The sequence below is a fragment of the Pedobacter indicus genome (genome assembly GCF_003449035.1).
Taxonomy (GTDB): domain Bacteria; phylum Bacteroidota; class Bacteroidia; order Sphingobacteriales; family Sphingobacteriaceae; genus Albibacterium; species Albibacterium indicum.
The window spans coordinates 1959987-2017657 of sequence record NZ_QRGB01000001.1 but is presented as its reverse complement, the minus strand read 5'-3'; the positions used below and the strand labels follow the sequence as shown (position 1 = coordinate 2017657).

The following is a 57671-nucleotide window of genomic DNA, read 5'->3' as shown; positions in this document are numbered from 1 at the left end:
TATCATCTAATAAGTCATCAAAAAGATATTTGGCAATAGCAACCGCCATCCGGTCATCATTGTTATCTACTTCATTATTCCATCTCTCTTGTTTAAACGAATTTAAGATTTTCGAATAGGTAATCGAATTGATTGTCCCTTTTTCTCTCGCTAAAACTATTTTATTATTCTCGTTGCTTTTTACAGTATAAGTAACCTCTCCTTTTACCGTTAATATTTGTAGTCCTGTCTGAATTTTCTCCTTTATTCTTTCTTCGGTTAGGGTTATAAAGTTTCTTGCTATCTGTTTAGCTTTCCGAGTTTTTCCAGTTCCGGGAGGCCCTTGTAGAATAATTTGTTTCTTGTATTTTAAAAGATCTATCATACGATCAGATTTAAAGACTTTAGTTTGATGAAAGACAATATATTCTTTAACGGCCGCAGAATAATATCCTTCTTTCCCATAAGAGGGGGCTTCTTCATGATAATACTTGCCTTTTTCTAATCGCTGCTCCTTTATAACATCCTCATAGAGATCAGCCAAAAACTCTAGATCATTAACCTCAAAGATGTTGACTTCCAGATAACTAGACAGAATTTCCAATGCCCTAATATACGAGCTAGTTTTATTCGATTTAACTGATGCTCTTGGAGATAGCCACTTCTTAAACTCTTCTTTGTAGTGAGGTTCATCAGAATTCATCTTGTCTAATAAGAACTCATAGTATTTTTTATCTTCCTCTGCTACCGAGTCATAGGAGGTTATATTGGTTAATGTTTTTAACACCAAAGAATGATCGATGGGCCACACACCTTTTTTTAGCCATTTAACTTTTCTGCAACTTTTATAGTTTGTTCTATCTTGGCTATAATAATAATTTGAGGTAACTTGTCCATACCCTAAAAGGGTACTACGACCCTTTTTCACAATGATGATATCTCCTATTTGGATACCATTAGCAAACTCCCAATTGGCAGCCGTTGCATTGTATGGGTTATCACCCATATTAAGTTCTATTAATGCCTGTTTAACTTCGTCCTTGCTGGGATATTGACTTAGATCTCCCATATCATCCCAGCCTAAGCCGATAAGGCCTTCTTCATAAAATTCATCCCAGTACTTCGCATTTTCACCAGGAGCGAATAACCAATATTGCTTAATATTAGAGATTTTTTCTTCGTCCATATTTCATATTATTGCACTTATTACCAAAACAAAAGCAACCCTGTCTGCCCAAATACCTCTGGGTGCTATTCTTAAAATCTTCCTTAAAGCTCTAATTCAATCTTTGTTTGGCAAACTCACATAGACATCTCGTAAGCAACCATCGGCAATATACCAAATAAAGCTAACGAGTTTATTGTGAGAAGTTTGTGTCATTTATTTTTGAATAGCGCATAAGTATGGTTTGTTTGACGCAAAATAACCCTTTTTTGATGGAATAGCAATACGTATTCGTAATATTAGGAATGGGTATTATAGATTTTTGCCATCGGTGGCAGGTATTCGAAATTTTCGAACAACTCTTATTTTAAGAACTAAGAAAATGAGCAGCTATTACCCGAAAAAACAGTGATGAGGGTCGTCTTTTATTTCGGAAAGCAGTACTTGCAAGTTTACGTTCTCAGGCTGCGGGTCATATAGCTCCCATTTACCTGATGCTCGTAGCCAATATAATTTCCATAATTTACTTGATTTGACGTATCGTATCTTTGCAAATTCATATTGCCTGTACTCTATGGGATTGTTCCATTGCGGCCGGATTTCAAAGAGTAAGACAATTTGACCGTCCCATGAATATCCAAAATCTATTTTTTTGCGAAGTTCTTCGTCAGCGGGTCGCAAGGAGTTTATAAAACTCTTTAATTGTACTTCATGTATTGATATTGTTGTTTCTGCCATAATGAGATGGTTATTTCGTTTATTAGTGCCCCAGAGTTATATTCATAAAATGACGATATTCGATTGTTCTTATACTTAAATATCGGCAACATAGTGAAATTAAAATATTATCCGAAACCACTGACATCGATCGTTCATCTGCTTTTGTTTTTATTTGTATTTTTGTTGTTTTCTGCAAGGGAGAAGGAGTCTCTACGATTTGATTTTATTAATGATGTCTTTCCTGACTTTCATTTATACATATCAAATTTTGCGATTGCATACTTGATTATCTCTGGAGTGTGTTATTTATGGCTATTAATGGGTGTATCATTTCGTTATGTGCTGTATTTTAGTTTGGCAATTTTGGTGGTCAATTTTGCCTACGAGATGTGGATACCCTTATTGAATACACTGGATATGGTCGATGCGTATTATGGGCTAGCAGGTGTGCTGATAGCAACAGCTGAGGTATATGTGATAAAAAGATGGGGACTCTTACCGAACCCCCATTATGCTTCTTAACGCTATCTTCTCGTCTTAGGCTTGGAGGACATTACAAACTCCAACTCACCGCCTTGGATGATGTCATCATGGCTGATTTTGAAGCCTTGGATATCTTCCCCATTCCAGCGAACACGACTCACGTACATATTCTTTTCGGATTGGTTTACTGCGTTTATTTTCAATGTTTTGCCGTTCTGCAGAGCTATTTCTGCCGACTTTACCAATGGGCTACCCAACCAGTAATGATTATCTCCTGGCGCAACGGGATAAAAACCCAGGGAAGTGAAGAGGTACCATGCTGACATTTGTCCACAATCATCGTTTCCGCCCAAACCGGCGGGACCATTATGGTATTGATTGCGAATAATCTGCCGTACCCGCTCCTGCGTTTTCCAAGGACTCGATGTCAAGTTATACAGATATGCCACATGATGAGCAGGCTCGTTACCGTGCACATAATTACCGATAATCCCTTCGCGGGTAATATCTTCTGTGTTGGCGAAAAACTTGTCTGGTAAATGCATGGTAAAGAGAGAATCTAAATACGTTTCCAAGGCTGACTGTCCACCTAACACCTCCATCAGCTCTTCCGGCTGATGAGGAACATATAAAGAATAGTTCCAGGTATTTCCCTCAATAAAGCCTTGTCCGTGGGTCTCCAACACGTCAAACTCTTCACGAAACTTGCCTTGACTATCTTTAGGTCTCATAAACCCAATGCTTGGATCAAAAAGATTTCGCCAGGATTCAGCACGTTTTGAAAATTCAGCAGCGATATCGTCCTTACCTAGTTTTTTAGCTAATTGTGCAATACACCAATCGTCATAAGCGTATTCAAGTGTATTAGATACTGAAGTGCCGTTTACATCGTCCGGAACATAACCTAGATCCATATATTCCCCAATACCTTCATAGCGCCTAGCTTTTGCCGTCTGCACACAGACTGCCAACGCAGCCTCTGCGTCTCCCTTGTATACACCTTTCAGAATAGCATCAACGACCACAGATACAGAATGATAACCACTCATACACCAATTTTCATTGGCATAATGCGACCAGATAGGCAGCATCTGTAGTACCGACTGGTCGTAATGTGCCATCATGGATGATACCATATCAGCATTCCGCTCCGGGTCAACCAAATTCAGCCAAGGGTGAAAGGCGCGGAATGTATCCCAAAGTGAAAAAGACGTATAATTTACAAAACCCTCAGCCTTATGCACTTCATGGTCCAAACCCTTATACTCGCCATTGACATCCATGTATACTGTGGGCATTAAATTCGCATGATATACCGACGTGTAGAAGTTCACTAAGTCCTCCTTATTGAGCATATCAACCGTAAACTTTGACAGCTCATCTTCCCAAGCCTTTTTCCCTTGATTAACCACAGCATCAAAATCCCAATGAGGTGCTTCAGCAGCCATATTTTCAAGAGCATTGGACATGCTGACCGGACTTAGTGCAACTTTCATCATGATCTGTTCACCTTCATCAGTATCAAAATCTAAATGCATTCTGATGTTGTGAGCCGCCAGTTCAGGGAAATTATCCTCCTGATCAAACTTACGCCAAAAGCCTCGGTATTGCACGTCTTTATCCAGATATTTTGCTCCGTAATTCCTAAAAGGCTTCGAAGTTTTGATAGCAAAATATACAGTTCGCGTTCTCGCCCAACCATTGGTTTGCCGATAGCCCGTCAGTGTAGAATCATTCAATACGCGAACGACTGTCCACACGTTTTTTCCATCGTAATTGTAGATACCGGCTGTCAGGTCTAAAATCAAATGTGATGCATCCGAAGCCGGATACGTATAACGATGCATGCCGACGCGCGTGGTGGTAGTCAGCTCAGCTTTGATCTGATGATCGTCCAACTTTACACGATAATAATTAGGCTCGGCCAGTTCATTGTCATGGTTATAAAGCGAACGGTAACCATTTTCGGGATGATCAGCCGTTCCCGGATTAAGTTGTAGCTTCCCTTGCGTCGGCATGACCAGAATATCTCCCAGATCCGAATGTCCTGTTCCCGAAAAATGCGTATGACTAAAGCCTACGATAGTCGGATCATCATACTGATAACCAGCACAATACCTATATACATCACCGGTATATTGACCGTTGACCGCATAGGGAATGGTATCCGTATCCGGACTGAGCTGTACAGAACCAAAAGGAACCGTAGCGCCGGGAAATGTATGTCCCATCTTGGCCGTACCAATCAGTGGTTTTACATATTGCGTAAGTGGTGTTTGCTGAGCGAAACCAACTAGCGGTAAAATTGCCGCCATCAGTATACTATGGATGTATTTTTTCATTTTTGATGATATCGGTTGCTCGAAATTAATAAAAACATCTTAGCTTCAAATAGGGTAGCCTAGTAGTTTCTTTATTTAACCAACTTAAGGTTGCCTAATTTCCGTAACTTAGCAACGTATGAAGACACCCGTTTCTCAACCTAAAAACAAGGATCCGCGACTATCTAACCGAGTTTCCGCAGGAAGCCCCAATGATCATTTAGCCAATGAACGAACTTTCTTGGCCTGGATCAGAACCAGTATAGGGATTATGGGATTTGGTTTTGTTGTTGTGAAGTTTTCCTTGTTTACCAGACAAATTACGGCGGCTGTTGTGACTGGACAGCTTACTCATACATCCATCGAATCAAAAATCGTCGGCATTGTATTAGTCGTGGTCGGCGCATTGATCTTGCTCCTATCCTACTTGCGTTATGAAAAAATTAAAAATCGCTTAAACAAAGGCTTTTACTACCATACATCTTCATTCAATCGAGTAGTAACGGGTGTACTGCTTTTTGTAAGTATTATTTTGATTGTTTATTTGAGCACGACGTAGGGCGTCTTATTTGCCTTAGACCTTACCGAAACCTGATCGACCGGGTTTCCATATCGATCGTAAAGTGTCAAAGTTAAGCGCTTTTTATTGGCTTTCATGATTATGGCTCCTACAGTATTGCTCCCTTCAGTCCAACGAGACTTAATGAGATCATTGTTGTGAAGTAGCTCACCCATAGATCGCCCTCTATCGTTATCCGAGGAAGGTGTTTGTATGTACACGGTTCCTTTTGTGCCGTCCGTCTCTTGGTCAGCGTATAGCGTGTTGGTGCGCACATAGATATGATTATTGCCGCTGATGGCAAGATCTACCCCTTGCTCGTCAAACAACTTTTTCCATCTGCTATATTGCGAACTCTTTCCATCGTTCCCCATAAACCACTGGTAATGTGATATGACGATAACGTACTTTGCATGATTATTTTTGATGACCTCCCGTGTCCATTCCTGCGCCATTGCCAACTCCTCATCACTTTTCATTGCCTCGCTGTTGAGCATGACGAAGAGAGCATCACCATAAATAAAATGATATGACACTCCAACTTCCCCCTCATAACCATTGATCGGGTTGTTGTTTACATTCCGGAAAAACTCATTGCTTTGTGCATGTTGACGAGTCATATTTTCATGATTCCCATTGACTCCCGCCCACACGTACTTTTTGAAAGGAGCTTCTTCATACAATGTTGGCCAAAACGAATAGCTGCCGCCCCAAGCGGACATGTCTCCTATATGAAGCATCATATCAAATGGCTTCTTATTTTGTTTTTCCAGCTGGTGTATCATTGCCATGCCTGCTTTTTGCCTGTTTGGCAGTGGGGCGTAAACGTGCATATCGGAAATTATACCCATACTCCATTTAGCCGATTTTGGCGCTGTCTTGAAATAACGAATTTCGCTGTTGTTGTTAGAAGGCTCGCTGTTGTCATCAAACACGGGGTTATCAGACATGGCTTCTCCTGAAGTCAACTTGTACTTATACTCCGTGTCCGCTTCTAGCCCTTTCAAGGTAATCGTATTCCTCATAAAGCGAGCATTCTCATAGAAATCTTCACCATTCGGCTTTTTCGAATAAATACTGTCAAAAACAGTACATAATTCTTGGTCAGCCCGCGTGGTGATCGCTCTTTTCCACTTTTTGTCTGATCTCTTGGTATAGGTAATATAGGAATCTCCATCACCCAGGTCCGTATGCCAATTGAATCGGATTTCGGTTGAAGCATCTTCTCCCGGATTGGCAATAACGGTGTATGCAGTAGTCTGAGCCAAAGCCGGATTAAGCCATACCAAAGTGACAATCGCAACTACAAGCAGAGTCAGTTTTTTCTTCATCTTGGGTGCCTTCGCAAGTGTTTTATATCCATCAAATATAGATACAAATCCTGTTTTCTAAAATGGGCTTAGGTTGATGAATATTGCTGGTGACATACCTAGTACATAAAGGTATATTCGCATGGCTCAAATCTAAAAAGCAGCACAACTTTCGCTGTGCTGCTTCAAGGTTTATTCATTGTATGATTTTGATATATTAATGGTGGTGTGTATCGCCAACCAAAGCACCTTCTATAGCTTCTAGGGTATGAGTGTAATCTACATAAGCTGCTACGTAAGCTCTTCCTTCTTCGGTCGAGTTATCTTTTACTTTGCTCAGTGTATTTACCTTTTCGTACTTCTCAGAGATGACACGTCGGATATGCCTGTCAAGATTAGTTAACAAGGTGTTTACGTTTTCATCGGCAATGGCCTTGTCAGCCATCTGCACAATGGAGGTTGCGGAACCCGCTGGTTTTAATCCGGTAAACCCTGCACCTTCGCCTTCGCGGTGGATGCGAACCAACGTTTCAAGGAAGTGCTTTTCTACAATCCCGTAAACTTCAGCGTCTTCATTCTTTAATGCCACGGTTTTCTTAAATAAGCTTTTTATTTCTTCTTCATGCTCCTTTTCAATCCATTTCATGACATAGCTTACTTCGCCTTTATCCAGTGCTTTTAGTGCGTCTTGGATAACTGGGCCGTCGTACGAGTCACAATGGGCATAGATGGGCATGCTGAATGCGAGCATGAATGCGGCTAATAACATAGTAGTTTTGCCAAATAATTTCTTGAGATGATTTAATGTTTTCATTTCTATTCCTTTCTTTATATTTAAATGATTATCAGTTATTTACAATACAAATATAGCTCCTTTTTCGACGGGCGGGAAGGTCTGATAGTAGGCAGAAGTGGTATAAAAGTCGGATTCAACTGATACTTCGGAAAACGTACGAGTCTTACGGCATTCAGTATGACCAGCAGTACGCTCAATTCATGAATCAACATGCCAGATGCCAAGTGTACATAATCTGTGAGCACGCCAGCCAATAAGATGGCAACAGTAGTCAGCGACAAATAGGTATTCTGCTTCATGTTACGAATAGTAGCCTTCGCCAAATTAATAGCATATGGCAATTTGTCGAGTTTATCTGACATAAGGACAACATCGGCTGTCTGCATGGTAACGTCGGTAGCGGTCCCACCCATGGCGATGCCTACATCTGCGGTTGCGATGGCAGGTGCATCATTAATACCGTCACCTATCATGGCAAGCTTGGTTCCCGATTTTTTACAGGTTTTTACTTTATCCACTTTGTCTTGTGGCAATAGCTCAGCGAATACTTGGTCAATTCCTAATTGCGCCGCAACCTGGTCTGCTACCCGCTTGTTATCACCGGTAAGCGTAACAGTACGTTTGATTCCGCTATCACGTAATTGTACTAAAGAGTCATAGGCTTCGTCGCGGATCTGATCGGCAATGGAAATGACACCGACAACGTTGTTTTGACGGGCGACTAACACTGCGGTACTCCCTTGTTTTTCTTGCTCCAGCATGTAGGTACTGATTTCTTTATCAATAAAAATTCCTAGTTTTTTCGCACCTGAGCTGTTTCCTATATAAACCTCTTGATCAGCCAGTCGGGCTGTCAATCCGTGTCCTTTCATGATGTTTGTTTCGTTTGGTTGCTGGCGAAGTGATAAACCTCGTTCCTCTGCTTTTTTGACTATGGTTTTTCCTAAATGGTGTTCGGATACCACTTCAACTTCGGCAGCCAAGGTGAGTAGTTCGTCCTCTGAAATCCCAATAGCATTGATGGCAGTAACTTCAGGTTTCCCTTTGGTTAGGGTACCGGTTTTATCAAATACGATGGCATTAACCTTGGCTAGGTTTTCCATTTTATCTCCACCTTTGATCAGGATACCATTTTTAGCTCCATTACCGATTCCGGCTACAATGGATACCGGCACAGAAATAACGAGGGCACCCGGACAAGCGATTACCAAGAAAGTGAGCGCAAGGTAAACGTCTTGTGTAATTGCCCAAACAAACAGAGCAAGTATGATAATGCCGGGTGTATAGTACTTAGCAAAGCGCTCCATAAATTTCTGTGTTTCGGCTTTGGTTTCTTGTGCCTCTTCAACCAATTCAATTATCTTAGAAAAGGTGGTATCCTCTCCTACTTTTTCAGCGGCTATTTCAAGGTAGCCATTGTCTGAAATCGTACTACTGAATACAGGATCACCGGTGTTCTTACTTACGGGGACAGATTCACCGGTAATGGCTGCCTCATTGATCAACGCGCTGCCAGAAATTACAGTACCGTCTACAGGTATACGTCCGCCCGGCTGAACGATAACGGTATCGCCTTTTTCCACTTCATCGGCAGGAATGGTGATTCGCTTACCATCTTTCAGTATGGTAGCTTCTATGGGTGCCATATTGATGAGTGAACGCAATGAAGATCTGGTCTTCCGTAGGGTGCGACCTTCTAGGTAGTCACCAAAAAGGAAAAGGAAAGTAACAACAGCCGACTCAGTATATTCGCCAATAATCATGGCGCCTAAGACAGCAACGGTTACTAGTAGGTCAATACTAAAGGCTTTCATCCGCAAGGACTGGAAGGCTTTGACGGCAATGGGGAACCCTGCGATCACCGAAGAGATAATAAGAAGAATATTTTGTGTTTGGCTGCCAGGGCTGACCAAGTAACTTATCAAGGCGGCCACGAGTAGGCCGCCCGATAGGAATGTTAATCTATTTTTTGTTATGCTTTTCATGTTTTCTATTGTTATCTAGAGATTAGTAATTATACGCTACGTGGAGAGAGTACAGGATAGCCCAGTTTTTCTATAAGCGAAGCGATCTTTTCTGGGTCGATTTTACCTTCCTTATATTCTACTTTTACTTTACTTGAGTTAAATAACACTTTGGCTGACTGTACTCCGTTTTCACGGTTAAGTACGCTTTCAATTTTGTTAATACACGATGGACAGGTTAATTCTTCCAACTGAAATTTAATCGTTTTCATTTCTATTCCTTTCTTTATACTTAAATAATTATCAATCAATCAATTAATTACAATACAAAGATAGGTCACTGCCCTAACCATTAGAAGGGCTGGGAGTAGGTAGAAATGGTATAAAAGTCGGAAAAGAGCTACTTACGGTAGTCTGAAGGGCTTATTCCTACGTGTTTTTTGAAAAACTTACCGAAGTGTGAAGGGTCAGAGAAATTGAGGTCAAAACTGATCTGCGCAATGCTTTGCTTTTGGTTTTGTAGGCGAACCTTGGCTTCGAGGACGAGCATATCATTGATCCATTCGCCGGCAGTTTTTCCACTGGCTTCTTTAATGAGGGTGGAGAAATACTTAGGTGTTAGATGTAGCTTATCAGCATAAAAGGATACTTGCCTTTCTTCAATAAAATGTTCGGCTAAAAGAGACTTGAACTGAGAAAGGACATGTAAATTTTTGTCAATATTTGAGCTGGGCTCATCGGGTTGACTTTTATAAATGCTGTCTAGTTCGTTGATGACGATGTAGATTAAACTGCGGATGATGTCAGATGCGTGAGTCGTGGTTTCAAGTGTTTTCTCATGAATGAGGTTAAAATAGGTATCAAGCTTCTGATGTTGGTTTGTATCAAGCGGAAGAAATTGGTGTTCCGGGACTTCGAAAAAATCAAACTTATCCAGATAATTGATATCGACCTGCCCATGTAAGAAAAGTTCCTTTCGGAAGAAAAAAATCTTGGCTTCGTAGCCTTCGCCTAGATCAGTAAAGCGTCGAATGGCGGATGGAGCTATAGTAAAAATAGCAGGTGCATCGGCTTGATGAACAAAGAGGTCAGACTCTAACTGTAACTTCCCTTCGCGAAGCAAGCATATAGCATAGGCCGAGGTACGATGGAAATCTTTGGATGCACAGGCATCGTTCAGGTGCGACATGTGGTACCAATGGTTTTTATCAGTATCTTCTGCTTCCAGCTTGGTGTATTCTATATAAGGGATGGTTTTCACGCAGCAATAATATTATATTAGTTACTAGATAATTGGATTTTTTGAGTATTCTTCCCAAAGTTGATCGACCGTACTGCCAGTTCGCTTTACCCAGAAGTCTTCATCATATTTTCCTTCCCGCAAGGCATGGTCTAGCTTTTTAACAAATTTCTTATCGTGATGAGTTACGACCCAATGCAGGAATCGGGCAGTGATGCGATAGGAGTTTTCGTAACTTTGCTTTTCGTTGAACTCCGTTAGGCTCCAATTAGTTTCTTCATTCGCAACACCATACTTGAAACGCACATAATCAGCCACGCCTTCTGTTAACCAACCAGGACCAGCGCGATGAGGATAACTCTGAATAACGTGCATAACCTCGTGTGTGACAACATCGATGTCGGACGGATTCTTGACAAACCACTCTGGATTATAACGGATCACTCCACCTGAAGTAGCTGCTACGCCTTTATATTCAGGATCGATGACAAAGGTTACGCTTTTAAGTGTTGCGCGATTGAAATCTTTTGCTAATTGTGGATAGGTGATAAAATAAGTATCAATGAGACGCTTTTTAATGTCTTGATTGAAGTCGGGGTCTTTGTTGATCCAAATTAAAGTATAGCCTCCCTTTGTGATGCTATCTATTTCTGCAGCTACATTCCGGTCTTTGTCAGTATTTCGCCAATCTCGTTGCGCCGAAGCGTTGTCAAAGAAAAGTAACATACTGAAGCAAAGTACAATGGATAAAAATATCTTTTTCATAATTGATGTCTTAGTATCATCGAAATTAAGAAAAACATTTTAGCTGATGCTTAAACTGTATTTTTTTTTGACGCTTTATAGAAATCAACGCACTAATTCCCGCTTTTCATATTCAATATCCCATTGGAATTCCTTATTGTAAAGTGTGGTGACTGTAATGGTGGTGATAAGCCCCTCTTCATTGCGTTGGTTTTCCATGGATATCGTCGAACCTTCCTGCTCCCAACCAAGGAGTTCCTTATTGGACAGGGTAAGATCATAAACAAAAAGCTCGTCCCCAGGAAAAAAATATCGGGCCGGACTGAGCGTGAGGTGCGGGTGCACGCCTAGTTCCTCCCCGTACGAAAACACAATTCCTTCAGTAGGTAATTCCAAAAGCTGACCTTGGTCACCAACCTTGCAGATGACTTTGTCACGGATCGAATACGTACCGTTGGAAAATGTTACCGGAATTTCCTCCACCAACTCGTCCGTTTTCGGGTCATATTTCAGTATTTTGGTGATTGTTTTGTTCACGTACTCAAAACGGTAGTTTTCTTCGTCATTTAGACGATAATGGGACACTTGTCCCCCGTCGTTATATGCATACTGGATCGTATTAGCATCGATCGTCTGCTCGGTTATTCTGTTGTTACGATCGTACCGAAATTCTATCTTCATATACTCATCGTTCGGCTCCCTTACGGTGATCTTCTTTACAAAATATCCGATTTGGGGTTCGGGAAGGTTGTCATCCTTCTTATTGCAAGAAAAAGACAGGATACTTATCAGCATTAAGAATATTGCTTTCGTTAATAAATTTACGGTTTTCATATACACTATTAATTTTTCTTTTATTGACCCGGGAGAGCTTATTTGATATTAAATATTTTTTACGATAAACCTCAGTAGGGCGAGGTAGGAATGCAAAGATTGACATAAAAATTTGCACATGTACGTATTTAGTCATGACAAAGAGTCTACAACTATAGGCATTGTATATACAAAACGTATACGGGTTTACATCAGTTAAGCTTAATGCTCCGAATTACGCCTAAACTGATGTAAATGTTAAGCACTCTCCCGAAGAAGATCGTACATCTGTTCTAAATAAAACTTTTAACATCCGAAATACCTTGTTCGTAAACAACCCATTTTTAACACGTTAACATACCGTTATGAACCCGTACAATTAGCCATTTGTACGGGTTGACAACGGGAGCACTACGGGTTCACAACGGGAATAAGTAAAACAAGGGCACTCCAAGTATGAGTGCTTTTCTCAAAAGAGGGCAGTCATAAAGAACGACTGAACAGAGGAAGAATTAATTTTTTAAGCTATATTCGGAAGCTACGAGATGGGCTTTAGTATTAAAAAAACATCTTGACTAATACCGTCGGGGGTAAACGCTACCAGCAGTAACGAAATATCAGAATGTCATTTGGAAGTAGGGATTGCGGATCCAAAAGCAGCTAATTTTTGAAAAAGATAAAACTTAGGTGTCGGGGGTACCGATTTGGTATTTGTGATTAAATATCACCCGAAAAAACAGCCATAGCCATCATGATTAATTTCATCCAGCAATAATTGCAGATTAGTACTCTCGGGTTTGGGATCATACGCCTCCCATTTACCGGATGCTCGCATCCAATAGAGTTTCCATATTTTAGAAGATTTCACAAAACGAAGCTTAGCAAATGGTAATTCTAGAATATTCGTTGGATCATTTCATTGAGGTCTGATCTCAAACAATACAGCAGTTTGCCCACCCCACGAGTAACCAAAATCCAATTGCTTACGTATCTCTTCTTCCTTCGGACGTTTAGCTTCTACAAAGCTTTTTAATTGCACTTCCACCATGGAAATGGGTTCTTTATTATCCGTCTTGTTCATATATTTAACATTTTTGGTTGGTTCTTGATTATGCAACTACTTTCCGATACAAAAAGTGCTTAACACTGATTATCAATATTTTATTTAAAAATAAATACAAATAAAATTCAATTTTGTAACATTTTATTGTCTGAGAAGTCGTCCTCTTTAGAATTACAGAGAATTATTTTTCAAGAAAATCAAATAAGGTTCTGAATACTCATCCCAGAGGAATGAATTTAATTCTGCGTTGAATTTTAAGGATTCTTTGTATAAATCTATGCTTAGGGAAGATGTACAATGAAATTGTTTATTTACTTCATATAAACCCTGCTTTGGTCTATGAAGAATGTTTGCTTCAATAAACATAGGTATTACACTATATAATCCAATTTCTGTGGCTCTATTACCTCCATATACATTGGATATACTTTTAGAAATCGTTTCAGTATTTACAATGTCTTGTACTGTTAAATATTTACCGAAAGTACGCAATACATCAAATGAAAAAGGAAATGATGCATTTAATAAAGCAATTAAAATTAAACTACGATCATCTTTTCTTTTTAAAACATTCAAAATTTCTTCTTTGTGCTGATCTAAATAAGGAACTAATGGGTTTTTTAAAATTATTTTATTGATAATACGTAATGACTTTTTAATTCTGTTCTCTCCTGTAAAATCAAGGTGTAATTGTTCTAAGATATATTGTTCATCATATTCCTCACTAAGATAACTCTGTAATGCAATATGCAAAGCATCTAAAGGTATACGCTGATTGATATCTACTGATTTACTCTTCATGATTTTTAATTTCTATAAATGGGATAAGCACTTCTAAAACATGTGCTCCTCCATGTGTTACTAAAGTGCCTTTGTTTGAAAAACTTAGATTGTTTTTAAAATAGAGTGCATTCTCTTCTGATGCCACAAAGTTTACCAGGTCTGGGTTATTATGAAATAGTTCATCTTTTAACCAAGTATCTGTGTATTCAATATGTCTCTCACTTCTACTTCCCGACTTATTGGTGCCTAATTTTTCTTTTCCTACTAACAACCTCCAAGATTTAGCTTCTATATTGCCGTGATCGGTTGTCATAAATACTTTAAAATTGTTTTTTATTAATAGCTCTATGTCAATAAATAGTGATGTTTTCTCTAACCAATTCATGGTCAAATCATATAAATCTTTATAATCATCGGAGCTGTGCATTTTATCATCTAACTCTTTATATACTACCGCAATTTTTGAATAGTTTAGGTTATTTTCAACCAAACTTTCACTATGAAAATAGGCGATTTGATGCTTAGGAATCCCCTTTGATATCCAATAATTCTCCCATAGTTTTTTTTCACTTGCTGGAGCTTGTTTATATTCAACGAATGGATTGGCTCCTCTAAATATTGCTTGTCTTGAAAGCTGTGTAATAGAAGGGATCCACGAATAAATGGTCTGCTCTGTAGCTTCTACGTTTAATCGTTCTTTAAGCAATAAATATTGCCAATATGCTAATCCATCCACGACTATCAATGCTATTTTAGCATTCAAATAATTAAATGCTAAATAGTCTAAAACTTTGGATACTATTTTAGGTTTCTTTACAGCGCTTGAATTTTTAATGTGCTTATAATTTACTTCTAATTCTGTTTGAAAAACTTCATTTACTTCTGTAATTAATTCAGCATAATTATTTAAAGTTCCCTTTTTGATGGCTCTTTTAATAAGTTCACCTAAATCACGTGCAATGATATTCCAATTAATGGGTACATCTGCTACCGTTTCTTTAATAATTTGAACTAATTGATTTTCCTGTTCGTCTTCATTTTCTGCATGACTTTCTGAACGTAATTTTTCAATTAATTTTATCGTATCCGCTTTATTTAATGGAATAATAATTTCGTGTTTGAAAATTTTATTCAATGCATTAATATCCAAATTCTTTATGGATGGCAGATGTAAAAAATGGAAATAATTATCCAAAGACCAATGGATCGCAGAAGAATTTACTGTAATATCTGGTAAAAAATCAGTATTATCATCACTGAGTAAAACACAATATTCTTCCTCATTTCTCAATTCATATTGGATGCGTAAGTCTAAATTTGTACCGATTACTACATCAATACCAAAATTCTTTAAAGCAGCAATGATATCTTTACGTTTTAAAAATCCATCTGAATTTTCAACCCGAAGTACTTTTGTATGATAAGATTTTAAATCTTTTGCTATTTGGTATATGAAACTATTCTCCATCTATACGTATTACCATCAATAATTTAGATCCAGGAATTACATTGCGATATTCTTTCATCTTTAACAACCAGTTGTTATGTTCTTGGTCTAATCGTTTTAGTTTAGATTCTTTAATGTTTTCAATTCCTATTTTCTCTATTCTTCTTTTTTGTACGTTGTATGCGTTTTCCTTATTTTTTAATTTTTTATCCAAATTTTCGATCAATTCCGCTTCTAATTGTTTGAAAGTTTCATATAACACTTCATTGACTTTCTCTTGGATATCTTGCCAATTCTCAGGATGTACTGTGGTTTGAAACGAAAAATTATCATTTAAACTCATCAATCTCGACCAAATATCATTGGCATAAGCAGTATATTGTTTGCCATTATCTGCAACAAAGCAACTGATGTAATCTAACTTTTGATCTAACTGATTTTTAGCACTTACTTGCCATAAACTCCAATATCCAGCAGTTTCATCTGATTCATTTGATTTTACAACAGGTATCCCTTTATCAATAGAAAATTCTGAAAGTTGATTTAATAAACTTTTTACGGTATCATGCTGTAAGGTAATATGTTCTACATCCGGATTATTTAAAGCTACTTCTGGATCAAAAGTAATTTTCTTCTTTTGTCCATTTTCTCCTAAAATAGCATACCCTAAAGTCGTTGTAGAATAGGACGTCCCTTTCATTTGCGCATAAGTGGTATATAAATTTTCTAACCAAATAGGCAATGGACTGTGTTTAACATCAGCTGCTTTTTTATACTCAATTTCTTCTTCTTGGACTAATGGTAAAATACCTTCTGTTGATTTAAAATCTTTTAGTTTGCTTTTAATTTCATTAATCCACTTATCACTTGCAAAATCAAATCGTTCTGGGTTTAATAAACTTTGTAAATACAATTGATTTACCTTTTTCATATCAATTGTTGAATCCAAAACATCCGAAGATTTGTCTATCCCAAATTGTTCTAAAATATTGGTAAGCTTTTCTTCAATTACCTCATAAACCCTTTGGTCTACACTGTTGTTGGTTAGTAAATTGAAGGCTTGTACAGGATGTTTTTGTCCGATACGGTCTACACGACCAATACGTTGTTCGATCATCATGGGATTCCAAGGTAAATCGTAATTGAAAATCACGTGGCAAAATTGCATGTTTAATGATTCCCCGGCAGCATCTGTGGCTATAAGTATTTGTTTATCTGCTTTAAAAGAAACCAGCGCGCGTTTACGTTCATCTAAATCTTGACCTCCGTTTATAAATGCCACTTGATATCCTTTTTTAGAGAAGATATCCACTAACATTTTTTGTGTCGTTCTAAATTCTGTAAACACCAAAATCTTGAGATTGGTGTCGTTTTTTTCCTGTTGTAAGGCTTCAAATTTCTTTATTAGCGCTTCTGCTTTGGCATCGATTTCTGTTGCCAAACATTCTTTTGCTTGAGCGATTAACTGTACTAAAATTGACTCTTCATCTTCTAAACCTTCCGATGCATTAAAATAAATTCCGTCAAAGTCTATCTCTAATAATTCTTCTTCAGTAGCCTTTTCATAATCCTCTGACCAATCGTCACCCACTTCCAATAGATTGTTTTGCAAGCGGTATAATCTCTTTTCCATTGCCGATAGAATGGCTAAAGTAGAACTGCTTACCAAACGTTGGAAAAGAATCATAATCAGTCCAGTTGCTTTATTCTTTGAACGTTTAGCAGTATTGAAACCTTTTATGACATATTGAGTTACCGCTTCGTACAATGCCATTTGTTTGGCATGTTTGTTTATATCCAGCCACACATCTAATTTGTAGGTAAATCGTTCGTTGAACAATTTGTTCCCTTCGTAATCGACGGCATTTCTTTTTTCTGTACGAATAACGTATTGTTCCAATTCTGATATCTCTGGTAAACCATCTCCGGCAAAAGCATCCGGGTCTAACAATTGTAATATACGTCGGAAATGATCTGCTTTTCCTCTATGCGGCGTGGCAGTTAATAACAAGACGTTTGGTACAGCATTACATAATTCTTGTGCCAAAACATATCTTGAAACTAACGCATTGGCTCCGCCCATTTTATGTGCTTCGTCTATAATTACCAAATCAAAATCAGCATTTAAAACACCATCCATACGGTAACGATTGTATTCGTCTATGCGCTCTTGTGTCCAGCCTTGTCTTCGGTCTAATGGTTTTAAGGCATCGGTAGAAACGATGACTTGATGGTGTTGACGCCAAAAATTAAACTCTTCATCGGCGTTGATGTTTGAAAAGGTACGCGCTAAAGAAGTAATCATTTCTGAATCGTAGATATGGAATACTTCATTAAAATGCTCTTTGAGCTCGGCTTGCCATTGCAGCATAGATGATTTGGGAACGATGACTAAAACCCGTTTGATTTCGCCTCTTAATTTTAGTTCCTTCAGGATTAGCCCCGTTTCTATGGTTTTTCCCATTCCCACTTCGTCTGCCAACATGAAACGATTTTGTTCGGCTTGCATTACTTTCTCTAACACTAAGATTTGATGTGGCAAAGGCACCAAACTGCTTTCGTATGGAGCGAGGATATTTTTCTTGGCGACTTCGTCTTTTACTTTAGCCGCCAAAGCCACATAGCGAATATGTGGTAGGTGGATGGTTTGCTCGTCTTGTTGAAGTTCTTGGAATGGAACTTCTATGAATGTATTATTTTCTAAAAGACGTATCCAGGCAATTTTATGCCCGAATACCTCCTTTGTTCCTATGAGTTCGCAGGGTTGGTTTTGATACAGCATCGTATAGTTTAGATTTTTGCAGAAGCAATATCATAGAATTGCAATAAGACTTCGTCTTCCATTAATAAGTTATTTGGAATACGATCGCCTACGTTTACAATTGTTTTAAAATCTTTGTCTTGGTAGCATTGTTTGAAACCTACACGTAGGGCTTCTACACGTACTTCTTTTAGCTTACCTTTTGGTTTTGCTGCTTCGGCTTTATAGTCTTCGAATATTTTTAATAAACGTTTGTTTCTTAGTTTTTCTAAATCGGCTTCGTTTTCTGCATCCGGCACATACCATTTCCCAGACTCGTCTTTTAAGAAGTTTTCTTCTAATATTTGGCGCATCTCTGGTAAAGTATCTCCTTTGCGCATGTTACCTGCTACTTCGCGCATCCATAATGGATGTAAGTCTTGTTCTGTTCTATGTTCTTTTTCCAATAATTGGCGTAACCAATAAACGGCATCTTGTTCTGAACCGACAAATAAACTCATTTGTATAAACTCTGGAACTTCTGCTTTCTTGCGCTCGTATTCTTCTACTTGCTCTTGGGTAAAGTACATGCCATCGCGCTCTACAAAACGCTCTTTTAAACCTTCTTGAAATTTACCTGCATCGATAGGCACAGGAAGTGAACGTTGTACATAAAAGGCAATTAAACGGTCCAATAAAATTTTAGCACTACGCTCTACTACTGCTGTAGTCGCATTTTCTTTCACTAAATGGATTGGTAAATGTGATAAATGCTCTTCTACAAAATCCCATACGCCCATTGGTGAATGTTGCGATTCTTGAAATTTGGTATCGAACTCAGAAGAAGGTTTATAACATGTAATGGCTAAATCTTGGCGAACAGCTGTTGCTGTAGTTATTGAACGAATACCACCTTGCTTTTTGTCTATACCTGCAACATTACTAATAACAAATCCTGCCGTTAATAGGGCATTTTGAATGCTATTCCATACTGCTGCAGAAGTATTTGAGAATTCAACCGTCATCCATTTCCCGGGTTTTAATACTCTATAATACTCATTAAAGCTTTCAGTCATTAATCTTTGGTAATCAAATGTATTTTTACCTTGAATTTTATTTTCAATAGCTTCTTTCTCATTTGATGTTAAAACCTTAAGCCACGATTCAGGTAAAATATTCAACTCTGAATACATGATATTTGCACCAAAAGGAGGATCAGTAAAAATATAATCTATTGAATTATTTTTAATTGTTGATTTTGTTGCTGAAGCAACCGATACTAAATTATTGTATCTATTTGATAGTTTCTGCAGAACAGTTTTATAACTTTTAATTTTATCACTGATTTGCTCTAATATGGATGTTTCAATTGGTAATGCTGGTATATAAAGAGTCCCCTTTAAATGACCTGCATTCCAACCACCTCCGCCAAAGAAGAAGTTTTTTACATGAATTCTGTTCATTTTTGTTGACCTATTGATCATTCCCGTTAAAATGAATTTAAACTTACTCGAGTATTTTGAACGATTTATATAATCATTTAAAATGGAAAGAGCAATCAAGTTTCTTTTAGTATAGAATAAATGAACAAAACTAATACCATGTGATCTAATAGGTTGATCAGTATTATAACCTTTTGGAATTTTATATGTTGGAGCCCAGGTTTTTAATTTATAATTTTCAATTTGATTAATTAATTCTAAATCATAATCATCTGGAGATTTTGTAAACCTCTTATTGTTATAACTGTAAACTATATATACTGGAACATTTTTGGCAATTTTAATTGTATCATTAACAATAGAATCGAACTTAGTTTCCCAAACTTTTTCTGATTTCTTTTGATTATTAACTGCATTACAATGGGGACAATTAAAATTATCTATTACTTTCTTCTCCTCAAAACTAAGTGCTTCGTTCCAGAAGACCAATTCTTTATTACAATCAACACATAAAAAAACATCACTCCAAACAATATAATTTATCGTACCAAGATCGTTATTAATATGCTTAGTTTTATAAAGCCATTGACAAGATGTTATCATGTCACTTTCTAATTTATCTAGAAAATGATTTGCCTCAATTAAATCTAAAGGTGAATTATAATTATAGCTAATCATTGAAGCATAAGGTGATAAATCAGAGCATATAGCTTTTCTCTGTCCCCAAATAACATTATTATTATCCTTTTCTATTTTAGCCTTGATATCTGATTCAGGATTTTCACACATTGCAGCAGCTACACCAGTCATCCCTGTACCTGCAAAACCATCATAGATGATATCACCAGGTTGAGTATAATGCATAATATAACGCATAATGGCGGGATGTGGCACTTTTGTATGATAAGTATGTGCAGTATATATAGGATTATTTTTCCCTTCACTTACATCCGCAGCATAGGGTTCAGTTACTTCAAAATTAGGCACACGTTTACCTTCTTTTTCTAATTGTTTTTTCTCCTCTTCCCATTCTGCAATAAAATCGTTGATCCAAGGATTGGGGCAAGCCGTATAAAATGGAGGATCGGATAGGTTGATGATGTCTTCCTCTTCCCCAATTGGGAAGCCATCTATCTCTTTTAGTTCTGGTAATTTTTTGCGTAACTCCTCACGGAAATACGAACGTCTTTCTTCATCGTTGGCAAATGTTTTACCTAAGACCGTTACTGGACCATTGGTATGTTGTTCTTCGTTTGAGAATAGTTCTTGGGTCATGTGTATGAATTTGGTTATTGGTTATTCGCTAACATCTTCATTGGAGAAACTACAGGAATGATGATGTTATGGATGCCATGGTTGGCTAATTTTTCGAAAAGAATACCTCTTGTAGTAGAAAGCGCAATGCCTAAAATGGTTGCAATAATGGTTGCAGAAAATTTAGGTAATCCTTTTTCGTTGATGGTATAAAAGTCTTCTAAATTTTCGATATGAAAATGATAATCCATGTCTAATTGCAATAATTGCTCTTCCGCATCATTTCGGAAAGAGCAATTCATGTCTAATTTTAGCCGTTTATCTTCTAAATTATGCATTAAACGATGTGCAATGTTCAGTTTATGATCGGCTGTATTTTTAAAAGCTTGCGTATTGATATTAAACTCACGAATTTCCAGGTGAAATAAGTGAATTTGATCCGCATCTATTTTTGGTTTATTTTCCATGTTACAGGGCAATTTCGTATGCTTGATCGGCGTAAGATTCGTGGTAATCGTTTACCTTTTGTGCATAATCTTCCGTACCTTTAATCGTACCCAAATACACGTATTCGTATTGTTTGATTGGCTCGGTATGTACTAAACAAATACCTAACGCTTGCTCCATTTTGATGATGCTTTTTAGTGTTAAGTTGTGCATGCCCGAAAGCCATTTTGACACTTCGGATGGTGTTTTATCCATTGCTTTTGCTAAGTCTTGGGATTTCCATCCTTTAGCTTCCATTGCAACACGTACTTTTTCGGTAATTGCTAAGTTTTTCTCAACGAACTTATCAATTTCTGGATCACCGTATTGGTCTAACCAATCTGTAATATTATGATTTGACTTTTTCATGCGCTCTGTTTTTTTATTAATCCCATTGAAGTAAAAAATCATCATCTACTTCTATTTCTGTATAATCATTAATCCAACGAATTTCTTTATTTTGAAATGCTTCGTCTATTAATTCAGTCAATTTATTTGCCATTTTAAAATGTAATCTGACATTCTCACATTCTTGAGGTGTTGCTGCCGTTTTAATGTCTCCATTAAAAAGAAAAACCACATATTCATTTGCTCTCAAGCAATATAACCTTAGATTATTCGGTTTATTTTCCTCTGTACCTGTTTCCTCATTGTATTCCACATAAACCGGTTCTTTATTTACACCTTGAGGAGGTAAAGCGGATGTATCGGCTGTTTCTGCTTCGTTTCTAAAATATTGTTCTTGAGCACCAATTTTATCACCAATGACTTTAATCCAAGCCAAAATGTGATTTAATTTTTCTTTATTTTCAACAGTATGTTTATCCACAAAAGCATCGAACAATGCATCACCATCATTCACAGCAACTGTATAATAAGTTACCTTACGATAGGTGTTAACCCAAAATATTTCTGCAAAGTTATTCACTTACAAGTTAATTAGCAAGTAAAATTCATTTTAAAGTGAATTTTACTTCATGATGATTCTGATTTTATCTCTCTCTTTCCCTTTTGCAAGACCATCCACATAAGCTTTGAACTTTTCGATGGCTTCATCTGGCGTTAATGGTTTTGTAAAAGAAGATTTTAATTCATCGTAACCGATTTCAACTTTTTCTAAACCTTTATGCAAATTGGTGATGGCATTGCGGATTCTTAACGCATTGGATTTTGAAAGTTGTACCGCACCTGATTTGAATTGGTTTAGAATCTCTTGTTCCGATTCATCCAATAAACTGATTTTCTTTTTCACCATCGGATCTTCTAAAATTTCCAATAGCGATTGATTCCATTGTTCAAGAATATCCGATAGTTCTTGTTTCAATTGCTTTACTGATGTCTCTTTAAAATTGATGTACTCATGCGGATTGAAATCATGGAAGGGGACATTCAGCACAGCTTCTTTATTAACTTTGGCATCTGCAACTTGCAATTTATTGATCTGCTCTATCCACTTCAGGTATGGAGAAGATGAAATATAATCTGCCTCTTTTAAGATTTGAACGATAGCATGTTCATCCGCATCTAAAATGGCTATTTTTTCGGTATGTTCTCTTTGACTGATTCTACATTTTAAATACTGCTCTAAATACCAATTGGCATACTTTTCTTTTAAAGTAGAAAGCTCTTGTTTGTATTGTACTAAAGTTGCTTTGTCATTTTCTTGAACAATCTGAGGCAATTTATTTAAATGCTCGTTTACTTCGTTCTTTAAACTTTCCTCTGTAATGTATTGCTTGGCTTGTTGTACATAAGATACTTCTTGATCCAAATCATTGATTTGATTTAATAACTTTTGTACCTCAAGGACTTTCTCCTTATAAGGCATTAAGCGTGCTATATCTTCTGTAGTAAAAGCAAAATTCTTCATTTTGGCTTCAGAAGTATAAGTCGCCAATTTGTCACAGAAACCACTGAATGCTGTAAAGTTTTGACGGTATTTAGAAGCTTGTTCTTGACTTATGATTTCAATACCTTTATATACATACCCATTCTGAATTTTACTTAATAAAGCAACGGTTTTTTTCGCTAATTCAGAAGATGCTTGTACTAAATGAGTGTACGTTGATGGATCACTTAAATGACCGCTTAAATCTCGTCCTACAATCCCAATGAACATTTCTTTAATTGCTGCAAGATTTAAACCTTTTGGTCTTTTTACGTGGGTAAAGCTCCAGAAATCTTCTTTTTGAATGCTTTTTAAATCGTTTAAATTTGTCGAGTTGATTACTTTGCCAGAATGTAATGTAATTTCTAATTCGCCTAAAGCTGCTAAAGTAGCTAAGACCACAAATTCTAATTCAGCTTCGATTTTAAAATCTTTTGAAAGCCATAAATCAACACTTTTATCAACATATTCGATGATTTCATCACGGTTTAAAACTTTATCGTCTCCTTTATCTTTTAATAACTTTACGATAGATTGAGCATAAGGCGAATGGCTATAATCTAAACGACCCGGCACCCATAAACCAAGACCTGCTAAAACACCTTCCCCATCTCTATTTAATTGTTCTGGATTGGCTATTTTAGTTAAAGCCTGCTTTATTAATTTATCGTAATTGTCTTTTGTTATTGGCGTATTTAATTGACTAAACTTAGGAAAGTTAGGTCTTTCATCGTTGAACCAAGGTTCAAATACAATAGAAGCCACCGTAGAAAAAATTTGCTCTTTAGAAGCACCTTGTCCTGGTAATGGAAAGCCATTAAGTGGTAACTCTTTTCCTTGATATTCTACTTGCGTAATTTGAACGAACTCTTGGTTAAAAATATCTCTCGCTTTTTTATTTAACTCATCAATTTTTTGACGATAAATCGGTTTTTGCGAACTATCTGCTCTTACTTCTAATGCTAAAGCTGCGCCATATAAAGTGATGTAGTCTTTGAATTCTTTCGAAATATTATCGAAAGTAAAATAGATTTCATCCTCTTCGTTATTTTTGATTTTTTTAGTATCATCAAAAATTGGCATAAAATACATATAGAAATGTTGGCGCGGATGTGTCGTTGATTTCTCATTTGGATTACCAAAGAAGATGTATCCTTCGCGATAGATTTTATGCGACTGCCATTCGATGGCATGAGACCAAATTTTAAACCCCGTTCTGTAGGTATCATAATCAAGTGGAAGGTTTACTTCTAAGAATTTAAAGAAGTATTCATCCTTTTGATTATCAGACATTGTCGCTGCATAATCTTTGATTTTCTGATCGAAATTTATTCCTCCTTCAATTCTTAGGTGAAATTCACCATTGTCATTATTTTTATCAAAATATTGACCAGAAGTTGCTGTAATGATTTGATTTGCAGCAGAATCAATAATATCGATTAGGAAATCTCTATCAAAAGCATTTTTATCTGTTAAGCATAAATCATCTACCAATAATTCAGTATTGGTACCGTTTTGTTTTTGTAATTCGTGCTGAATAATTTTAATGGCACAAGCATTGGTAATTCTTGTCGCAATATCTTTTTTAGAACTTCTAACCCCAGTGAAGTAGGTCTCGATTTTATCGTAAACTGTATCGGTTACTTCCTTCACTTTTCTGATATCTGGTTCAGACATCATTGATTGATCATTCGATATATCTTTCCAGTATTGATCATACGTTAATAAACCAGGATTATCTGATGGTATCTCTTGATCTAATAAATCTTTGAATTGATTGGATAATGTTTTTAAAATTTCACGTTGACTTTTACCAATTCTAATTTTTTCGAAATTTTCGAAATAACTTGGATGTACAGGGAACAAATCAATATAATGTTCTGTACGGGCATGCATATCCGTAAAGAATGGTAAAAATTTATCAAGATGTTTCTTAATCTTTTGTTTTTGATGTTCGTCTTTACGTAATAAACGATTTTTTACGATAAAAGACACATCATCTTTTGTAATCAAAATATCTTTGTATCGATCATTTACCTTTTGTAACATTTCAGATTGAAATTGAAACTCAGGAGAATGATAAATCATTTCTTGTACCCCGAAAATGAATTTAAATTTTGATTTATCACAAGCTTGCCCTAACGCTTGAAGAACCGCTAAGTCTTGATTTAGATCTTGAGAGCCAGAACGACCTTTAAGGTAGGCTAGCATTTCATCTATTACGATAAGAAGCCCTTTATTTGGATACTTCTCTTCGTATTCTGCCATCATCAACTGAAGCTTTTCTAAAAATGATTTAGCACCAAGACTCTCAAATGAAAATGGTACTCCTATCGACTCTAAATACTCTTCTAATTTGTATGTTACAATCTCCCATAAGGAAATCGTATGTCCTAATTCGAATCGTAGAACATTAAATTTACCTGCAATCTTTTTTAGTTCGTTTTTAGCTTTTTCGTCTTGTACCAATTCTACTAAGGATTCATCTTCAGCAATCAAAGAAACTAAAGACATGGTATGTGATTTACCGGTACCGTAGTTACCTACCACTTGTAAACCGAAACTTTCTTCTGTATATTCCAAGTCGAGATTACGTACCATTAAAGGAATTAGGATATCTTTGAAAGTAGATGAAAAAACAAATGTTTTTACAAGATTCTGCTGGTATACTGATTCATTAGTTCTGTTGAACTTAACAACTTCAGTTATGGGTTCAAAACTAATTAGTTCATTGTATTTCATATCACGATGTGGCTTATGTTATTTAAGTCTATTTTATGGTTATCATTTTTTGTTAAGAAGTAAAGTTGATTGGTATCAATCTCTCCTTCCCATTTTAAAATCAAGGTATTATTTTGAGAGTAATCTGATAAAAATTTTTCTACGTTAAATTTCAATTCAGGTTCAAGGAGTAATCCGATATTTTCAATTGCAATTGTTTCACCGAACTCCTTATGTTGAATTTTGTTTTTCACAATAACATCATCAAGTAATTGATTAATTCTGAAAACTATTTTACTCTTATCCGTATTACCTAATTCGTGTGCTAATAATTTTCCTATATTCATCCAATTTACCTTTTCCGTATCAAAAAAATCAGTACTTATAATCAGTCTGTTGCGTGGAATCAAATTAAGAAAACTAACTATTTTATCTTTACAGTCAATCATGGAAATTAATTGGAAATGTTAAAATTCAAATATTTGATTAAATAATATTATAAAGGCACATTAAATTAATGTAGTCTAAAATAATCATATTAAGGAATAGTAATCAATAAAAATCAATAATAATAACAAATTACAAATACGGGAAACCGTAATAAACCGTTTTTATTTACTAATAACTATCTTTATGTATTAGTAATCAAATCGTTAAAGCCAAAGTCTATTTTCACCAGATTAATCATAAACAGGTTTTTTCAAACTTAAAAAACTAATTCATATCGAACTGAACGCCCTGCTCCTAAAACTTGCAATGCACCTATTTCATTCAAATGTTGTAAATCACGCGTTGCTGAAGCTTTAGAAGTTTTAGCGATAGCCATATATTTTTTTGCAGTCATGCCGCCTTGAAAACCCTCAACACCAGCATCGAACATGCGATTAATCACTTTCTGTTGTCTTTCGTTCAATAATTGCTTGAAACTATCAAAATACTTAACCTTCTTCACCGTAAATTCAACCAACTGCTTTGCTTCTATTTGAGCTGTTAAAATTACCTTTCCGAAATAAAGGATCCAATCTGTAATATCCAATGTAGATTGTGCAGCTTTCAAAGCGTCATAGTATTGATTCTTATCCTTTTCTATAACTTTGGATATCGACAACAATACTGGACTTTGCAATGTGTGTGACAATGTATATTCGGCTAATGCTCTACCGATTCTACCATTACCATCCTCAAAAGGATGAATACTTTCAAAATATAGATGTACGATAGCTGATTTGACGATGGCTTTACTGATCTTATCTAAATGACTTAAATTATCATTACTAAACCAATGTATAAAAGTCTGCATTTCTTGAGCTACAATTTCTGAAGGAGGCGCTTCATAATGCACCACTTCACGTCCATAAGCTCCAGAAACAACTTGCATAGGTTCTGATCCCTCACGCCATTGTCCCGCATTTATCGTCAAAAATGATTCCATCAAAATTTTATGCCAGTTCAAAATCATGTCAAGAGACAAATCATTAAGGTATGACTCTCGAACCTCGGTCATTAATCTTGCCATACCCGCTACACGTTTATCCGTAACTTTAATATCTGATCGCAAACCTAAATTACGTTTGATGGAGGACATCATATCGATACGGCTCATATATTCTCCTTCAATTTCAGAGGATTTAATTGCTTCAGAAATAAGAATCTCAATAATAGTTTCCTGCTTCAAATCATCATTCAAACCTGTAATTAAACCATTTACCACCCCCAACTCTTCAGCAAAAGAAATGGAGATCGTTTGTAGACTTTCAAGCGTAAACCTAAAATTAGGCCAGTCTTTATATTGCCAATTATACATATTGAGCCGATTTAAATAAACATTCAACTCAAATATAACAAAAATTTGAGCCGATTAAAGGGAATAATCGGCTCAATAGAACTAAAAAATTAATTTACCCTCCCTAAGAATCACTTTAGCATTAAGATTAAAACCACCACTTTCATTCTTGACAAAAGAATAATCTATTCCACGATTTTCAAACTGATTTCTTAACGCCTCAAGAAAATAGGCACGGGCGCTCACCCATCCACGATTACCAACCTCACGATTAAAACGCGCTACTAATTGCTCATCTGATAGCGTTGCTAATTCAGATTCAAATTTTTCAATTAAATTTTTCATTGTTTTGATACTTTAAATTATTAAATAGTATCAATCATAAAGACTAAGGGAGTGACCAAAATTTTGACTGAACAGCCCTCATCGATTGACCACCGTGGTTGGTTAAACTCGGTTGGTGTACATAATTGTACTCTTGATGATTGAATTATGTCCTAAAGATAGAAATTAATTATTTGAAGCAAAAATCGCGCTAAAATTGACAGTGATTGACTGCTACATATCAATTAAATCACTCAATTTTCCTTATCTTTACACTAATAATTTATTAAACGAAATCGCGTAAGCTATCCTTGTGGTTTAACTGAAACTGCGACCTTCACTTAAACAACCACCAAAGGATAGACTTACGCCCGTGCCTCATAATGGGCGTGGGCTAAGTCTGTCTGGTTGTTTGGTTGTCGCAGACCACAGTTAAGGACATGATTTTAGTTTCACGCCTTTTTTATTTTTCGAATTATAATCCAAAATGGCACAAGAAAACTTTTATTATCCCTACGACAGCATCGCATTAAAATACATTGATCAGCAAATCGTTAAGCGTATTATCATAGCCTATGAAAGAGGGGATCAGATAGAAAAAATAAAAGCAGATTTCCCCGATGCACCTATTACCAATAGTCTATACGTTAATCTTCCATATGAACTGACAGATGAAAAATGTATCTGTGGCAACTATATTTGCCGAAAGGTTGTGGGTACGTGGCGAAATCAAAAAATACAAACCACGTACAAAACCATTAAAAATGCATCGTTTCAAAACTAATGCATTACAAACAATAAAGCATTGAAAATAATTCATCTTCAATGCTTTATATTTATTTACTAATATCTAGTTATATCCAGTAATATGCAACTACTTTCCGATACAAAAAGTAAAAACACACTATAAATCAATTAATTACAAAGATAAAGGTGTACAAATGGCGTACAGCTTATTACTTCTGATTTCGATTGAGCACACTAATAATAAGTTTCTTTACGGTTTCCATTTCTTCGGGTTTACTGGAAGCAACAAACAAAGTAAGACTGGCCAAGGCTTCGTTGCTTATAATAGGCTTCTGGTCTTGAGCATATAGCAAATCATTCTTCTCTAAGAAAAGCAGGAAACAGGCTGCTGCTATCCGTTTATTCCCATCGACAAAACCATGGTTTTTGACAATCAAATATAATAACGTGGCTGCCTTTTCCTCAATGGATGGATAGAAATCTTCTTCGCCGAATCCTTTTGAAATTTGCGCGATAGCACTCTGAAAACTACCATCTTTCTCTTTACCAAAGATTGCAGAATCAAAGTCCACTCTCATCGTATCGATTATCTTTTCGTAATCGGCTGATTCGGGGTAATTAGCTGAACGTGTGGTCAACCCCTTACCATCCAACTGCTCATGGTCATAATCATCCAACAACTCCAATCCTTTGGCAAAATGCTCCAGCCAATCCAATTCAATCTCTCCTATTTTTCCCTCGATCGCACGACTCAATATACGGATACCATCTTTAAGAGTCTGAACCTCTTGCTGCTTCTGAGCTAAACGTTTTTCGTTGATGACATAGCCTTGTACAAGATAATCTTTTAATCGCTGGGTTGCCCATTGACGGAATTGGGTACCTTGTTGGGATTTCACACGGTAGCCAACTGAAATAATTACGTCGAGATTATAATGCTCTATGGCACGCTTCACCTGTCTAGTTCCTTCCGTTTGAACTGTCAAGGATTTCTTGACAGTTGTATTCCTTGCCAACTCCCCTTCTTTAAAACAATTATTAATATGTAAGCTTATATTCTGCTTAGTCTGGTTAAACAATACAGACATCTGCTGTTGGCTAAGCCACACAGTATCTTTCTCAAAGGTTACTTCAATCTGTGTTTGACCATCCTTGGCTTGATATATTTCAATCTGGTTCTTCATTACTTAAAATTCAGTCACAAATAGTTTCTCGTTTATTTGCCGATACAGAACTTCGAAAAGATGTTTTCAAGCAAGTCATCGGTGGTCACCTCCCCTACAATCTCACCTAAATAATGCAGTGCTTGCTTGATGTCCATGGCAAGGAAGTCTGATGTGATGGGGTTATCGATATTTTCCAATACACGATTTAAAGATGCCTCGGTACTTTTGAGAGCTTCGACGTGGCGTATATTGGTAAGGATGGTTTCGTTGGTATCTATTCCGCTAACATTCACGGTTTCCAAAAGGCTTTCTTTGAGCTCTTCAACGCCAACATGCTCTCTGGCTGAAATAAAGTGAACAGGCAGTTCCTTTAAGTGTTCTTTTTGCTCTGCTGTCAGCAATTCAGCTTTATTGACTAAAACAATATATGGTATGTCTTGGTTATCAAGCCCTTTTACTTGTTGTGCAATGTCACTAAAATCTTGTGTGGCATCGGTCATATAAATAATGAGCTTAGCTTGTTTCATCTTTTCCAGCGTACGTTCAACTCCTTTGGCTTCAATCAGGTCTGCAGTTTCGCGGATACCGGCGGTATCAATGAAACGGAAAACAACACCACCGATATTAATCTCATCTTCTATGGTATCTCGCGTAGTACCGGCTATGTCAGACACAATAGCCCGTTCTTCATTAAGAAGGGAATTAAGCAGGGTTGACTTCCCGACATTGGGTTTTCCGGCGATGACAATTGGGATACCGTTTTTGATAACGTTCCCCAATTCAAAAGAGGAAATAAGTTTGGTAATGACGCGATTGATCTGAAGGATAAGCTCCCTTAATTGTTCGCGATTGGCAAACTCAACATCCTCTTCTGCAAAGTCTAACTCAAGCTCAATCATCGACGCAAAATGAACGAGCTGCTCTCTCAGTCCCTGAAGTTCATTGGCAAAACCTCCTCTCATTTGCTGCATAGCAACATCATGTGAGGCTCTGGAATTGGAAGCTATCAGGTCCGCTACTGCTTCTGCTTTGCTGAGATCAAACGCTCCGTTTAAAAATGCTTGCAAAGTAAATTCGCCAGGCTTGGCTGCGCGAGCTCCGTTTTCAATAAGCAATGCAATAATGCGTTGGATAATATAGCTGGAACCATGGCAACTGATTTCAATTACGTTTTCTTTGGTATATGACTTTGGAGCGAGAAAGATACCAATAACGACCTCGTCGAGAATGGACTCACCATCCATAACAAGTCCAAAATGGAGTGTGTGACTAGCTTGCTTGCGAAGATCTTTGCCTTTAAAAACAGAATTGGCAATGTCAACAGCCTCAGGACCGGATAAGCGTATAACGCCCAATGCGCCGCTACCTGAGGGTGTTGATAATGCTACAATGGTTTGCTTTGCGTTCATACACGCAAAGATAGGGTATTTAAGTTTACCCCACTTTCGTATTTTTTAAAGTTCTCGTCAAAAGCCTTAGCGAGTTTATTAGCTTGTTCCTCGTAGGCTTGCTGGCATGACCAGGTTTTAGCGGGATTGAGTAGATCTGAAGGTACACCTGGACAAGTCGTCGGAAACTGCAAACCAAAAATAGGATGTCTTTGGTATTCCGAATCGTTCAGTTCACCCGCCATCGCGGCTCGAATCATTGCTCGGGTATAACGTAACTGGATGCGCCGGCCAACACCATAAGGCCCTGCTACCCAACCTGTATTCACTAACCAGACATTGATGTTGTCTTTTTCAATTCTCTCACCTAGTAGTTCAGCATATTTGGTTGGGTGCAATGGAATAAATGCCTCTCCGAAACAGGCAGAGAATACCATCTTCGGCTCGGTAATACCTACTTCGGTTCCAGCTACTTTAGCGGTATAACCGGAAATGAAATGATACATAGCCTCCTTGGTTGTCAATTTGGAAATGGGTGGTATGACACCAAAGGCATCGGCAGTGAGAAAAAATATATTCTTCGGTGTGGCCGATATTTTTTGCTTAACCGCCCCTTCGATGTAATCGATTGGGTAGGTTACACGTGTGTTTTCGGTTTTGCTTGTATCTTTGTAATCAGGAACACGTGTACCGGGAAAGCAATTGATGTTTTCCAACAGAGATCCAAAGCGAATGGCATTGTATATTTCAGGTTCTTTTTCTGCCTCAAGATTAACACACTTAGCATAACATCCTCCTTCGAAATTAAAAATACCTTCATCGCTCCATCCGTGTTCATCGTCGCCAATCAGATGGCGACCGGCGTCTGAAGAAAGAGTCGTTTTCCCGGTACCAGATAAGCCAAAGAAAAGTGCTGTTTCGTTGTTGACATTGGTATTTGCCGAACAATGCATGGATAGAACCTTTTTATTATGGGGCAAGAGAAAATTAAGAACACTAAAGATTCCTTTTTTTATTTCGCCAGTATAGCCAGTGCCAGCAATAAGAATGATTTTTTCCGTAAAACTAATAATAACGAAATTAGCGCTTGGAACACCGTCAATAACAGGTTCGGCTTGAAAAGTTGGGGCAGCAAGGATAGACCATTCGGGTCTCTTATCGGCGCTCACCTTGTCAGAGCGAACGAATATATTGTCAGCAAAAATGTTCTGATAAGCAGTTTCTGTGATCACCCGGATACTGATTTGATGCTCAGGCGCTGTACAGGCAAAGACGTCACGTACGTAGATCTCCTCTTTGCTGAGATGCGCGGCAACTTTCGTATAAAGCTTATTGAAAATGTCAGTAGAAATCGGCTGATTAATATCTCCCCACCACACGGCATCGCGGGTAATATCGTCTTCGACAATGAAACGGTCTTTGGGCGACCGACCCGTAAAGTGACCTGTGTCTGCTGTGAGTGCACCTGACTCAACTAAATAACCCTCGCCTTTTTTTATGGCCTCTTCTACAAGTTCAGGAACAGTGAGTTGATAATTGACTTTATTGCCTGCATGGATCTGCAAGTAGGACAAATTTGGCAACATACAATCGTTTTTTTAATAAATTAATAAAATTGGTTACATTTTTCGGGTCAAATTTACCATTTTATTAATCAAATAACCTAGTCTATCGATAAGTATTTCATTATCTTCGCATTGAACCTTTAAATATATCTATGAATTTATACAGTATTGATACGGAACTTTTTAAATTGGACGGAGGAGCAATGTTTGGTGTGGTGCCTAAAGTGCTATGGAGCCGCACGAATCCAGCGGACGAGAATAACCTATGTACTTGGGCGATGCGACTTTTGCTGATTGAGGATGGAGATCAGTTAATTCTCATAGATACGGGCTTGGGTGATAAACAAAGTGAAAAGTTTTTCAGTCACTATTATATTCACGGGGAACACACGCTCGATAAGTCCTTGGCAAAGCATGGTTTCTCGAGAGATGATATCACAGATGTTTTTCTGACCCATTTGCATTTTGACCATGTTGGAGGGGCTATCGTTCGTGAAGGAGATCAACTTGTCCCTGCTTTTAAAAATGCTCACTATTGGAGCAATGCGCAACATTGGAAATGGGCGACGGAGCCGAACGACCGAGAAAAGGCTTCTTTCTTGAAGGAAAACATCTTACCCATTCAGGAGAGCGGGCGACTAAAATTTGTGGAGGATAAAAGTGTGGGGGTTCTGAATAAAAACATCTCTATCCGCTTTGCCTTTGGTCATACCGATGCGATGATGATGCCCCAAATTCAATATAAAGACAAGACAATCTTGTACATGGCAGATTTGCTGCCTTCAGTGGGACATATCCCTCTACCTTACGTAATGGCTTACGACATGTTCCCGATGAAGACGTTAGAAGAGCGCAAAACCTACTGGAATGAAATTGCAGACAACGATATCATTTGTTTTCTGGAGCATGACCCTATACATGAATGCTGTACTCTTCAGCACACAGAAAAAGGTGTCCGCTTGAAAGATACGTTTACGTTGGAGTCTATTTTATAAGCGCCATTTCTTGATAGACAACTATCTAGAAAGCCCTAACTCCTGAAACGTGTTTCCTTGGTTTACATCACCCGATTTATAACCTTTGGTAAACCATTGCATTCGCTGTTCCGAGGTTCCGTGCGTAAAGGTTTCTTGATTGGCACTACCCTGCATGCGTTCCTGAATGGTATCATCCCCTACGGCATTAGCAGCGCTAAGTGCTTCTTCAATATCACCGGGCTCTAAAGCATCGTTTAACTCTTGGTTGTAGTGAGTCCACACGCCAGCGTAAAAATCGGCCTGCAATTCCAGAGCAACGGAAAGACGGTTGGCATCAGCAGCACTGCTGCTCTGCATAGCCTGTTGGGTCTTACCGCTAACACCTAAAAGATTCTGAACGTGGTGACCAACCTCGTGTGCAATAACATAAGCTATAGCGAAATCACCGCCCTTTGCACCAAACCGAGATTGCAGCTCATCAAAAAACACAAGATCCATGTAGACCGTCTGATCTGCAGGACAATAAAACGGGCCTGATGCCGCACTCGCTCCGCCACAACCAGTTTGAACAGCATCGCTGAATAATACCAATTGGGGATTCTGATAGGTCAAACCGTTTTCCTGAAAGATTTTCGCCCAGATATCTTCTGTATCTGCGAGCACGACGGAAACGAACTCACCCATTTGCTTTTCCTCTTCGGTAAGCTCAACAGTTCGTTCAGTTCCCTGAGATCCGCCCTGAGTCATCTCAGGCGGGATTACCTGCGATAGATCTGTACCTGTAAACATCTGAACAAGCAGCACAACGATACCGATCACTCCACCTCCTAACAACATTTTCCCGCCAGACATACCCCGACGATCTTCCATATTTGAACTTCTTCTACGACCTTGCCATTTCATAGGTTTTAATTTTTGTTAGCGTTAAAATTTTATCAATTAACCTGACAACAGATTAAACTCTGTTAAAAATAGTCTTTTAAAATAAAAATATTCTATACATTAGAATTACATCAGTTTAAACACAAAAGATATGCCTAATTTATCATGGAAAAATCATTTTTCTGATAAGAAAGAGAACACAACTGACACAAGGATATTTTGGAACATTTTTTGCTGTAGCAGGACTGACGGTAAAAGCTGATAAATACCTCATTATCACAGAACTTTTATCCCATTTTATCGTTATTACTATATAATTTTCTTATTTTTGCAAACTTTTGCACCATCAAGGAGTACTTTAAAATTATTTAATGAGACAACTTAAAATTACGCAATCAATCACCAATCGTGAGTCACAGTCACTTGACAAGTATCTTCACGAAATTGGAAAGGTTGACCTTATTACGGCTGAGGAAGAAGTAATTCTTGCTCAAAAAATCAGAGAAGGCGATCAAGCCGCATTAGAACGTTTAACCAAAACGAATTTACGTTTCGTAGTATCAGTAGCGAAACAGTACCAGAATCAGGGTCTCACCCTCGGAGACCTAATTAACGAGGGAAACTTAGGCTTAATCAAAGCCGCAAAACGATTTGACGAAACCAAAGGGTTTAAATTTATTTCCTATGCAGTATGGTGGATTAGACAATCAATCCTACAAGCCATTGCTGAACAATCACGTATCGTACGTTTACCTTTAAATCAGGTTGGGTCGTTAAGTAAAATCAGCAAAGCTTTTTCAAAACTGGAGCAAGACTACGAACGCGAGCCTTCACCAGAAGAATTAGCTGATATGCTAGAGACAACAGTTGATAAAATTTCCGATACCTTGAGTAATTCAGGTCGCCATGTCTCAATGGATGCACCTTTTGTACAGGGTGAGGAAAACACGTTACTGGACGTATTGGAAAACAATGATCCGAATACGGATAATACGCTAATCGACGAGTCTCTTTCAGAGGAGATCAGAAGATCATTGGCTACCTTGACTGATCGTGAACGTGAGATTATTGTACTTTTCTTTGGCCTGGGCTCCAATCACCCCCTCTCCCTTGAGGAAATTGGGGAGAAATTTAGCCTTACACGTGAGCGCGTGCGCCAAATTAAAGATAAAGCACTTCAGCGTCTCCGCCATACGTCAAGAAGCAAAATATTAAAAACCTACTTGGGGTAAGTGTAGTTACTGCTTTAAGTTGTTTATTTAAAAAGGGAGGCTAGCAAAATTGCTAGCCTCCCTTTTTAAATATTACGTATCGTTTAGATTTAGATCAGGTTGATACTACGTTTAACAAAGTTAGTAAGCTCTGCTCCTGTTAATAAACCTCTACTCAATAACGCTAAATCAAAAGCTTGTTTTGCCAAGTTCTCTTTGTTAGTATCATCTTCTTCTAAAATACGTTTTATCAAAGGGTGATTTCCGTTTACTGTCACTTTATAACTATCTGGCAGGCTGCCATAAAAGCCCATCCCACCACCATTCTGAGCCATATCTTTCATCCGACGCATGAACTCATCCATGGTAACCGTCACAGGCAAAGCATCTTCAGCCAAAGGCTCTACATGCACTTGGTATGTTTCTTTATTGATCGTTTTTTCAAAAAGCGATTTCACCGAATTGCTTTCCTCCTCACTCAAAACCAACTTATGATCTTCTTCCTTATTAATCAATTTATCAATCACATCTGAATCAACACGCTTCAGGGAGGTCTTTTCAAGCTTCTGCTCTAAGAAACCTACAAAATGATTATCTAACGGAGAGTCGAAATTAAGAACATCGTAACCTTTTGCTTTGGCTGCAGATATAAAGCTATCTTGGTTTGCAGGATCATTACTATATAGATAAACAACCTGCCCTTCCTTGTCCGCCTGGATGTCTTTCACTTTTTCAGCATACTCTTTTAAAGTAAAGTACTCATCATCCACATTCTTTAATAAGCAAAAATCGTTTGCTTTTTCAGCGAACTTGTCATCAGTCAGCATGCCATACTTTACAAACACACCAATGTCATTCCATTTTTCCTGGAAGCTTTTACGATCGGTCTTAAAAAGCTCATTCAACTTATCGGCAACCTTCTTCGTGATGTGATTGTTAATTTTCTTAACGTTGCTATCTGCCTGCAAGAAACTACGAGACACGTTTAACGGGATATCCGGTGAATCGATAACTCCATGAAGCAACATCAAGAACTCGGGTACAATATCCTTTACCTCGTCGGTAATAAATACCTGTCTTGAGAACAATTTGATTTTGTTCTTTTGAATATCTAAATCGTTCTTGATTTTCGGGAAATAAAGAATACCAGTTAGGTTGAACGGATAATCTACATTAAGATGGATCCAGAACAAGGGATCTTCACTGAAAGGATAAAGCTCACGGTAAAATGCTAAGTAATCTTCATCTGTTAATTCAGAAGGTGACTTGATCCATGCGGGATCGGTATTATTAATAATATTATCAACCTCAACAGATTTATATTTTGGTTTACCTTCTTCATCTTCCCCGTCAGGCTCCGAATTAGTTTTTGTTCCGAATTTGATAGGCACAGGAAGAAACTTACCATATTTATCCAGAATGGTTTGAATTCTAGATTTGTCTAAGAACTCTTCAGAATCGGAGTTAATATGCAAGATAATGTCTGTACCGCGGTCAGTTCTGTTACCATCAGAAATTTCAAATGTTGTACTCCCGTCACATTCCCAGCGAACAGGTTCTGCTCCTTCTTGATACGACAGGGTTTGAATTTCAACTGTATCTGCAACCATAAATGCAGAATAGAAACCCAAACCGAAACGACCGATGATCTCATTTGCATCCTTAGCTTCTTTGAATTTTTCAACGAACTCCTCCGCGCCTGAAAAAGCGATTTGGTTGATATACTTTTTCACCTCTTCAGCGGTCATACCAATACCGCGATCAGAAATCGTTATCGTTTTCGCTTTTTCATCAAATGAAACCTCAATGGTCGTATCGCCAATATCACCATCAATTTTCCCTAAGCTGGAAAGACGTTTTAGCTTTTGTGTGGCATCCACCGCATTGGAAACGAGCTCACGTAGAAAAATTTCATTATCTGAATACAAGAATTTTTTGATCACCGGAAAGATATTCTCGGTGTGAATGGAAATATTACCTTTTTCTTTCATAAACTTATATGTACTTATAACTTATAATTTTGTGTTGTAATAGAGTTTGATCATCTATAATCAACTAATGTTCCAAGCCATTTTTATCGGTCAGACTGACAGAACAACTGACACTTAAATTATTTTTTATAAATTTCATTGTGAAAATGAAATTCTTTTGTACATTTGGCAATACAATGAAACAAATGAACGCATATTGGTATTTTGGTTTCTTCTTTTACTTCTTTAGTAACAAGAACCGGGATTGATATGCATATATAATAAAAGAAATGTATAAAAAGTCTCGGTGAACACCGGGACTTTTTTTTTGACTATAAGAATGAACAAACAACGAATAGCTATCCAAGGAATCAGAGGTTCTTTCCACGAAGAGGCCGCATTCAAACATTTTGGCGAAGACATTGAAACCGTCGAATGTGATTCTTTTAAAGCAACATGTGAAGCTTTGAAACATAAAAAAGCTGATTATGTAGTAATGGCCATTGAAAATTCTATAGCTGGAAGTTTACTCCCCAATTACAATTTACTTCAGGAGTACCGTTTCGCTATTATCGGCGAAACTTACCTGAACATCCAACTGCATTTGTTAGCGCTGCCGGGCGTTAAGCTAGAAGATATCAAGTTCGTAGAATCACACCCAATAGCCTTAAGGCAATGTGGTGATTTCTTTGACGAGCATCCTCATTTAAAAGTAAGCGAAGGGATGGACACGGCAGCTTGCGCTAAAAAAATCGCTGACAACAAATTAACAAACACAGCAGCGGTTGCTAACAACCTTGCGGCTAAACTTTACGGCTTAGAGATACTAGACCGCCGTATTGAAACCAATAAGAAAAATTACACTCGTTTTTTAATTCTAGCACCTGTAGCAACCGAAAACCCAAAAGCAAACAAGGCATCGATCTCCTTCCAAACCGACAACTCAATCGGCTCACTGGCAAAAATCTTAAACTACTTTGCAGAGAACAACATTAATCTTAGCAAAATTCAGTCGATGCCGGTACTAGGCAGACGGAACGAATATATTTTCCATGTGGATCTGGAATGGAAGACCTTAGCAGAATACGAAAAAGCTATCCGCAAGACTCTAAAACGCACAGTGAATTTTAACATTCTCGGCGAATACGAGAAAAATGACAAGGTATAAAACAAATCAAGTAAACAATAACATTCAAATAATTAACAACATCATTCATTAAGTAAACCCTAGAAAAATGAAACTTAATTTAGACATCGTCCCTTTAAATTCCTGGTTAGATACTGGCAAAGAGCCGCTAATCATTTCGGGTCCGTGTAGTGCGGAAACAGAAGAACAATTATTAGCTACTGCTAAACTTTTGGCAGCTACTGGAAAAGTATCAGTCTTGCGTGCCGGAATCTGGAAACCGCGTACCCGTCCGGGAGAATTCGAGGGAATCGGAAGTATCGGACTCGAGTGGTTGAAACGTGCGAAAGAAGAAACCGGATTGCCCACTGCAATCGAGGTTGCTACAGCTAAACACGTAGAAGAAGCTCTAGCAGCTGGTGTAGACATTCTGTGGGTAGGTGCGCGTAGTACAGCAAATCCGTTTACTGTACAGGAAATCGCGGACGCTCTGCAAGGTGCAGATGTACCCGTATTGGTGAAAAACCCAGTTAACCCAGACCTATCCTTGTGGATCGGTGCATTGGAGCGTATTAACCGTGCAGGAATCAAAAAATTAGGAGCGATCCATCGTGGATTCTCGTCATTCGAAAAAACCTCATTCCGTAATGAGCCAATGTGGGATTTAGCAATCCAATTAAAAACGGTTGCACCGGAATTACCAATCATTAACGATCCAAGTCATATTTGTGGAAACCGTGAGCTGATCCCTTACATCTCACAGAAAGCCTTAGACTTGGATATGCAAGGATTGATGATTGAATCTCACTTAGATCCATCGGTGGCATGGACAGATGCCAAACAACAGGTAACTCCAGCGGCTCTTGCTGAATTGGTGGATCGTCTGGCACTTCGTAAAGCAGACTCTGACAATCCAGTTTTCGAAGATCAACTTGCTGTATTGCGGAAAGACATCGACGCTTTAGATGATTTGATCATCCAAAAGATCGGTGAGCGTATGAAAATCGTAGAGAAAATCGGTGAGTTTAAAAGAGATAATAGTGTTACCATCTTACAAGTTAGTCGATGGGATGAGATTGTTGAAAAAAGAACCGCTATCGCATCAGCACTGAAACTAGATAAAGAGTTCACAGTAAAACTCTTGGAACTGATTCACAATGAATCGATCCGTAAACAAAATGAAATCATGAACACCAAAACTTCTGTTGAGGCGTAAATGGAACAAACAGCAATTCGATTATCACACCCTAGCAAAGAGGTGAGGGAAGTTATCCAATTAACCGGGTCCAAAAGTGAAAGCAACCGGGCATTGATTATCCGAGCCCTGAACCCTGAACAGGTTAGCATCCACAATCTTTCCGAGGCAGCAGATACTGTCACACTAGCTGCTGCGCTGGAAAAGATTGCTACGCTTCAGCATAGTGGAGACTTTAGTAGCAACTCAGCTCCTCAGAACACTGAAAAAACTGAAGCATCAGCGCAAAATCTGCAAGTCATCGATATCGGCCCTGCGGGAACAGCAATGCGGTTTTTAACAGCCTATACACCCCTGCACCGAGGTGAGTTTCTGCTAACCGGAAGTGAGCGTATGAAACAGCGACCTATCGGAATCTTAAGCGACGCCATGACGGCCTTAGGTGCAAACATAAGCTTTGACGGAAATACAGGCTACCCTCCCCTTCATATTGTCGGTCCCCTTACACAAAAAACAAGGAAAGTCAGCATACAAGGAAACGTAAGCAGTCAGTATATTTCAGCTTTGCTTTTAATAGCCAGTTCTTTACCGGAGGGTTTGGAGCTAACGATCGATGGGGAACTGACATCTGTTCCGTATGTTGAAATGACCTTAAATATGCTAGAAGAGGCTGGTATCCAGCACCAATGGACAGACAACCAACTAACAATTCTGCCTCAACAGGCTAAAATCAGCACACTGTCGATTGAGCCAGACTGGAGTGCGGCTTCCTATTGGTACTCCATATTGGCACTTGCCGAGAAAGGGGATCTGTTGTTACCCGGATTAAAAGCTTCTAGCTTACAGGGCGATCAGGCGATCAAGGACATCATGCTAGATTTTGGTGTTTTATCGGTCTTTACGGACGACGGACTAAAACTCACCAAAATAGAGTCGAATAATGTAAAGGACTGTTATAATTTTATTAGATGTCCTGACCTGGCGCAAACAGTCATCGTCTGCTGTGCTGCCCTCAACCATGAGATATCCTTTACCGGATTAGAAACTTTGAAGATAAAAGAAACCGATCGGATTGCCGCATTGCAGAACGAATTGGCTAAATTTGGCGTACGGCTCTTTGAAGAAGAACCAGGTAAGTACCGTTTGGATTGCAGCAAAAAACACAACCCAGATCAGGTAACTTTCAGTACTTACGAAGATCATCGAATGGCAATGGCTTTCGCTCCTTTGGCGTTGGTAATGAATGATGTCGTTATTGAAGAACCCAACGTCGTTGAAAAGTCATATCCCTTATTCTGGAAACATCTTCAAAAAGTGGGATTTAAAATCGATTAACACCTAGACACTAACAATCATCTAAGCATTAACAATCAATACATGGCAGGAAATTCATTTGGCAAAGTATTTAATATTACCACTTTCGGCGAATCACATGGAAAAGCGATCGGGGTAATCATCGATGGCTGCCCTCCCAACCTAGAGTTAGATCTGGAGTTTATTCAAAGTGAATTGGATAAACGTAAGCCGGGACAATCAAAAATCACAACGCAACGAAAAGAAAGCGATACCTTTGAAATCCTTTCAGGCGTAATGGATGGAAAAACAACTGGCACACCCATTATGATCTTAATCCCAAATGAAGATCAACGCTCGAAAGACTATTCACATATTCAAGATAAATACCGTCCTTCCCATGCAGACTATACTTATCAGATGAAATATGGAATCCGTGATTATCGTGGTGGCGGTCGCTCATCTGCTCGAGAAACTGCCGCTCGTGTTGCTGCTGGCGCCATAGCCAAACTTCTTTTAAGACAGTACAACATTGAGATTTTTGCGCATGTATCCGCAGTAGGCACCATCGAAGCTCCTAATCTGGATTCTGACATCATACCGAAGCTCGTTGAAGTTCGCGAAAGCAATATCGTGCGCTGTGCTGATCCCGCAACAGCCAAAGAGATGGAACGTTTCATTGCCGAAGTAAAAAAGGACGGCGACACCGTTGGCGGACGAGTTTCAACTGTAATCCAAGGTATCCCAGTGGGGTTGGGTGAACCTGTATTCGATAAGCTCCATGCTGAACTGGGCAAAGCCATGCTTAGCATCAATGCTGTACACGGCTTCGAATATGGTTCCGGTTTTGAAGGCTCTAAAATGAGAGGTTCGGAACACAATGACATCTTCATCAATCCACAACATTCTTGCAATTCATTGCGAACACTGACAAATTTCTCCGGAGGTATCCAAGGTGGAATCTCAAACGGAATGGACATTACGTTTAATGTAGCCTTTAAACCTGTCGCCACCATCATGAAAAAACAGAAAACGATCGATGATAGAGGCAACGAGGTGGATATCGTCGGAAAAGGCCGCCATGATCCCTGTGTTGTACCCCGCGCGGTCATCATCGTGGAGGCTATGGCTGCCTTAGTAATTGCTGATCAACTACTTAGAAATAAAGTATACAAATAAAGTTTTTATTATTTTATTGTAATTTTTCTCGGACAACATTTGTATTCAGGATTTTGTATGTACCTTTGCTTAGTGTTTTAATTACACTAAGCATTTTTTATGAAAAAAAGTTTATATGCATTGATGTTAGGAGGCTTGGGAATCGGTATTACCGAATTCGTTATGATGGGTCTACTACCTGACATTGCCAGTGATTTAAGAATCACAATCCCCGAGGCCGGACATCTTATTTCTTCTTACGCATTAGGAGTAGTGATTGGGGCACCCCTACTTGTTATCCTGTCAGGCAAATACCCACCTAAGAATATTCTTTTATTCTTGATGCTATTATTTACCATATTCAATGGCTTATCAGCGTTCGCACCATCATATACCAGCCTTCTAATCAGCCGTCTATTAGCAGGTCTGCCGCATGGTGCATTCTTCGGCGTAGGTTCCGTTGTTGCAAGTCGCCTAGCTCCAAAAGGCAAAGAAGCTCAAGCGATTTCGATTATGTTTGCCGGACTTACCTTAGCAAATATTGCTGGTGTGCCCTTGGGGACCTATATTGGCCATCACTATTCATGGAGGCTATCCTTTGCGGTCATCGTACTAGTCGGTCTGATAACTTTAGTTGCTATTCGATATTGGATGCCGGCTTTACCTGCTAACAAAACCAACTCATTGAAAACTCAAATGAATTTCTTTCAACGCAGAGAATCCTGGTTGATGATTTTGATGATTGCTATCGGTACAGGTGGACTGTTTTCCTGGTATAGCTACATTGCGCCTCTTATGACCGAAGTTTCTGGTTTTTCAGCTAACTCTATGACCTATATTCTTATCCTAGCAGGAACGGGTATGTTGGTAGGTAATATTGTTGGCGGGAAACTAGCTGATAAAATATCACCCGCAAAAGCCTCTTTTGTCCTCCTGCTTACCATGGTGACCTCCTTATTGATTGTACATTTTGTATCCTATAACCAGGTACTATCATTGATCATGACTTTTGTAACCGGAGCTGTAGCTTTTGCCCTCTCTGCGCCAATTCAGATGCTGATGATCAACAACGCAAAGGGATCCGAAATGCTTGCTGCAGCAACTAGTCAGGCCGCTTTTAACATTGGAAATGCGTTGGGTGCTTTCTTAGGTGGACTGCCTCTAGTATTCGGTTTTGGTTATACATCAACACAATTGGTTGGGGCAAGCATGGCGCTCATCGGAGCCCTCATCGCATGGGTTCTTATCGGAATGTTCCGTAATCGCAAGTCTGCAATACAAAACACCGCTGATAAAATCACACCATTGCAAGCTTCCTCGCCTGCAAAGACTGAGATCTGCCCGACTTAAACTGTTACGCCTTTAAACGAAACCGCAACTTAGTCGAGATTTGTCTGCAAAACGTAAGGCTTTCAGAACGATTGTTCCGGCTCTTCTTTTTTTAGTAAATTTAGTGAAATACAGATTTAGTACTCATCAAATAAAAATACTATATGAAAAAAAGAACCCTTGGAGCTTCCGATCTAACGGTAGCTCCCATTGCATTTGGAGCCAATGTATTCGGATGGACACTCGATGAACAAGCATCCTTTAAAATTTTAGATGAATTTGTAGACCATGGTTTCGATTTGATCGATACAGCCGACACCTATTCAACCTGGGTACCGGGCAACAAAGGTGGGGAATCAGAAACTATCATTGGTAACTGGTTAAAAAATTCGGGAAAACGTAACCAAGTTATTATTGCAACAAAATTGGGTGGCGATATGGGTCAAGGCAAAAAAGATTTAAGCGCCGCTTACGTGAGAAAAGCTGTAGAGGCGTCCCTTAAACGCCTTCAAGTAGACCATATTGATTTATATCAAACACATTATGACGACTTAGACACCCCTGTCGAAGAAACCCTTGAAGCGTTGAACAAACTAGTTGAAGAAGGGAAAGTACGTTATATCGGAACTTCCAACCTAAGCACCGAGCGCATTAAAAGTTCGCTCGAAGCTTCAGCAGCAAACAATTGGGCTTCTTACATTTCCATACAGCCTCTGTACAACCTCCATGAGAGAGAGAAATTTGAAACGGAATATCGCGATCTGGTACGCGAAAATAACCTAGCCGTGCTGAATTACTATGCATTGGCAAGCGGTTTCTTAAGCGGAAAATACCGCAGCGAAGCAGACTTAAACAAAAGTCAACGCGGTCCGGGTATCAAAAAATATCTTGATGACAGAGGGCTACGCATCCTTTCTACTTTAGACGAGGTTTCCGCGGCACATGGCGTCGCACAAGCCACGGTTGCTATCGCTTGGTTGTTGCATAAACCAGAAGTAACTGCTCCGATAGCCAGTGCAACAACTTCCACACAATTAGAAGATTTGCTTAAATCGGCTAATCTAGAACTATCTTCAGAAGACATGGCACGCTTGGATGAAGCCAGCGCTTATTAAGCTAGATTCAATCCATGAGTAGCCTCAGTCTGACAATTACAAACTGCTTTTCACTGCTACATCCAGTTCTCGGATGTAGCGGTGAAACAATTGTATCGCTTCCCGTTTTTCGGCAGTAAGTTCATAATCAATTGATTCCATCAAATATTTCTGAATATCAAAGTTTTCTACCGGTGGAATTTCATGGATATAATCTTGCCGTCCTTCAATACCATCCCTCAAAGCCACATTGAAAGCCGCAATAAAATCGCTACGCAATTCTTTATTTGATGCCCACACCGCATACGCAAAGGGCAATCCGGTAAACCTCATCCATTCCGCACCTAAATCATAAGCGTAGGGTTCTGTGCCGACCCGACCGAAAGTCCGGTCACCAATCAGCACATACGCATCCGCATCCTCCTCAACCAGTTCCACCTCAACCTGCCAATAGTTCTTAAGAAGAACCCGTGCTAAATTATTCGAGGTACGCGAATGCGAATCCAACTGCAGCGTACGGATTTCGTGAACGGGTTTCTTACTAAAAATAAACACTGAGTTTACCGCACCTACAGAGCCAATGCAATAATCACCGATAATACGATAATCAGGAACATGCAATAAGGCTGCAACGGGAACCAGACCCAGATCCACCCGATTATCTATCAGCTTCTGTGCACAGGTGGAGGGAATATCAGTTACAATCTCAGCATAGTCTAACAATTCCGGATGAGCTTCAATCCCACGCATAAAGGGGATGGTATTCATGTAAGAAACCGCAGAAATTTTAATCTTATTTGACATAGTTTAAACAGACTCTTCGAGTCCCTCCAAGTGGTCAGTATTATAGAATTCATCGATATGGAAATTTTCTCCACCATATTCGACTTTATAAAGTGCTGTATTCGTATGTGGAAAAGAATCCATCGCTGAATAAGGTTGCTTTGTAAGCAAACACATCAACATCCTCAATGCACGCCCGTGCGTACAAATAAGCACATTTTTATCATCTTTCGTCAGTTCCAGAATATCTTTCAATGCCGCTTCCTGGCGTTTCTTCATTTCATTCGGGCTCTCTCCCCCTTCCACACAAACATCCAGCTCACCGTTCGTCCAGCACTCGATCATCCGATTAAAATCAGCCATTAAAACCTCGTCATGAACCTTCCCCTCGTAAATCCCCCAACTGATTTCATCCAAACCTGGATGCTGATTCCATTCGATTCCCTTATCAATGAAGGCCTGCACAGTTTGCTGCGTCCGTTGCAGGGTTGAGGTGACCACCCGGTCAAAGGGCACATCCTTATAATATTCATAAAAAGCCGCAGCTTGCTTTCGTCCGTGTTCGTTCAAAGGAGAATCAATCCCTTTGCCCTGTACAATTCCTTGTTTGTTTAGATCGGTCTGTCCGTGACGGATAATATAAAATGTTCTCTTCAATTTAACTTGCTGTATTATTATTTTCCAAGACAGGTAAAGGATAATATTTAGGTTTTACTGTACCCTCAAACTCCACATCCTTATAATCTGTAACAACCCCATAAAGCGTGTCTCTTTCTATCGGATGTCGACCCACGTTACGTATCAGCTCAACCAATTGCTGCGTGCTCATCGCCGGATTCTGTTCCTCAGACCCTGCCATTGAATAGATTTTCGTTGTATCATCTAAGGTACCATCGATATCATCAACACCGAAAGCCAATGATAATTGAGCTGTATTCCGACTGATCATTGCCCAATAGGCCTTAATATGATCAAAATTATCCATATAAATGCGGCTAACCGCATAGTTCCGTAAATCCTCAATCACAGAAACCTCAGGTACATGGGACATCTGATTATCCTTATTTCTGAATTTCAAAGGTATAAAAGCCTGAAAACCGCCAGTCTTATCCTGCAACTGTCTCAATCTTTCCATATGGTCGATGCGATGATAAAATTCTTCGATATGACCGTATAACATGGTAGCATTGCTCCGCATCCCCAGCTTATGTGCCTGCTCATGAATGTCGAGCCATTGTTCCGCATTGCATTTATCGGCAGCGATCTGCTCCCTGATCTCAGGGTGGAAAATCTCTGCACCTCCACCCGGCATCGAATCCAGCCCAGCCTCCTTCATGTATTTCATCCCTTCGTAATGACTCATCTTCGCCTTTTTGAAGATATAATAATATTCAACCGGCGTTAATGCTTTGATATGTAAATCAGGCCGATGAGCCTTTGAACGACGGAAAAAAGAAGCGTAGAAGTCCAGATTCTGCTTCGGTACAACGCCTCCTGTAATATGTACTTCTGTAACCGGTTCACCATCGTATTCACGAACGATATCCATCATCCCGTCAACATCCATCTCCCATCCTTCACTCCGCTGTTTAATCAAACGCGAATAAGAACAGAATTTGCAATCGTATACACATACGTTTGTTGGTTCGATATGGAAATTGCGATTAAAGTAGGTAAAATCGCCGTGCCTCTTCTCCCGAATATAGTTTGCCAGCGTACCAAGATAACCCAGTTCCCCTTTTTCGAAGAGCAATACACCCTCGTCGAAGCTGATACGATCTTCAGAAAGCACTTTTTCAGCAATCTTTTTTAAATCAGGATCAAGGTGTTTGTCTTCTATTAAAAACTGCAGTTTATGTTCAGCTTTCATTTGCGTTCGTTTCTTACAAATGTACGAAAACGGCAACATTTAAGAGAATAACCGCAGCTTTGTTATAGAAGAAGTTGTAGAATAAATCAGACAAGATCTTTCATGATCCGGTCTATTTTCGCTTCCAATAGACGATCCATTTCCTCACCATCACCCGCACCATCGCCGTCGATTTTCACATTGCAATAGAATTTTATTTTCGGCTCGGTTCCCGAAGGACGAATCGAAATAATATCACCCTCTGCTGTAACAAACTGAAGCACATCCGATTTAGGGAGATTAATCGATTCTTTCCGATCGTTCTGCAGATCGTGCAACTCAGAACTCTTATAATCTTTCACAGCAATCACGTCGATACCGCCTAGCTGTTGCGGACTGTTCGCCCGGAATTGAGTCATCATCTCCTTAATCTCATCAGCACCAGACTTCCCCTTTTTTGTCAAAGAAACCTGCTTTTCTTTAAAATAGCCATATTTCGCGTAAATGGATTGCAAAGTTTCATACACGCTTTTACCCTCATTCTTAAAATACCCAGCCATCTCCGCGATGAATGCACACGATACCACCGCGTCTTTATCTCTTACCAGATCACCGATCAAAAACCCGTAGCTTTCCTCACCACCCATAATAAACCTCTTCTTCCCTTCATTCGCCGTCATCAGTTCGCCGATATACTTAAAACCAGTAAGTACATCGTGACAAGGAACCTGATAATGTTTGGCTATTTCCGCAACCAGATTAGTCGTAACAATGGTTTTCACCACATAAGCATTTTCAAAAGACTCTCCCGACCTCTTTAATGAACCCAGCACGTATTCTGCCAATAAAGCAAAAATCTGATTCCCATTAAGCAATTCAAATTTGCCGTGATTATTCTTAATAGCCAAACCCACACGATCTGCGTCAGGGTCAGTCGCCATTACCAGATCTGCATCCAAACGTTCAGCATCGGCTATCGCCAGTGCCATCGCGTCCTTTTCTTCCGGATTCGGATAAACAACCGTCGGGAAATTACCGTCAGGTTGCTCCTGTTGTTCTACAACTGAAACATTGGTAAAACCCCAGGTTCTAAGTGTTTCAGGCACTACTGTGATACCCGTTCCGTGAATTGAAGAAAATACGATTTTTAAATCCGATTGCTTATTAACGATATCCGGATTAATAGACAGCGTCTTTAGCTGTTTAATGTATTCTTCATCTATCTCTTTTCCAACAACGCGGATATTTACATCTTTCGCATCGAACTTGATGTCATTCAAATCCGTAATTGCATTTACTTCATCGATAACCAGCTTATCGTGCGGAGCCACCAATTGCCCTCCGTCCTTACCATAAGCCTTATAGCCATTATACTCTTTCGGGTTATGAGAAGCCGTTAACATCACGCCACCATGACAATTCAGATGACGGATAGCAAAAGAAAGCTGCGGTGTAGGTCTCAGTTCATTGAAGAAGTGCACAACAATATCATTCGCCGAAAAAACATCCCGAACAATCTTAGCAAACTCGCGTGAATTATTTCGGCTATCATAAGAGATCGCCACCTTAATTTCCTCACCCGGATAAGTCTTCTTCAGGTAATTACTAAAGCCCTGAGTAGCCTTTCCCAACGTATATTTGTTGATCTTATTCGTTCCATAACCCATTATTCCGCGCAGTCCGCCAGTACCAAACTCCAGGTCCTTATAAAAAGAATCCGTCAGTTCTTCCACCTGATTCTCGTCCAGCATCCCCTGAACGGCCTTCCTCGTTTCTGAATCATAGGGAGCTTGCAACCATACACGAGCTTTTTCTAGTATTTGAGGATCAAGATTAGTCATTTCTATTCGATTTAAATTCGGGTCATTGTTTGTTGATAAAAATAGGATGAAATTCACGAAACACAAAATAAAAAAGCGGTGCTGAAATAATAGCACCGCTTTTTCTAAACTTATTTGTAAGTTAAGAATCCAATCTTAATGCATTGCCCACCATAGCGGTGTCAATACTGCATCTTCACCCTCCAATAAAGAAACAGCTTCAGCGTAACCATCCGGATCACTGTTTCTGAAACCAGATGGATATCTCAAGCGCTGCGGAAAGAACTCAACCTGACTGGTCATATAGTTCGATTTGTTTAACGCAGGAAGGTCAATCAACGGTCTCTCAATCGCCGGATTTTCAAAGAATGGCAAGCCTAGGCGACGGTGATCACTCCATGTCTCCATCGGCAACCAAGGGGTTTGCGCAATGAACTTCTGCGTAATGATCTTCGTTAAATGATCATTATTAACCGTTCCATTCTTATACAGCGTATTTTTTGGGTAATTATACGTAGCCGAACCAGCCGCACCTGTATATCCATTTTTGAATGTTACCGTTTTAGCAGTCGGTTCAGTAGTATGATCCCAGCTTACCGAGGTGCCCACACGGTTAAAATCAGTCGATTTCAAGTAATCTGTCAAGAAGCTGCTAACACCGTTATAAGCGAAACTCAACTCAATACCTTTTTCATAGTTTGATTTTGGTGCACCTGGTGCTGCCCAGCCTCTCACCCCTGCTTCCGCTAGTAAGAAATAGGTTTCCCAAGGCGCAAAGAAAATACGCTTATTAGCACTGTTTCTATAACGCTGCGCTAAACGCGGGTTTGCACCTTCCCAAATGTAGATTTGGTTTTTAGCGCCCTTTTCACCCCAATCACCAATAGTTGCTGCATTCCATGTATTTTTACCGTCAAGTTTTTTCACCAGCTTTCCATCGGCATCCACCAAGTTTCTCTCAGTAATAATTGGGTTATCAGCATACGTTGGGAAGCGGCTAAAATCCGGATTAGTGAAATCACCTGGCACAATAAATAATTTATACGCCCTCGGGTCGATGCTATTTGGCAAACCATCTAACCAATAACCGGCAGAAGGGTCATTAGACAATGAGGAGATATGATTATCATATTTCTCACCCATGTAGTTAGCCGCTTTGATTTTGCCCTTCATTTCAGCATTTGTCAGCTGATCGGCCGATTCTACTCCTCCCAACCCAATGAACAAATTATTTAAAGTAGGAGATAGTAACTGCGAGTTCCACTCACGAGACATTACACCAGACAAATCACTCCATCCTGGAGCTTCCTGAACCTGAAATGTTTCATCCATTGCAGTTAAAAGTGGCTTGCTGGCAGCATCTTCAAATTCAGCTTTTGCTTTCGCCGGATCTACTTCCGACAAGCGCATTGCTAATCTTAGGCGCATCGAGTTTGCATACTTTTGCCATTTTTCATAATCGTATTGATACGCAGGATCATTGCCTTTTAAGACCTCAGGGTTTGCAATTCCTAGATCCAGTTTTGATGAAGCATCTTTAAGCTCCTCTAAGCAGTAATAGTATACGTCTTTCGTGCTCGCGAAAGTTGGATTCACGGCTTTAAAAGCATCAATTGGTGCAGGACCAAAATTGTCCGAAAATTCACTCAAAAGGTAAGCCCTCCAGATACGAGCTACCTGCAACAAGTTGCCTGTATACTCTTTTACATCACCAACCTCAATTTTTGCCTCAGCAATTTGCACGGCCTCATTAATACGGTTTAACCAGGTTGCTGACTGATTGTAGTATGCGGATGTATAACCATCATCATAAGTACCATTATTAAAGAACGTTAGACGATGTTGGCGTCCGGCTGTTTTCCAGTATAATACAAAAGCACGCTCGGCAACATCCGGGTTCATTTGTGCTCCATTAATAGATGCGTTGATGAAGTACTCAACCTGAACCTGCTGATCGTCCGCTGCCTGCGGACTCTTATTAATGTCTTCAAACTTAGAACAGGAAGATATGACCGCTGCCACACCCAACGCTAAGAATGATTTTGATAATTTATTATTTAAGATTTTCATGAGATTTCTTTTTAGAATGAAACGGATAGGTTAACAAGGAATGACCGAGTGGTTGGTCCACTACCATATTCAAAACCAACAGCGTTGGTACCTGTAGCATAAGTAGATTCCGGATCAAGTCCGTTCAGGTTGCTGTGGATCATCCATACATTATTCATTGAAAGTCCGATTTTAGCACCTTGGATCGGTGTATTTTGCAAGAATTTCTTTGGCAAGTTATAATCGATGCTTACATTCCTCAAACGTACATTCGTTGCATCGTAAATGTTTGCTTCTGAAATACCTGTATTTCCAACACCTGCCACAGCCCCCCAATATTGTTGTACTGTAACCGGAGTCGTGTTTTCAACATAATTATCTCCAGATTGAATCACCCCTGCTACGATCATATCTTCACGGCTTCCCCCTGGTGCCGTAATTGCTGCTGTACCCGACCGTTGCATCATTTGGTGCGTACCGGCAAAAACCTTTCCGCCGAAACGCGCGTCAATTTGAAATCCAAGATTTACTCCCGCATAACTAAAGCTATTGATGATACCCAACAAGCCGGTAGCCTGCTGATTTCCCAACCTGATCTTTTCATTCGACTGTACCGGCAAGCCATTTTCGTTCAATAATAGTTGTCCGAAGTATTCACTGCTCTCATCCGTTACACGACGAAATGAAGTTCCCCAGATATCACCATAGTCCTCACCGACAACCGCGTTTATAGCAATATTATCATAGCCACCTAACGGATATGAAGTTACATCATCTGCCAAAGAAAGAATCTTATTCTTATTTTTTGAATAATTCACATTCAAATTCCAGCTTAGACCTTCAGGATTATCAAGGATCAATGCGTTCGTCATAATCTCGATACCCTCATTTTGAATATTACCTGCGTTGATAATTCTGCCTGTATAACCACTTAATGGGTTCATCGGCAATGTAATCAACTGGTTGGTAGCATTCGACTTGTACCATGAGAAGTCCAATCCAAAACGGTTATTCAAGAAACGGATTTCCGCACCGGCTTCCCAAGACTTAATCAACTCAGCTACCACATTTTCATTGTATAACGTAGAGTTTCTACCAGCGGTAGTATTACCATCTGGATCTTTTCCGATCCAATACGTATTTAATAATTGATATGCATTCATATCATTACCCACTTCCGCATACGATCCACGAACTTTTGCGTAGCTGATCCAGCTAGGCATATTACCTCCGGACTTGTTGATCATTTCTGAAAGCACCAAGGACGTACTAACTGAAGGATAGAAGAACGGATCCTTTAAGGTAGAAGACCAGTCGTTACGGAAAGTACCATCTAGGAAGAAAAAACCATCATAATTTACTTGCACAGTTCCATAAACTGAATTAATCCGTTTCTCGCTGTAACCTTCAGTAACAGTTGGATTGTTCACACCGTTGTTAATTGAAAACAAGTTTGGCACAACCAATTCACCGGCATTTGAACTGATGCTCGTGCTTTTCTGTGCCATCAAGTTACCCCCTAAAGTAGCAGCACCACCCCATCTGCCCCAGATATTATCTTTCTGTGCTGAGAACAAAGCGCTTAAGTTCGTTTCGTTGAAATCATTTTTACCCAAGCTGTAACGACCTGTTGCAGACAGCGGACTACCTGAATTCAATTTCGTATTGAAGCTTGTTTGATAAAGATCAGCCCCCGCACGCAACTCACCATTCAACCATTCGTTAAATCTATATTTCAGTGATCCGTTTAGTAAGAAACGATTTCTGGCGTCTTCATTTCTATTGTATAAAGAGTTCCAATATGGGTTGATACCGTTTCCGGCATTGTACCAGATCATATTGCCAAACTCGTCTACGGAATTTTCAAACTGTGTAATATCCAAAGAACGTGGCAATAAGTACATGGTTGTAAAAGCGTTATTTGAATTACTACCGCTTACAGGACGATTAAACGCTTTGGTATTGATATAGTTAACCTTCGTTTCTGCAGTCCACCGCTCTTCCGGACCAAAACTTGTTGTTGCTTTAGTTAAAAAACTAAAACGCTCCAACTCGGCACCAGGAATCTGACTATCATCCCCCATATAGGATACAGAAGAATAAACAGACGTATTATTAAAACTCTGAGACAAAGAAAGGTTGTGTTTTTGATTAAAACCTTTTCCAAAATAATTATTTACATTATCATATGCTCTCAGCGGAACCTGACGACCATCCCAGTTTTCTACGGTCTGACCTGTAATTGCGGGTCCCCAGCTTGAACCGCTTTGACTATCAAAAATACCTTCTGTACCCTGCCCAAATGAATTTTGCATCTCAGGAGTTGTAAACGCGCTTTCAAATCCCACGGAAGTTGAATAGGTAATACCCAAACCTTCTGTTTTACGACCTGATTTGGTAGTAATCAAAATCACACCATTACCAGCTCTTGATCCGTACAAAGCTGCAGCGGAAGCACCTTTCAACACCGACATGCTGGCAATATCATCTGGGTTAATATCACCCAAGCCATTACCCATATCCAATGAAGGGTTCCAGAAATCATTGTTGGATGCACCTGTAAAGTTATCCATCGGCACTCCATCAATAACAATCAAAGGTTGGTTATCACCTGTAAGCGAGTTAAATCCGCGCAATACAATTTTTGAAGAACCTGCTGGGCCACCACTCCCTCTCACAACTTGCAAACCAGCTACTTTACCTGTCAAAGCGTTTGCTAGGTTCGGCTCACGAGCCTGAACAAGATCGTCCCCCTTCACTTCCTGCAAAGCATAACCCAACGATTTCTTCTCACGTTGGATACCCAATGCCGTAACTACGACCTCATCCAAAGCCTGGTTATCCTGGGAAAGGTTAACATTAATTACCGTTTGACTGCCAACAGCGATCTCTTGAGTTGTAAACCCGATCATTGAAAAGGTAATAACTTCACCTTCTGAAGCTTGGATCGTATATTTACCATTCGCATCGGTCTGCAGACCTCTGTCTGTTCCTTTGACGAGGACACTGGCTCCCGGCAGTGGCCCCATATTATCCGAAACGGTTCCGGATATGGTCTTTTGTGCAAATAGCGGTGCTGATAGTCCGATCATAATCATCAACGCGATGCACTTCATGTACATATTTCTCATAACTACGTGATTTTGTTTGTCTTTTCTTGTTTAGATTGTTTGTTTTTAATAATTAAGGTGTTGTTAATGTATATATGTTAATAGAATTCATGATTTTCAATGGCAATTGCCAAGGCTCCGATTAGCTCTGCATTATTACCCAGGTCAGACACAACCAACTCTGTGTGTTCCATCAACTTAGGTATACAAAACTGGTGTAAAGCTTGGCGTATGGGTGCAACCAATATATTTCCTGCTTCTGCACCACGACCGCTTAAAACAATAAGTTCGGGGTTCATAATGTGAATCAGCGTCGCTAAGCCCTTTCCTAACATAAACGATGCTTCAGACAATAATGAAATAGCCAAGGGGTCACCTTTTACCGCAGCATCGATAAGATGCTCGCCTGGCAGCTTGCTCGGATCCGAAAATAGCGTTGCCAAACTCGACTTAGCCCCTAAACGGATAGCTTCTTTCGCTTTATCGGCCACAACAACCAGCGAGGTGTCCACTTCCAGACAACCGCGTTTTCCGCAAGAACAGAGATTATCATTATCTGAAAGGGGAATATGGCTTAGTTCGCCCGCGTAACCGCTGTGCCCTCTAAACAACGAACCGTTCACGATCATTCCCAAACCAGTACCCCAACCGATATTAACTACCATGACATTTTTCAAATCTTTCGCCGCACCGAAACGCAGTTCTGCATAAGCAATCGCACTTGAATCATTATCAATAAAAACAGGCAAACCTATCTTATCAGTCAGATGATCGCGCAAGCTCTGGTCTATATCCGTGAAAAATGAATAATTTACGCCTTCGACAATATTAACGAAGCCTGGCATGGCCACCCCTACTGCTTGAATTTTATCACGCGAAATTTTCGATTGGTCAATCGCTTGGTTAATAAAAGCAATCAGTCGGTTCAAGCCGTCCGGATCTTCATAGTTATTAATATTCTCCGTCTGCACCTCGCCTACAAGCTTGCGCTTTAAATCGTAAAAGGCGATCCGGGTCATCAGTTGATCAGTCGCGACGGCTACGAAATAATGATCTTTATCTTTATTCAAGGAGTATTTAACTGGCCTACGCCCACCCGAAGACTCAGTCGGTTCATGCACCTCTATGTATCCCTCTTTCTGCAACTCCGCTACCACATTGGTCACATTCGGAATACTCTTATGACAACGATGACTCAGCTCAGACAAGCTTAACTTCCCTTCATAGAACATCGCGGTTAACAATGTTTTACGAAAATCATCCTTAAGTAAAGTCTTGGACATACAACAAATTAAATATTACTTAACGCAAACTTAATACACATTTTATTAATTACGAAATACTTTTTAATTTTTTTTTAAAGTATACGTTTCTATTTAAAAAGTTACACGATTTCAATCAGGGCACTTTAGTTGCTTCGCATCCTGTTTTAATTTTTATCTTTGCAACAAAATTTACAGAACAGATACAACCCTAATAATTAGATCAAATGGCATTACAATGCGGAATTGTTGGATTACCCAATGTTGGAAAATCAACCTTATTTAATTGTTTATCAAACGCGAAAGCACAGTCGGCTAACTTCCCTTTCTGTACCATCGAACCCAATGTAGGCGTTATCACCGTGCCAGATGAACGCCTAACGAAATTAAGTGAACTGGTTAAGCCCCAACGTGTTGTTCCCAATACCATTGAAATCGTTGATATCGCCGGATTGGTTAAAGGTGCCAGCAAGGGCGAAGGACTGGGGAATCAATTCTTAGGAAACATCCGCACCACCCATGCGATCATCCATGTATTGCGTTGTTTTGACGATGGCAATGTGGTTCACGTTGATGGTTCGGTTGATCCCATCCGTGACAAAGAAATCATCGATACTGAGTTACAACTGAAAGACCTGGATACGGTAAGCAAACGTATTCAAAAGGTTGAAAAGATGGCAAAAACCGGTGGTGATAAAGAAGCAAAGAAAACTTATGACGTATTGAGTGTTATTAAAGAAACCTTAGAAAGCGGAAAATCAGTACGGACAGCTCCGCTTTCAGAAGAAGATTTTGATTTCATCAAAGACTTAGGGTTACTTACTCAAAAGCCTGTTTTGTATGTCTGTAATGTTGATGAAGCTTCTGTCGTTTCGGGCAACGCTTATGTAGATCAGGTTAAAGAGGCTGTTAAAGAAGAAGACGCAGAAGTGTTGATTATCTCTGCAAAGATTGAATCTGAAATCGCTGAATTAGACAGTTATGAAGAACGACAAGTTTTTCTGGAGGACCTGGGACTATCGGAATCTGGTGTTAACAAGTTGATTAAAGCAGCTTACAAATTACTGAACTTATCAACGTATTTTACTGCTGGTGTTCAGGAAGTTAGAGCATGGACAATTACCAAAGGCTTTACAGCCCCTCAAGCCGCGGGTGTTATCCATACAGATTTTGAAAAAGGTTTTATTCGTGCGGAAGTAATCAAATACGACGACTTCGTAACCCTAGGCTCAGAAGCTGCTTGCAAGGAAGCTGGCAAACTCAGTGTAGAGGGTAAAGCCTATGTGGTGGAGGACGGTGATATCATGCATTTCCGTTTTAATGTTTAATTGCAATCGATATCAGTAAATTATTTGTAGATTTGGTTATAAGATAAAGAGTTGAAAACCAATCTAAATTCATAAAAATGAATAGCAATCGATTTGTACTCCCCAGCATCATTATTGGTCTCGCAGCCATCATCGCTACATTCATTTTAGCCAACGGCTTCAATAATATTCGAAACAACGATGAAACGATTACCGCTACCGGCTCTGCCAAAAAGTTGATCGTTTCAGATCTGGCGATATTAAGTGGAACCTTATCGGCCAATGCAAGTTCAAGCGCTGAGGCATACAATCAGCTCCAAAGTCAGAAGCCTACCCTAATCAAATACCTGACTGACAATGGATTT

The 57671-nt window shown here is 39.1% G+C and carries 46 protein-coding genes, 1 pseudogene and 1 riboswitch (2 of these 48 cut by a window edge); of the genes and pseudogenes, 13 read left to right on the top strand and 34 right to left on the bottom strand.

Translation table 11 applies throughout. The annotated features are described in order from the left end of the window. Positions 1 to 1165, bottom strand: partial view of an AAA family ATPase gene (locus D3P12_RS15490; RefSeq protein WP_205941081.1) — the 5' portion only. Its footprint begins 1088 nt before the window's first position; 1165 of the gene's 2253 nt are visible here — the first part of the coding sequence; it begins with the start codon at positions 1163 to 1165; its stop codon lies off the left edge, out of view. Between the two features lie 372 nt (positions 1166 to 1537). Further along, complete coding sequence (locus tag D3P12_RS09085; RefSeq protein WP_118194807.1) at positions 1538 to 1882, bottom strand: DUF3024 domain-containing protein; 345 nt, start codon at positions 1880 to 1882, stop codon at positions 1538 to 1540. 93 nt (positions 1883 to 1975) lie between these two features. On the opposite strand from D3P12_RS09085, the gene D3P12_RS09080 reads away from it, so the two are divergent. Further along, positions 1976 to 2386: a hypothetical protein gene (locus D3P12_RS09080; RefSeq protein ID WP_118194806.1), complete on the top strand. Its 411-nt coding sequence runs from the start codon at positions 1976 to 1978 to the stop codon at positions 2384 to 2386. A 2-nt stretch (positions 2387 to 2388) separates the two neighbouring features. Here D3P12_RS09080 and D3P12_RS09075 read toward each other — a convergent pair whose 3' ends face one another. Beyond that, entirely contained in the window at positions 2389 to 4689 is a 2301-nt protein-coding gene (locus D3P12_RS09075; protein ID WP_118194804.1) for a GH92 family glycosyl hydrolase, read from the bottom strand. A 118-nt stretch (positions 4690 to 4807) separates the two neighbouring features. Between D3P12_RS09075 and D3P12_RS09070 the strand changes: the two genes are divergently transcribed. Further along, positions 4808 to 5227: a YidH family protein gene (locus tag D3P12_RS09070; protein WP_118194802.1), complete on the top strand. Its 420-nt coding sequence runs from the start codon at positions 4808 to 4810 to the stop codon at positions 5225 to 5227. Here D3P12_RS09070 and D3P12_RS09065 read toward each other — a convergent pair. The 19 genes and pseudogenes from D3P12_RS09065 to D3P12_RS08975 all read right to left on the bottom strand — a co-directional run bounded on the left by D3P12_RS09065 (position 5209) and on the right by D3P12_RS08975 (position 28046). After that, entirely contained in the window at positions 5209 to 6558 is a 1350-nt protein-coding gene (locus D3P12_RS09065; RefSeq protein ID WP_118194800.1) for a purple acid phosphatase family protein, read from the bottom strand. The two genes, D3P12_RS09070 and D3P12_RS09065, sit on opposite strands and share 19 nt — an antisense overlap. 196 nt (positions 6559 to 6754) lie before the next feature. Then, positions 6755 to 7351 (bottom strand): DUF6448 family protein, encoded by a 597-nt coding sequence (locus D3P12_RS09060; protein WP_118194798.1) that lies wholly within the window; start codon positions 7349 to 7351, stop codon positions 6755 to 6757. A 35-nt stretch (positions 7352 to 7386) separates the two neighbouring features. Beyond that, a complete protein-coding gene (locus tag D3P12_RS09055; RefSeq protein ID WP_118194796.1) occupies positions 7387 to 9318 on the bottom strand; it encodes a heavy metal translocating P-type ATPase in 1932 nt (643 codons plus the stop codon). 29 nt (positions 9319 to 9347) lie between these two features. Then, the gene (locus D3P12_RS09050; RefSeq protein ID WP_118197043.1) at positions 9348 to 9569 is read right to left on the bottom strand and encodes a heavy-metal-associated domain-containing protein; all 222 of its coding nucleotides are present in this window, start codon (positions 9567 to 9569) and stop codon (positions 9348 to 9350) included. Between the two features lie 128 nt (positions 9570 to 9697). Continuing rightward, positions 9698 to 10558 carry a helix-turn-helix domain-containing protein gene (locus D3P12_RS09045; protein ID WP_118194794.1) on the bottom strand — a complete coding sequence of 287 codons (861 nt, stop codon included), beginning with the start codon at positions 10556 to 10558 and terminating at the stop codon, positions 9698 to 9700. Between the two features lie 24 nt (positions 10559 to 10582). Beyond that, on the bottom strand, positions 10583 to 11302 hold the full coding sequence (locus D3P12_RS09040) for a basic secretory protein-like protein (protein ID WP_118194792.1): 720 nt from the start codon (positions 11300 to 11302) through the stop codon (positions 10583 to 10585). 84 nt (positions 11303 to 11386) lie between these two features. Next, positions 11387 to 12115, bottom strand: coding sequence for a hypothetical protein (locus tag D3P12_RS09035; protein ID WP_157970305.1), 729 nt, complete (start codon positions 12113 to 12115; stop codon positions 11387 to 11389). A gap of 703 nt (positions 12116 to 12818) precedes the next feature. Further along, a pseudogene (locus D3P12_RS15850) lies at positions 12819 to 13142 on the bottom strand (DUF3024 domain-containing protein). A 186-nt stretch (positions 13143 to 13328) separates the two neighbouring features. Further along, on the bottom strand, positions 13329 to 13958 hold the full coding sequence (locus D3P12_RS09025; protein WP_118194788.1) for a hypothetical protein: 630 nt from the start codon (positions 13956 to 13958) through the stop codon (positions 13329 to 13331). Beyond that, positions 13948 to 15408, bottom strand: a complete 1461-nt coding sequence (locus D3P12_RS09020) for a PglZ domain-containing protein (protein WP_118194786.1) — start codon at positions 15406 to 15408, stop codon at positions 13948 to 13950. Before D3P12_RS09020 ends, D3P12_RS09025 begins: the two co-directional genes overlap by 11 nt. Continuing rightward, positions 15398 to 18169: a helicase-related protein gene (locus D3P12_RS09015; protein ID WP_118194784.1), complete on the bottom strand. Its 2772-nt coding sequence runs from the start codon at positions 18167 to 18169 to the stop codon at positions 15398 to 15400. The genes D3P12_RS09020 and D3P12_RS09015 overlap by 11 nt, the downstream gene beginning before the upstream one ends. An 8-nt stretch (positions 18170 to 18177) precedes the next feature. Beyond that, positions 18178 to 20844 (bottom strand): DNA methyltransferase, encoded by a 2667-nt coding sequence (locus D3P12_RS09010; RefSeq protein ID WP_118194782.1) that lies wholly within the window; start codon positions 20842 to 20844, stop codon positions 18178 to 18180. A gap of 14 nt (positions 20845 to 20858) precedes the next feature. Beyond that, complete coding sequence (locus D3P12_RS09005) at positions 20859 to 21290, bottom strand: hypothetical protein (protein WP_118194781.1); 432 nt, start codon at positions 21288 to 21290, stop codon at positions 20859 to 20861. Between the two features lies 1 nt (position 21291). Next, positions 21292 to 21678, bottom strand: a complete 387-nt coding sequence (locus D3P12_RS09000; RefSeq protein WP_157970304.1) for a helix-turn-helix domain-containing protein — start codon at positions 21676 to 21678, stop codon at positions 21292 to 21294. 16 nt (positions 21679 to 21694) lie between these two features. Beyond that, positions 21695 to 22237 (bottom strand): hypothetical protein, encoded by a 543-nt coding sequence (locus D3P12_RS08995; RefSeq protein ID WP_118194778.1) that lies wholly within the window; start codon positions 22235 to 22237, stop codon positions 21695 to 21697. Positions 22238 to 22279: 42 nt separating this feature from the next. Continuing rightward, positions 22280 to 25939, bottom strand: a complete 3660-nt coding sequence (locus tag D3P12_RS08990; protein WP_118194776.1) for a DUF6079 family protein — start codon at positions 25937 to 25939, stop codon at positions 22280 to 22282. Then, the gene (locus D3P12_RS08985; protein WP_118194774.1) at positions 25936 to 26367 is read right to left on the bottom strand and encodes a hypothetical protein; all 432 of its coding nucleotides are present in this window, start codon (positions 26365 to 26367) and stop codon (positions 25936 to 25938) included. The genes D3P12_RS08990 and D3P12_RS08985 overlap by 4 nt, the downstream gene beginning before the upstream one ends. Positions 26368 to 26624: 257 nt before the next feature. Continuing rightward, positions 26625 to 27722: a Fic family protein gene (locus tag D3P12_RS08980; RefSeq protein WP_118194772.1), complete on the bottom strand. Its 1098-nt coding sequence runs from the start codon at positions 27720 to 27722 to the stop codon at positions 26625 to 26627. 81 nt (positions 27723 to 27803) lie between these two features. Further along, a complete protein-coding gene (locus D3P12_RS08975; protein WP_118194770.1) occupies positions 27804 to 28046 on the bottom strand; it encodes a hypothetical protein in 243 nt (80 codons plus the stop codon). A gap of 49 nt (positions 28047 to 28095) precedes the next feature. Next, positions 28096 to 28191: riboswitch (SAM-I-IV-variant riboswitch) on the bottom strand. A gap of 321 nt (positions 28192 to 28512) precedes the next feature. Here D3P12_RS08975 and D3P12_RS08970 point away from each other — a divergent pair. Further along, positions 28513 to 28809: a hypothetical protein gene (locus D3P12_RS08970; RefSeq protein ID WP_118194767.1), complete on the top strand. Its 297-nt coding sequence runs from the start codon at positions 28513 to 28515 to the stop codon at positions 28807 to 28809. A 172-nt stretch (positions 28810 to 28981) separates the two neighbouring features. On the opposite strand, the gene rhuM is transcribed toward D3P12_RS08970, so the two are convergent. The 3 genes from rhuM to pckA are packed head-to-tail and all read right to left on the bottom strand — an operon-like array spanning position 28982 to position 32912. Beyond that, on the bottom strand, positions 28982 to 29956 hold the full coding sequence (rhuM, locus tag D3P12_RS08965; RefSeq protein ID WP_118194766.1) for a RhuM family protein: 975 nt from the start codon (positions 29954 to 29956) through the stop codon (positions 28982 to 28984). 32 nt (positions 29957 to 29988) lie between these two features. Beyond that, complete coding sequence (mnmE, locus tag D3P12_RS08960; protein WP_118194764.1) at positions 29989 to 31347, bottom strand: tRNA uridine-5-carboxymethylaminomethyl(34) synthesis GTPase MnmE; 1359 nt, start codon at positions 31345 to 31347, stop codon at positions 29989 to 29991. After that, complete coding sequence (gene pckA, locus D3P12_RS08955) at positions 31344 to 32912, bottom strand: phosphoenolpyruvate carboxykinase (ATP) (protein ID WP_118194762.1); 1569 nt, start codon at positions 32910 to 32912, stop codon at positions 31344 to 31346. The genes mnmE and pckA overlap by 4 nt, the downstream gene beginning before the upstream one ends. 131 nt (positions 32913 to 33043) lie before the next feature. On the opposite strand from pckA, the gene D3P12_RS08950 reads away from it, so the two are divergent. Continuing rightward, a complete protein-coding gene (locus D3P12_RS08950) occupies positions 33044 to 33886 on the top strand; it encodes an MBL fold metallo-hydrolase (protein WP_118194760.1) in 843 nt (280 codons plus the stop codon). 21 nt (positions 33887 to 33907) lie between these two features. Here the strand turns inward: D3P12_RS08950 and ypfJ are convergent, their stop codons facing one another. Continuing rightward, positions 33908 to 34771 carry a KPN_02809 family neutral zinc metallopeptidase gene (gene ypfJ, locus D3P12_RS08945; RefSeq protein WP_118194758.1) on the bottom strand — a complete coding sequence of 288 codons (864 nt, stop codon included), beginning with the start codon at positions 34769 to 34771 and terminating at the stop codon, positions 33908 to 33910. A 350-nt stretch (positions 34772 to 35121) separates the two neighbouring features. On the opposite strand from ypfJ, the gene D3P12_RS08940 reads away from it, so the two are divergent. Next, positions 35122 to 35982: a sigma-70 family RNA polymerase sigma factor gene (locus D3P12_RS08940; RefSeq protein ID WP_118194756.1), complete on the top strand. Its 861-nt coding sequence runs from the start codon at positions 35122 to 35124 to the stop codon at positions 35980 to 35982. Between the two features lie 89 nt (positions 35983 to 36071). Here D3P12_RS08940 and htpG read toward each other — a convergent pair whose 3' ends face one another. Next, entirely contained in the window at positions 36072 to 37952 is a 1881-nt protein-coding gene (gene htpG / locus D3P12_RS08935) for a molecular chaperone HtpG (RefSeq protein ID WP_118194754.1), read from the bottom strand. A 319-nt stretch (positions 37953 to 38271) separates the two neighbouring features. Between htpG and D3P12_RS08930 the strand changes: the two genes are divergently transcribed. The 6 genes from D3P12_RS08930 (at position 38272) to D3P12_RS08905 (ending at position 45147) form a co-directional block, all read left to right on the top strand. Continuing rightward, positions 38272 to 39099: a prephenate dehydratase gene (locus tag D3P12_RS08930; RefSeq protein WP_118194752.1), complete on the top strand. Its 828-nt coding sequence runs from the start codon at positions 38272 to 38274 to the stop codon at positions 39097 to 39099. 67 nt (positions 39100 to 39166) lie between these two features. Beyond that, positions 39167 to 40273, top strand: a complete 1107-nt coding sequence (locus D3P12_RS08925) for a chorismate mutase (RefSeq protein WP_118194751.1) — start codon at positions 39167 to 39169, stop codon at positions 40271 to 40273. Beyond that, positions 40274 to 41587 (top strand): 3-phosphoshikimate 1-carboxyvinyltransferase, encoded by a 1314-nt coding sequence (locus tag D3P12_RS08920; protein WP_118194749.1) that lies wholly within the window; start codon positions 40274 to 40276, stop codon positions 41585 to 41587. Between the two features lie 42 nt (positions 41588 to 41629). Then, positions 41630 to 42724 (top strand): chorismate synthase, encoded by a 1095-nt coding sequence (gene aroC, locus D3P12_RS08915; protein WP_118194747.1) that lies wholly within the window; start codon positions 41630 to 41632, stop codon positions 42722 to 42724. Positions 42725 to 42823: 99 nt separating this feature from the next. Next, the gene (locus D3P12_RS08910; protein ID WP_118194745.1) at positions 42824 to 44053 is read left to right on the top strand and encodes an MFS transporter; all 1230 of its coding nucleotides are present in this window, start codon (positions 42824 to 42826) and stop codon (positions 44051 to 44053) included. Positions 44054 to 44196: 143 nt separating this feature from the next. Beyond that, entirely contained in the window at positions 44197 to 45147 is a 951-nt protein-coding gene (locus D3P12_RS08905) for an aldo/keto reductase (protein ID WP_118194743.1), read from the top strand. 36 nt (positions 45148 to 45183) lie between these two features. Here D3P12_RS08905 and D3P12_RS08900 read toward each other — a convergent pair whose 3' ends face one another. From D3P12_RS08900 to D3P12_RS08870, 7 genes are all read right to left on the bottom strand, one after another. After that, a complete protein-coding gene (locus D3P12_RS08900; protein WP_118194741.1) occupies positions 45184 to 45930 on the bottom strand; it encodes a menaquinone biosynthetic enzyme MqnA/MqnD family protein in 747 nt (248 codons plus the stop codon). Positions 45931 to 45933: 3 nt separating this feature from the next. Continuing rightward, on the bottom strand, positions 45934 to 46566 hold the full coding sequence (locus D3P12_RS08895; RefSeq protein ID WP_118194739.1) for a histidine phosphatase family protein: 633 nt from the start codon (positions 46564 to 46566) through the stop codon (positions 45934 to 45936). A 1-nt stretch (position 46567) separates the two neighbouring features. After that, on the bottom strand, positions 46568 to 47779 hold the full coding sequence (mqnE, locus tag D3P12_RS08890; RefSeq protein ID WP_118194737.1) for an aminofutalosine synthase MqnE: 1212 nt from the start codon (positions 47777 to 47779) through the stop codon (positions 46568 to 46570). Between the two features lie 86 nt (positions 47780 to 47865). Then, complete coding sequence (locus tag D3P12_RS08885; protein WP_118197042.1) at positions 47866 to 49599, bottom strand: phospho-sugar mutase; 1734 nt, start codon at positions 49597 to 49599, stop codon at positions 47866 to 47868. A 135-nt stretch (positions 49600 to 49734) separates the two neighbouring features. After that, a complete protein-coding gene (locus D3P12_RS08880; RefSeq protein ID WP_118194735.1) occupies positions 49735 to 51648 on the bottom strand; it encodes a SusD/RagB family nutrient-binding outer membrane lipoprotein in 1914 nt (637 codons plus the stop codon). Between the two features lie 11 nt (positions 51649 to 51659). Then, positions 51660 to 54758: a SusC/RagA family TonB-linked outer membrane protein gene (locus tag D3P12_RS08875; RefSeq protein WP_118194733.1), complete on the bottom strand. Its 3099-nt coding sequence runs from the start codon at positions 54756 to 54758 to the stop codon at positions 51660 to 51662. A gap of 77 nt (positions 54759 to 54835) precedes the next feature. Next, positions 54836 to 56020 (bottom strand): ROK family transcriptional regulator, encoded by a 1185-nt coding sequence (locus D3P12_RS08870; RefSeq protein WP_118194731.1) that lies wholly within the window; start codon positions 56018 to 56020, stop codon positions 54836 to 54838. A gap of 206 nt (positions 56021 to 56226) precedes the next feature. Between D3P12_RS08870 and ychF the strand changes: the two genes are divergently transcribed. Continuing rightward, complete coding sequence (gene ychF / locus D3P12_RS08865) at positions 56227 to 57327, top strand: redox-regulated ATPase YchF (protein WP_118194729.1); 1101 nt, start codon at positions 56227 to 56229, stop codon at positions 57325 to 57327. Positions 57328 to 57404: 77 nt separating this feature from the next. Beyond that, positions 57405 to 57671 carry the start of an SIMPL domain-containing protein gene (locus D3P12_RS08860; protein ID WP_118194727.1) on the top strand. The gene runs 459 nt beyond the window's last position, so 267 of the gene's 726 nt are visible here — the first part of the coding sequence; it begins with the start codon at positions 57405 to 57407; its stop codon lies off the right edge, out of view.

Coding starts and splice junctions, on each gene's coding strand:
- D3P12_RS09085 (WP_118194807.1), bottom strand. CDS start 1,882: ATGGCAGAAACAACAATATCAATACATGAAGTACAATTAAAGAGTTTT.
- D3P12_RS09075 (WP_118194804.1), bottom strand. CDS start 4,689: ATGAAAAAATACATCCATAGTATACTGATGGCGGCAATTTTACCGCTA.
- D3P12_RS09070 (WP_118194802.1), top strand. CDS start 4,808: ATGAAGACACCCGTTTCTCAACCTAAAAACAAGGATCCGCGACTATCT.
- D3P12_RS09065 (WP_118194800.1), bottom strand. CDS start 6,558: ATGAAGAAAAAACTGACTCTGCTTGTAGTTGCGATTGTCACTTTGGTA.
- D3P12_RS09060 (WP_118194798.1), bottom strand. CDS start 7,351: ATGAAAACATTAAATCATCTCAAGAAATTATTTGGCAAAACTACTATG.
- D3P12_RS09055 (WP_118194796.1), bottom strand. CDS start 9,318: ATGAAAAGCATAACAAAAAATAGATTAACATTCCTATCGGGCGGCCTA.
- D3P12_RS09050 (WP_118197043.1), bottom strand. CDS start 9,569: ATGAAAACGATTAAATTTCAGTTGGAAGAATTAACCTGTCCATCGTGT.
- D3P12_RS09040 (WP_118194792.1), bottom strand. CDS start 11,302: ATGAAAAAGATATTTTTATCCATTGTACTTTGCTTCAGTATGTTACTT.
- D3P12_RS09035 (WP_157970305.1), bottom strand. CDS start 12,115: ATGAAAACCGTAAATTTATTAACGAAAGCAATATTCTTAATGCTGATA.
- D3P12_RS09025 (WP_118194788.1), bottom strand. CDS start 13,958: ATGAAGAGTAAATCAGTAGATATCAATCAGCGTATACCTTTAGATGCT.
- D3P12_RS09020 (WP_118194786.1), bottom strand. CDS start 15,408: ATGGAGAATAGTTTCATATACCAAATAGCAAAAGATTTAAAATCTTAT.
- D3P12_RS09015 (WP_118194784.1), bottom strand. CDS start 18,169: ATGCTGTATCAAAACCAACCCTGCGAACTCATAGGAACAAAGGAGGTA.
- D3P12_RS09010 (WP_118194782.1), bottom strand. CDS start 20,844: ATGACCCAAGAACTATTCTCAAACGAAGAACAACATACCAATGGTCCA.
- D3P12_RS09005 (WP_118194781.1), bottom strand. CDS start 21,290: ATGGAAAATAAACCAAAAATAGATGCGGATCAAATTCACTTATTTCAC.
- D3P12_RS09000 (WP_157970304.1), bottom strand. CDS start 21,678: ATGAAAAAGTCAAATCATAATATTACAGATTGGTTAGACCAATACGGT.
- D3P12_RS08990 (WP_118194776.1), bottom strand. CDS start 25,939: ATGAAATACAATGAACTAATTAGTTTTGAACCCATAACTGAAGTTGTT.
- D3P12_RS08985 (WP_118194774.1), bottom strand. CDS start 26,367: ATGATTGACTGTAAAGATAAAATAGTTAGTTTTCTTAATTTGATTCCA.
- D3P12_RS08980 (WP_118194772.1), bottom strand. CDS start 27,722: ATGTATAATTGGCAATATAAAGACTGGCCTAATTTTAGGTTTACGCTT.
- D3P12_RS08975 (WP_118194770.1), bottom strand. CDS start 28,046: ATGAAAAATTTAATTGAAAAATTTGAATCTGAATTAGCAACGCTATCA.
- D3P12_RS08970 (WP_118194767.1), top strand. CDS start 28,513: ATGGCACAAGAAAACTTTTATTATCCCTACGACAGCATCGCATTAAAA.
- rhuM (WP_118194766.1), bottom strand. CDS start 29,956: ATGAAGAACCAGATTGAAATATATCAAGCCAAGGATGGTCAAACACAG.
- mnmE (WP_118194764.1), bottom strand. CDS start 31,347: ATGAACGCAAAGCAAACCATTGTAGCATTATCAACACCCTCAGGTAGC.
- pckA (WP_118194762.1), bottom strand. CDS start 32,912: ATGTTGCCAAATTTGTCCTACTTGCAGATCCATGCAGGCAATAAAGTC.
- D3P12_RS08950 (WP_118194760.1), top strand. CDS start 33,044: ATGAATTTATACAGTATTGATACGGAACTTTTTAAATTGGACGGAGGA.
- ypfJ (WP_118194758.1), bottom strand. CDS start 34,771: ATGAAATGGCAAGGTCGTAGAAGAAGTTCAAATATGGAAGATCGTCGG.
- D3P12_RS08940 (WP_118194756.1), top strand. CDS start 35,122: ATGAGACAACTTAAAATTACGCAATCAATCACCAATCGTGAGTCACAG.
- htpG (WP_118194754.1), bottom strand. CDS start 37,952: ATGAAAGAAAAAGGTAATATTTCCATTCACACCGAGAATATCTTTCCG.
- D3P12_RS08930 (WP_118194752.1), top strand. CDS start 38,272: ATGAACAAACAACGAATAGCTATCCAAGGAATCAGAGGTTCTTTCCAC.
- D3P12_RS08925 (WP_118194751.1), top strand. CDS start 39,167: ATGAAACTTAATTTAGACATCGTCCCTTTAAATTCCTGGTTAGATACT.
- D3P12_RS08920 (WP_118194749.1), top strand. CDS start 40,274: ATGGAACAAACAGCAATTCGATTATCACACCCTAGCAAAGAGGTGAGG.
- aroC (WP_118194747.1), top strand. CDS start 41,630: ATGGCAGGAAATTCATTTGGCAAAGTATTTAATATTACCACTTTCGGC.
- D3P12_RS08910 (WP_118194745.1), top strand. CDS start 42,824: ATGAAAAAAAGTTTATATGCATTGATGTTAGGAGGCTTGGGAATCGGT.
- D3P12_RS08905 (WP_118194743.1), top strand. CDS start 44,197: ATGAAAAAAAGAACCCTTGGAGCTTCCGATCTAACGGTAGCTCCCATT.
- D3P12_RS08900 (WP_118194741.1), bottom strand. CDS start 45,930: ATGTCAAATAAGATTAAAATTTCTGCGGTTTCTTACATGAATACCATC.
- mqnE (WP_118194737.1), bottom strand. CDS start 47,779: ATGAAAGCTGAACATAAACTGCAGTTTTTAATAGAAGACAAACACCTT.
- D3P12_RS08885 (WP_118197042.1), bottom strand. CDS start 49,599: ATGACTAATCTTGATCCTCAAATACTAGAAAAAGCTCGTGTATGGTTG.
- D3P12_RS08880 (WP_118194735.1), bottom strand. CDS start 51,648: ATGAAAATCTTAAATAATAAATTATCAAAATCATTCTTAGCGTTGGGT.
- D3P12_RS08875 (WP_118194733.1), bottom strand. CDS start 54,758: ATGAGAAATATGTACATGAAGTGCATCGCGTTGATGATTATGATCGGA.
- D3P12_RS08870 (WP_118194731.1), bottom strand. CDS start 56,020: ATGTCCAAGACTTTACTTAAGGATGATTTTCGTAAAACATTGTTAACC.
- ychF (WP_118194729.1), top strand. CDS start 56,227: ATGGCATTACAATGCGGAATTGTTGGATTACCCAATGTTGGAAAATCA.